The sequence below is a fragment of the Rhodanobacter aciditrophus genome (assembly GCF_042679525.1).
Lineage (GTDB): Bacteria > Pseudomonadota > Gammaproteobacteria > Pseudomonadales > Marinomonadaceae > Marinomonas > Marinomonas aciditrophus.
Map to the genome: position 1 here is coordinate 1 of NZ_JBHTMN010000016.1, position 45,796 is coordinate 45,796.

42 protein-coding genes and 3 tRNA genes are annotated in these 45,796 nt (G+C 46.0%); 32 read left to right on the top strand and 13 right to left on the bottom strand.

Going from position 1 to position 45,796, the window contains the following annotated elements:
* The first annotated feature begins 111 nt into the window (after positions 1-111).
* The 15 genes from ACFQ45_RS14235 to ACFQ45_RS14305 all read left to right on the top strand — a co-directional run bounded on the left by ACFQ45_RS14235 (position 112) and on the right by ACFQ45_RS14305 (position 13,428).
* Positions 112-187 (top strand) — tRNA-Glu (locus ACFQ45_RS14235).
* Between the two features lie 44 nt (positions 188-231).
* A tRNA-Gly gene (locus tag ACFQ45_RS14240) sits at positions 232-306 on the top strand.
* A gap of 38 nt (positions 307-344) precedes the next feature.
* A tRNA-Glu gene (locus tag ACFQ45_RS14245) sits at positions 345-420 on the top strand.
* A gap of 44 nt (positions 421-464) precedes the next feature.
* Entirely contained in the window at positions 465-1,277 is an 813-nt protein-coding gene (gene pabC, locus ACFQ45_RS14250) for an aminodeoxychorismate lyase (RefSeq protein ID WP_377368840.1), read from the top strand.
* On the top strand, positions 1,264-2,289 hold the full coding sequence (mltG, locus tag ACFQ45_RS14255) for an endolytic transglycosylase MltG (protein WP_377368841.1): 1,026 nt from the start codon (positions 1,264-1,266) through the stop codon (positions 2,287-2,289). Before pabC ends, mltG begins: the two co-directional genes overlap by 14 nt.
* An 8-nt stretch (positions 2,290-2,297) precedes the next feature.
* Positions 2,298-2,936, top strand: coding sequence for a dTMP kinase (tmk, locus tag ACFQ45_RS14260; protein WP_377368843.1), 639 nt, complete (start codon positions 2,298-2,300; stop codon positions 2,934-2,936).
* Positions 2,933-3,865, top strand: a complete 933-nt coding sequence (gene holB, locus ACFQ45_RS14265; protein ID WP_377368845.1) for a DNA polymerase III subunit delta' — start codon at positions 2,933-2,935, stop codon at positions 3,863-3,865. Before tmk ends, holB begins: the two co-directional genes overlap by 4 nt.
* A 4-nt stretch (positions 3,866-3,869) precedes the next feature.
* Positions 3,870-4,670, top strand: a complete 801-nt coding sequence (locus ACFQ45_RS14270) for a TatD family hydrolase (protein ID WP_377368847.1) — start codon at positions 3,870-3,872, stop codon at positions 4,668-4,670.
* Between the two features lie 57 nt (positions 4,671-4,727).
* A complete protein-coding gene (locus tag ACFQ45_RS14275; protein ID WP_377368849.1) occupies positions 4,728-7,145 on the top strand; it encodes a Lon protease family protein in 2,418 nt (805 codons plus the stop codon).
* A gap of 515 nt (positions 7,146-7,660) precedes the next feature.
* Complete coding sequence (locus tag ACFQ45_RS14280; protein WP_377368851.1) at positions 7,661-8,098, top strand: cytochrome b562; 438 nt, start codon at positions 7,661-7,663, stop codon at positions 8,096-8,098.
* 67 nt (positions 8,099-8,165) lie between these two features.
* Positions 8,166-8,504, top strand: a complete 339-nt coding sequence (locus ACFQ45_RS14285; RefSeq protein ID WP_377368853.1) for a hypothetical protein — start codon at positions 8,166-8,168, stop codon at positions 8,502-8,504.
* Positions 8,505-8,569: 65 nt separating this feature from the next.
* Entirely contained in the window at positions 8,570-9,625 is a 1,056-nt protein-coding gene (locus ACFQ45_RS14290) for an AraC family transcriptional regulator (protein WP_377368855.1), read from the top strand.
* Positions 9,626-9,736: 111 nt separating this feature from the next.
* On the top strand, positions 9,737-11,431 hold the full coding sequence (locus tag ACFQ45_RS14295) for an acyl-CoA dehydrogenase (RefSeq protein ID WP_377368856.1): 1,695 nt from the start codon (positions 9,737-9,739) through the stop codon (positions 11,429-11,431).
* A 176-nt stretch (positions 11,432-11,607) separates the two neighbouring features.
* On the top strand, positions 11,608-12,057 hold the full coding sequence (locus tag ACFQ45_RS14300) for a YaiI/YqxD family protein (protein ID WP_377368858.1): 450 nt from the start codon (positions 11,608-11,610) through the stop codon (positions 12,055-12,057).
* A gap of 81 nt (positions 12,058-12,138) precedes the next feature.
* Positions 12,139-13,428, top strand: a complete 1,290-nt coding sequence (locus ACFQ45_RS14305) for an NAD(P)/FAD-dependent oxidoreductase (RefSeq protein WP_377368860.1) — start codon at positions 12,139-12,141, stop codon at positions 13,426-13,428.
* A 38-nt stretch (positions 13,429-13,466) separates the two neighbouring features.
* On the opposite strand, the gene ACFQ45_RS14310 is transcribed toward ACFQ45_RS14305, so the two are convergent.
* Positions 13,467-15,098 carry an alpha-glucosidase gene (locus tag ACFQ45_RS14310; RefSeq protein WP_377368862.1) on the bottom strand — a complete coding sequence of 544 codons (1,632 nt, stop codon included), beginning with the start codon at positions 15,096-15,098 and terminating at the stop codon, positions 13,467-13,469.
* A 200-nt stretch (positions 15,099-15,298) separates the two neighbouring features.
* Between ACFQ45_RS14310 and ACFQ45_RS14315 the strand changes: the two genes are divergently transcribed.
* Positions 15,299-16,129, top strand: coding sequence for an amidohydrolase family protein (locus tag ACFQ45_RS14315; RefSeq protein WP_377368864.1), 831 nt, complete (start codon positions 15,299-15,301; stop codon positions 16,127-16,129).
* An 83-nt stretch (positions 16,130-16,212) separates the two neighbouring features.
* Here ACFQ45_RS14315 and ACFQ45_RS14320 read toward each other — a convergent pair whose 3' ends face one another.
* From ACFQ45_RS14320 to ACFQ45_RS14330, 3 genes are all read right to left on the bottom strand, one after another.
* Positions 16,213-17,481: a TRAP transporter large permease gene (locus tag ACFQ45_RS14320; protein WP_377368866.1), complete on the bottom strand. Its 1,269-nt coding sequence runs from the start codon at positions 17,479-17,481 to the stop codon at positions 16,213-16,215.
* The gene (locus ACFQ45_RS14325; protein WP_377368868.1) at positions 17,481-17,960 is read right to left on the bottom strand and encodes a TRAP transporter small permease; all 480 of its coding nucleotides are present in this window, start codon (positions 17,958-17,960) and stop codon (positions 17,481-17,483) included. Before ACFQ45_RS14325 ends, ACFQ45_RS14320 begins: the two co-directional genes overlap by 1 nt.
* 81 nt (positions 17,961-18,041) lie before the next feature.
* Positions 18,042-19,052, bottom strand: a complete 1,011-nt coding sequence (locus tag ACFQ45_RS14330) for a DctP family TRAP transporter solute-binding subunit (RefSeq protein ID WP_377368870.1) — start codon at positions 19,050-19,052, stop codon at positions 18,042-18,044.
* 639 nt (positions 19,053-19,691) lie between these two features.
* Here ACFQ45_RS14330 and ACFQ45_RS14335 point away from each other — a divergent pair.
* The 8 genes from ACFQ45_RS14335 to ACFQ45_RS14370 all read left to right on the top strand — a co-directional run bounded on the left by ACFQ45_RS14335 (position 19,692) and on the right by ACFQ45_RS14370 (position 26,072).
* Positions 19,692-20,699: an amidohydrolase family protein gene (locus tag ACFQ45_RS14335; RefSeq protein ID WP_377368872.1), complete on the top strand. Its 1,008-nt coding sequence runs from the start codon at positions 19,692-19,694 to the stop codon at positions 20,697-20,699.
* Between the two features lie 24 nt (positions 20,700-20,723).
* Positions 20,724-21,401 (top strand): 4-carboxy-4-hydroxy-2-oxoadipate aldolase/oxaloacetate decarboxylase, encoded by a 678-nt coding sequence (locus ACFQ45_RS14340; protein ID WP_377368874.1) that lies wholly within the window; start codon positions 20,724-20,726, stop codon positions 21,399-21,401.
* Positions 21,394-22,464, top strand: a complete 1,071-nt coding sequence (locus tag ACFQ45_RS14345) for a 4-oxalomesaconate tautomerase (protein ID WP_377368876.1) — start codon at positions 21,394-21,396, stop codon at positions 22,462-22,464. Before ACFQ45_RS14340 ends, ACFQ45_RS14345 begins: the two co-directional genes overlap by 8 nt.
* Before the next feature lie 36 nt (positions 22,465-22,500).
* Positions 22,501-23,373: an amidohydrolase family protein gene (locus tag ACFQ45_RS14350; protein WP_377368878.1), complete on the top strand. Its 873-nt coding sequence runs from the start codon at positions 22,501-22,503 to the stop codon at positions 23,371-23,373.
* 38 nt (positions 23,374-23,411) lie between these two features.
* Complete coding sequence (locus ACFQ45_RS14355; protein ID WP_377368880.1) at positions 23,412-23,771, top strand: protocatechuate 4,5-dioxygenase subunit alpha; 360 nt, start codon at positions 23,412-23,414, stop codon at positions 23,769-23,771.
* Positions 23,771-24,622, top strand: coding sequence for a class III extradiol dioxygenase family protein (locus ACFQ45_RS14360; protein WP_377368882.1), 852 nt, complete (start codon positions 23,771-23,773; stop codon positions 24,620-24,622). The genes ACFQ45_RS14355 and ACFQ45_RS14360 overlap by 1 nt, the downstream gene beginning before the upstream one ends.
* 260 nt (positions 24,623-24,882) lie before the next feature.
* Entirely contained in the window at positions 24,883-25,230 is a 348-nt protein-coding gene (locus tag ACFQ45_RS14365) for a protocatechuate 4,5-dioxygenase subunit alpha (protein ID WP_377368884.1), read from the top strand.
* Positions 25,230-26,072, top strand: coding sequence for a class III extradiol dioxygenase family protein (locus tag ACFQ45_RS14370; RefSeq protein ID WP_377368886.1), 843 nt, complete (start codon positions 25,230-25,232; stop codon positions 26,070-26,072). The genes ACFQ45_RS14365 and ACFQ45_RS14370 overlap by 1 nt, the downstream gene beginning before the upstream one ends.
* A gap of 80 nt (positions 26,073-26,152) precedes the next feature.
* Here ACFQ45_RS14370 and codA read toward each other — a convergent pair whose 3' ends face one another.
* From codA to ACFQ45_RS14400, 6 genes are all read right to left on the bottom strand, one after another.
* Positions 26,153-27,403 (bottom strand): cytosine deaminase, encoded by a 1,251-nt coding sequence (gene codA / locus ACFQ45_RS14375; RefSeq protein ID WP_377368888.1) that lies wholly within the window; start codon positions 27,401-27,403, stop codon positions 26,153-26,155.
* A gap of 8 nt (positions 27,404-27,411) precedes the next feature.
* Positions 27,412-28,653: a PucR family transcriptional regulator gene (locus ACFQ45_RS14380; protein ID WP_377368890.1), complete on the bottom strand. Its 1,242-nt coding sequence runs from the start codon at positions 28,651-28,653 to the stop codon at positions 27,412-27,414.
* A complete protein-coding gene (gene codB, locus ACFQ45_RS14385; RefSeq protein ID WP_377368892.1) occupies positions 28,650-29,906 on the bottom strand; it encodes a cytosine permease in 1,257 nt (418 codons plus the stop codon). The genes ACFQ45_RS14380 and codB overlap by 4 nt, the downstream gene beginning before the upstream one ends.
* 393 nt (positions 29,907-30,299) lie before the next feature.
* The gene (locus ACFQ45_RS14390) at positions 30,300-31,283 is read right to left on the bottom strand and encodes an aldo/keto reductase (RefSeq protein ID WP_377368894.1); all 984 of its coding nucleotides are present in this window, start codon (positions 31,281-31,283) and stop codon (positions 30,300-30,302) included.
* Between the two features lie 75 nt (positions 31,284-31,358).
* Entirely contained in the window at positions 31,359-32,306 is a 948-nt protein-coding gene (locus tag ACFQ45_RS14395) for a Gfo/Idh/MocA family oxidoreductase (protein ID WP_377368896.1), read from the bottom strand.
* Between the two features lie 145 nt (positions 32,307-32,451).
* A complete protein-coding gene (locus tag ACFQ45_RS14400) occupies positions 32,452-33,666 on the bottom strand; it encodes a LysR family transcriptional regulator (protein WP_377368898.1) in 1,215 nt (404 codons plus the stop codon).
* Between the two features lie 267 nt (positions 33,667-33,933).
* Here ACFQ45_RS14400 and ACFQ45_RS14405 point away from each other — a divergent pair, with 267 nt between their 5' ends.
* The 3 genes from ACFQ45_RS14405 (at position 33,934) to aroQ (ending at position 36,082) form a co-directional block, all read left to right on the top strand.
* Positions 33,934-34,788, top strand: coding sequence for a shikimate dehydrogenase family protein (locus tag ACFQ45_RS14405; RefSeq protein WP_377368900.1), 855 nt, complete (start codon positions 33,934-33,936; stop codon positions 34,786-34,788).
* 122 nt (positions 34,789-34,910) lie between these two features.
* Complete coding sequence (locus tag ACFQ45_RS14410; RefSeq protein WP_377368902.1) at positions 34,911-35,579, top strand: GntR family transcriptional regulator; 669 nt, start codon at positions 34,911-34,913, stop codon at positions 35,577-35,579.
* A 53-nt stretch (positions 35,580-35,632) separates the two neighbouring features.
* The gene (gene aroQ / locus ACFQ45_RS14415; RefSeq protein ID WP_377368904.1) at positions 35,633-36,082 is read left to right on the top strand and encodes a type II 3-dehydroquinate dehydratase; all 450 of its coding nucleotides are present in this window, start codon (positions 35,633-35,635) and stop codon (positions 36,080-36,082) included.
* A 97-nt stretch (positions 36,083-36,179) separates the two neighbouring features.
* Here the strand turns inward: aroQ and ACFQ45_RS14420 are convergent, their stop codons facing one another.
* The gene (locus ACFQ45_RS14420) at positions 36,180-37,121 is read right to left on the bottom strand and encodes an AEC family transporter (RefSeq protein ID WP_377368906.1); all 942 of its coding nucleotides are present in this window, start codon (positions 37,119-37,121) and stop codon (positions 36,180-36,182) included.
* Positions 37,122-37,182: 61 nt separating this feature from the next.
* The gene (pcaQ, locus tag ACFQ45_RS14425; RefSeq protein WP_377368908.1) at positions 37,183-38,124 is read right to left on the bottom strand and encodes a pca operon transcription factor PcaQ; all 942 of its coding nucleotides are present in this window, start codon (positions 38,122-38,124) and stop codon (positions 37,183-37,185) included.
* A 258-nt stretch (positions 38,125-38,382) separates the two neighbouring features.
* On the opposite strand from pcaQ, the gene ACFQ45_RS14430 reads away from it, so the two are divergent.
* Entirely contained in the window at positions 38,383-40,239 is a 1,857-nt protein-coding gene (locus tag ACFQ45_RS14430; RefSeq protein WP_377368910.1) for a bifunctional sugar phosphate isomerase/epimerase/4-hydroxyphenylpyruvate dioxygenase family protein, read from the top strand.
* A 54-nt stretch (positions 40,240-40,293) separates the two neighbouring features.
* Here the strand turns inward: ACFQ45_RS14430 and ACFQ45_RS14435 are convergent, their stop codons facing one another.
* Complete coding sequence (locus tag ACFQ45_RS14435) at positions 40,294-41,187, bottom strand: LysR family transcriptional regulator (RefSeq protein ID WP_377368912.1); 894 nt, start codon at positions 41,185-41,187, stop codon at positions 40,294-40,296.
* A gap of 93 nt (positions 41,188-41,280) precedes the next feature.
* On the opposite strand from ACFQ45_RS14435, the gene leuC reads away from it, so the two are divergent.
* From leuC to asd, 4 genes are all read left to right on the top strand, one after another.
* Positions 41,281-42,708, top strand: a complete 1,428-nt coding sequence (leuC, locus tag ACFQ45_RS14440; RefSeq protein WP_377368914.1) for a 3-isopropylmalate dehydratase large subunit — start codon at positions 41,281-41,283, stop codon at positions 42,706-42,708.
* Between the two features lie 9 nt (positions 42,709-42,717).
* Positions 42,718-43,368 carry a 3-isopropylmalate dehydratase small subunit gene (leuD, locus tag ACFQ45_RS14445; RefSeq protein ID WP_377368916.1) on the top strand — a complete coding sequence of 217 codons (651 nt, stop codon included), beginning with the start codon at positions 42,718-42,720 and terminating at the stop codon, positions 43,366-43,368.
* Positions 43,369-43,377: 9 nt separating this feature from the next.
* Positions 43,378-44,457: a 3-isopropylmalate dehydrogenase gene (gene leuB, locus ACFQ45_RS14450; RefSeq protein WP_377368918.1), complete on the top strand. Its 1,080-nt coding sequence runs from the start codon at positions 43,378-43,380 to the stop codon at positions 44,455-44,457.
* 67 nt (positions 44,458-44,524) lie between these two features.
* A complete protein-coding gene (asd, locus tag ACFQ45_RS14455) occupies positions 44,525-45,643 on the top strand; it encodes an aspartate-semialdehyde dehydrogenase (RefSeq protein ID WP_377368920.1) in 1,119 nt (372 codons plus the stop codon).
* The last annotated feature ends 153 nt before the right edge of the window (positions 45,644-45,796 follow it).

The following is a 45,796-nucleotide window of genomic DNA, read 5'->3' on the forward strand; positions in this document are numbered from 1 at the left end:
CTAGAGGCCTAGGACACCGCCCTTTCACGGCGGTAACAGGGGTTCGAACCCCCTATGGGACGCCAACTCTCGCAGTTGTTAAATAGCGAATGAAAGTACGCTTTCTATTGTGTCCCATTCGTCTAGAGGCCTAGGACACCGCCCTTTCACGGCGGTAACAGGGGTTCGAACCCCCTATGGGACGCCAACGCTTTTCACTACATAAAAGTCAGTTGTAAAACTCAATGTCATGCGGGAATAGCTCAGTGGTAGAGCACAACCTTGCCAAGGTTGGGGTCGCGAGTTCGAGCCTCGTTTCCCGCTCCATTCTGTGCTCAGCACATACTTCTACGGAAGATCTCTACGTCCCATTCGTCTAGAGGCCTAGGACACCGCCCTTTCACGGCGGTAACAGGGGTTCGAACCCCCTATGGGACGCCATTTCCTTATCTGTTATGATTAGCTTTTCTTTAGAGATCAGTCATATGCAGTGGTTTTTAAATTTCAATCCAGCAACAAGTATAGAGCTTTCTGATCGTGGCTTGGCTTACGGTGATGGCTTATTTGAGACCTTGTCTGCCCATGATGGTGTCATCTCTAATCTTTCTCTTCATCTTAGCCGCTTAGAGCGCGGATTTAAGCGCTTAGGGTTTAAAGTCGATACCAGCGAAATAGTTAAGTTGGCTGGTTTCTTGTCAGATCAGGCGGCAAGATTTGAGTCGGTTGGTTTTAAGGTGATGGTGACCCGTGGTTCTGGCGGGAGAGGCTATTTGCCACCTGCATCGGCGAATTTTTCCTGGCTGGTGGGGATGTTTGATCTGCCAGATTACAGTGCCGCTCAATCTCAAGGTATTTCGTTAACTCATTTACCTGTTCAAACTTCCATTAATCGCAATACTGCTGGGCTCAAGCATCTAAATCGTTTAGAGAATGTCTTGGCTAAACAAATGTTACCGGATGGGTATTTTGAAGCGGTTTTGAGTGATGCGAATGGCAAGATGGTTGAATGTGTGCAGAGTAATCTATTTTGGGTGAAAAATGGCGAGCTCTTTACTCCGTTACTGTCTGCGTCAGGGGTTCAGGGGACCATGCGTCATGCTGTTATCCAAGCCCATCTTGGGGTCGTTAATATAGTGCAGGAGGATATTCTTACCTTGTCTGATGCGGATGAGATTTTTATTACAAATGCGCTCAGTGGTATTTTGCCGGTTGTTCAATTCAATGATCGAGAGTTATCTGTCGGTCCAATTTGCCGATCTTTAAGGGAGCGTTTGGTAAATTCTCATGAAATTAATTAAGTCTTTTTTACTGCTTTTAGTATTGGCTGTCACTCTTCTGGCAATTGCTGGGGGGATGGCTTATCACTATTTAACTAAGCCAATTAATATCACTGAGCCGGAACGCTACGAGGTTCAAAAAGGTGTGAGCAGTATTAGAATTGGGCAGCAGTTGGCCGATCTTGGATGGATTGAGCATCCTGTGCTTACACGTATTGCTTTTAAACTGGATCCCACCTTAGTGCCTAAGGTTGGGGTTTATGAGCTGCAGCCAAATATGAATCTTATTGATGTGATGGCCCTGCTGGATTCGGGAGACACTGTTTTTTACCCAGTGACCTTACTGGAAGGCAAAACCTACCGTGATTATCTGATTGCCTTAGAGCAAACGGGTAATATCCAAATGACACTGAGTGACCTGTCTGAAGAGCAAATAGCTGAGAAAATGGGGCTAAACGTTGCTTCTCCTGAAGGTATGTTGCTGGCAAACACCTATCGCTATCACGATGGTGATACGGATTTGGATATTTTTATGCAGGCTCATAGGTTATTGGTTAGCACCCTTGAATCAGAGTGGAGCGATAAGGCGAAGGGGCTGCCTTATGCGACGGCTTATGAAGCTTTGATTATGGCGTCAATTATTGAAAAGGAAACGGGGGTTCCTGAAGAGCGACCGTTGATTTCTAGGGTGTTTGTCAGTCGCCTTGAACGGGGGATGAGATTGCAAACTGATCCAACGGTTATTTATGGAATGGGTGACTCCTATAAGGGGAATATTACCCGTCGTGATCTTCAACGACCTACCCCTTATAACACTTATACTATTAATGGGTTGCCGCCTACGCCCATTGCGAACGTTGGTTATGAAGCCATTCATGCCGCGATGCACCCGGGTGAAACGAATGCTTTATACTTTGTCGCCAAGGGTGATGGTTCCCATGTGTTTTCGAAAACATTGAGAGAACACAATGCTGCGGTAAGAGAGTACCAGCGTCGACGTGTTGAAAATTATCGTTCCTCCCCCAGTCAGTAGAGGTTAATTTGAGCGGATATTTTATTTCTATAGAAGGTGGCGAGGGTGCAGGTAAAAGCACGGCTCTTGGCTGCATTAAGACTTGGTTAACAGATCAAGGTATTGAGTTTATTGTCACCCGTGAACCGGGCGGAACTCCGTTAGCGGAAGAAATCCGCAATTTAGTGCTGGCTCCCCGGGATGAGCCTGTTGATGTGTATGCTGAGTTGTTGCTGGTTTTTGCTGCCCGTGTCCAGCATGTTAAGCAGACTATTTTACCGGCTTTGAAGGCGGGGAAATGGGTGATTAGTGATCGTTTTGTTGATTCCTCTTACATCTACCAAGGAATTGGACGAAATATTGACGCTAAGGTTATTGATGATCTTGTTGATCGTTTTCTGCAAGGGGCTTTACCTGATGCGACTCTCTTATTAGATGTGCCGGTGAGTATAGGCTTGCAGCGCGTTGCCTCCCGTGGAGAGATGAATCGTCTTGATGGTGAATCTATTGCGTTTCATGAAAAGGTTCGTAGTGGCTTTTTGGCATTGGCGGCAAAGCACTCCCAGCGGATTCATGTCATTGATGCGAACCAATCACTTGAGTCGGTTGAAGCGGACATTTGTAATGTCTTATCCGATTTGAATACTTCTGCAGTGGGGAATCCATGAGGTTTCCAGATTGGCTATTAGATCCGTATCAGCAAGCTGTGGCATGGCGAAAGTCTGGCAATTTTCATCATGCTTTGATGATGACTGGCGCTAATGGTATTGGGCAGGGTGTATTTGCGGAACAAATTGCTCGCTTATTGCTGTGTGAGCATCCTCAAAGCGCTCCCTGTGGAAAGTGTCATTCATGTGAATTGGTGAAGTCCGAAACACACCCAGACTGGCTGACTTTGGATGGATCGGCTGGTTCGATTAAGGTTGATGCAGTCAGGCAGGTGGTCGCGAAAGTGGCGAACAAGCCGCAACTTGGGTACTCAAAAGTTGTCTTGATTCAAGATGCTCACGCTATGAATATCAATGCAGCGAACGCTATCCTTAAAGCGCTAGAAGAACCTCCAGCAGCGACCTATTTTTTGCTTACTAGTAATACCTCTCGGTCATTAATGCCCACCATCATCAGCCGCTGTCAGCGTCTTAACTTGCCATCTCCTAATCCTGAGCAGACGGCTCATTGGTTAGAGGGAGAGGGGAAGTCTAATGCGGCAGAATTGTTATGGTTTTCTCAGGCGCCTTTTCGATTGTTGTCTTTGGCTGAATCAAGTAGCCACGAAATGATGCTCACACTTCCTGATGAATTAGAAAAATGGTTATCTGGCCAAAGCCGGTCGGATGAGTTGGTGTCCGCTGTCAATAATGACAAAATTCACTACTTTATTGATGGGGTGTTGGCGGTGTTGCATGGTGCGCTTATGTATTCTGCAGCGGGCCAATGCCATGAGCGTATTAAGCCTGCTATTGAGCGTATTCTGATGCGATATGATCTGTATCGATTAATGGAAATGATCAAACGCCTCGAAACCCTTAAGTCTAACCTTGATAAAACCCACCTAAACCCCACTATTCAACTTATTGGCGAACTAAATTCTTGGTAGGTACATGTTAATAGATACACATTGTCATTTAGACAAACTGGATCTCTCTCCTTATAACGATAACTTAAAAGACGCTGTGCAGGCTGCAGGTCAGGCTGGCGTGCAGCAAATATTAACCATTTCAGTGGATCTTGATGGCTTTGAGGGTATTCATAGCTTTACTGATATAGAGGGTGTATTTGCCAGTTGTGGCGTTCATCCACTTCATAAAGAAGGTTTATTAGACGCTCCTGATTTTCTGAGAACCCTTGCCCAAAGGGATAAGGTTGTTGCCATCGGTGAAACTGGCTTGGATTATTTTTATGATAAAGAGCCTGAACTTCATCAGGCGCAAAAAGACAGTTTTGCGATCCATCTAGATGTGGCGGGGGAGCTTAATTTACCTACGATCATCCATACTCGCGACGCAAAAGAAGACACTCTATTCTTGATAAAAGCTCATGGTAATGAGAACGTTGGTGGTGTAGTTCATTGTTTTACCGAAGATTATGCCATGGCTCGGGCAGCACTTGATCTGAATTATTTGATTTCAATTTCAGGTATTGTGACTTTTAAGAATGCTGAGGACCTTCGAGATACTGTGCGTAAAATTCCATTGGAATCATTGTTGGTTGAAACGGATTCGCCTTATTTGGCTCCCGTACCCCATCGTGGGAAAAAGAATGAGCCCAAGTATGTTCGTGATGTGGCTCAGTTTGTTGCTGACCTGAAGGGTGTCCGTTACGAAGAATTATTAGAAATTACTTCACAAAACTTTCATCAAAAATTTTCAAAAGTCGTCCCGACACAGACGCTGCGATACTAACCATAACAATTCGCCTCCCGCATAAGTGGTGAGGCGTTCATCATAAGGACCTATTAGATGTCAGAAATGGTTCAGTCTTTACCTTATCAATCCCTATGCGCCAAATTAGACGTGGCATCCTTACCATTCAAAAAGTTAAGTGACATGGAGCCCCTTAGCGGCATTTTAGGGCAAGAGCGTGCGGTTGAAGCGATTCAGTTCGGCGTGGCTATGCATCGACCTGGTTACAATATTTTTGTAATGGGTGACTCGGGCACTGGTCGCTCATCTTACGTGACCAGCTATTTAAAAAGTGAAGCAAAACGCAAGCCCTCTCCAAGTGAGTGGGCATATGTCAACAACTTCAAAGAATCCCATGCTCCTAAGGCTATTGAGTTTAAATCAGGTGATGCGGCGCATTTTGAACAAGATATGCGTGGCTTGATAGATGGCTTAATGTCTACTTTTCCTGCGGCATTTGAAAACCCGGATTATCAGCAACAAAAAAGCGCTATTGATCGTGCCTTTAATGAGCAATACGAAGCGGCCATTAACCTGGTAGAGCGTCACTCGTCTAAAATTGGCGTGGCTATGTTTAGAGATGCTTCTTCTGTGAGCTTCGCACCAATGCGTGATGGCAAGGCACTAGAAGAGTCTGATTTTGCCACCTTGACTGATGAGGAGCGAGATGCATTTCAAGCGGGTGTGCAAGAGCTTGAGGGAATGCTGAATGACGAATTACTCAGTCTGCCAACTTGGAAGCGTATTTCCTACGAACAGTTGCGAGAGCTCAACCTGGAAACGGTCAAAGAAGCTCTTGATCCTTTGATGGCGCCTTTGTTTGAGAAATATGCAGAAGACGAATCGTTAACGGCTTATCTTAAAGCAATGCGCGAAGACCTAGACAAGGTCATCATTGATCAGTTTGTGGATGATAAAACGACTGATAATCGTGATGAGTCTAGCCGACGCACCCTGTACGAAGAGATGTATTTACCTAACGTTGCGGTGACCCATAAACCAGATGGTGGTCAGCCGGTGGTGTATGAATCCCATCCTACGTACCGCAACCTATTTGGCCAGGTGGAATACAGTAACGAGCAGGGTATGTTGGTGACCAGCTACCGTTTGATTCGGAGCGGCAGTTTACATGCTGCAAACGGCGGTTATTTGATTCTGGATGCTGAAAAGCTTCTAACTGATCACTATTTATGGGAGGCACTCAAGCGTGCTCTAAAGAGCAAAACACTTCGTATCGAGCACCCATACGCTGATATGGGGTTAATGAGTACGACTACTTTGTCTCCTGAGGAATTGCCTCTTCAGGTAAAAGTGGTGCTAATTGGCTCTCGAGATATTTATTATTTATTGCAGGATGCGGATCCAGATTTTCAAGAAATGTTTCGTGTCTTGGTGGACTTTGATGACTCCCTAAAGCGTTCATCTGACACAGAGTATGCCTTTGCTCGCTTGTTGAAAGACCGTGTTCAGAAAGAAGGGTATGCGGATGTTTCTCCGCAGGGAGTAGCGCGTCTAATCGAATACAGCAGCCGTCTGGCAGAGCATCAAAAAGAGATGGCGGCTAAGATCGGTGATGTGTTTGAGCTACTCGGTGAAGCGGATTTTAATCGTCAGTTGGCCAAAGATGACATCATTACTGATGTGCATGTTCAGCGAGCTTTGTCTGCTAAAAAGCACCGAACAGGTCGTGTGGCAGAAAAGATCATTGAGGAAATCGTTGATGGAACTATCTTGCTGGATAGCCAAGGTGAGGCCGTTGGTAAGATTAATGGTTTAACTGTGATGCAGATTGGTGATAGTAGCTTCGGTGCGCCAGCTCGAATATCTACTACGGTTTATCCAGGAGGTAAGGGCATCGTAGATATCGAGCGTGAGTCGAATCTAGGTCAAAATATTCACTCGAAAGGGGTGCTTATCTTGTCTGGTTACCTTGGCCATAGATACGCTCAACATTATCCGTTGGATATCTCTGCCTCCATCGCCATGGAACAAAGTTATGGCTATGTTGATGGGGACAGTGCTTCGACCGCGGAGTTGTGTTGTTTGATTTCTGCCTTGATAAACGTACCTTTGCGCCAAGATCTTGCGATTACTGGATCCTTGAATCAGTACGGTCAGATTCAAGCTATCGGTGGGGTAAACGAAAAGATCGAAGGTTTTTTCAATGTTTGTAACGCTCGTGGCCTAACCGGTACACAAGGTGTGATCATTCCTAAGTCCAATGCCATTAATCTAATGCTAAATGATGATGTGCTTGAGGCGGTGAAGGCTGGTAAATTCCATATTTATGCTATTGAAAATGCGGATGAAGCATTGCATTTGTTGACAGGAATGGAGCCAGGTTCATTAGATGATCAAGGTAACTATCCTGAGGGCAGCTTGTCTCAACGTATTCTCAAGCGATTGGAGGAAATCTCCAAACTGGGTGAAGATGAAGAGCAGGATAAAAAAGAAGCCGATAAAACTAAGTCGTGACAGGCTTGATCTAATATTTGCCGCGGGTTCTTTTTATAAAACTTGCTTGGCAATTTGAATTGACTAGAAAGTAAAGTGTGTAATGGAGGTCGCCTCGTTTGAAATACGTGGCGACCTCTTTGCGTTTACTGGGGTGGTGTCTTTTAAGTACCACTGGTGGTCGGAAACTCTCTCCACCTAGCACGCTACCAGAGGCATTCGTGGCGGCTAATAGGGCGCTACGATCGTCGCATTCGGCTCTGACCTTTCCTGTCAGGACTAATAGAGCCACCATGATGTAAAACGTTGGCCGGACTTTAAGCATTTTGATCTACTTTTGAATGCATTGCGTATCCTGTAATGTGCTTAATATGATAGTTTTTATGATGAAATGCAGTGAACAATGTCAGCTTGATGAGGTCATAAACAAAGCCAATACTTAAAAGTACAAAAGTATGGGGCATTTGGCTATATCCTATCGGCATCGATGGATTAGTGAAAAGAGCATTTTCGTTTATTGATAAAAGGAGAGAGAGATGCTTACGGTTAAAAAGGTACTTGGTGGCGCTATTCTAGCGATGGGGCTTTCTGGTTATGCAGCAGCCCATGGTCATTGCGGCGAAACTGCTTTGCATGAAGATATGGAAAATCTTAAAACGGAATTAAAGTCCCTGTCATTTGACTTACGTGGTAAGGATGCGGCAGCAGCTTCTGAGCGTGTGGATGTCATTATTTCACTTCTAAAAGATTCACGTGAAGAAACGCCGTTTAAATTCACTAAAGAAGGCTTAACGGGTGAGGCTTTAGCGACAGAAATGGCTGAGTACCAATCTCTTATGGATGAGACTATCGAGGTCTTTGTGTCCGTAGATAAAGCGATAGAGGCGAATGATATGGGTGAAGCAGGTTCTTTACTTAGAGAAGTAGGGAATTTGCGTAAAAAAGGCCATAGTGCTTTTAAAGCCAGTTGCTAGGCTGCTAATCCCCGTGACCTCGCTGGGCTAGATTGATACAATAGACGACTTGTTAAAGAGGTTTATTATGTCTCGCTCGAAAAAATCACGTAGCTTAAAAGGAAAATTAGGCAAAACAGGCACCAAAGAAATGATGAAGGAGCAGAAGAAAGCTCGCAAAGCTGCTTCGCCTTCACGTTTTGATGCTAAAAAGGTCAAGCAACGTAAGGTCCAGGCTCAGCGTAAGCTTGAGCGTTTAGGTATAGCGCCAGAGGCGGAAGCCCCTGTGGCAAAGGTTCGCCCAAAGCGCTTTACCTTCACCCCTGCGAAGCCCTCTCAAGAGGCTGAGTTATCAAAGGCTGAGTCCCAAGATAAAGAACAGCTATCTAATGAGGAATTGCTGTCGGCACTTACAGAACAAAACTAATCATTATATGATTAAAGGGCTGCAATTTTTGCGGCCTTTTTTATGCCTTGAAAAGGAGAAGTGTTATGAATTCAAGGGCATCTGTGCCAGCTTCTAGTGTGCGTTATCTAATAGGAGCGGTTGAAAAACAAGGATGTGATACGGCTGAATTACTAAAGGAAGCCGGAGTTACGCTAGAGGACATTTCGAGCGACCGCCCGATCTCGACCTATAGTTATGGATTGCTGTATCAGCAAGTGATGCAGTTAATGAAAGATGAATCCTTCTGTATTTTGAGTGGTGGGCGAATGCCTATTGGCTCATTCAGGATGATGTGTCTGTGTATTATTCATTCAAAGCATCTCGCTCAAGCGTTAAGGCGCTGTAGCGACTTTTATGAAATCTGCCGTGGTCCAACCATTAAGCCGATTGTCATCCGTAAGGGGCGTTATGCGAAGATCACCTTTACGCCGATTGATTCAGTGGCAACGCCAGAAGGTCAGTTGGACGAGGCGTTTGAATCCAAAGAGCGAGTGAGAACCACATTATCTATGTGGCATCATTTTGTTAGTTGGTTGATTGGTCGTCGTTTGAATCTGAAAGCAGCGTATTTTACTACCCCGCGTCCGGATGATGTGGAGTATTACCGTACCCTGTTTCAATCAGATGTTAAGTTCGGTCAACATGGTAACGCTCTGGTGTTTCCTGCTTCTTATTTGGATATGCCCATCGTTCAAAATGAAGAGTCTCTACGGAGCTTTTTAAAAACGGCCCCATATCAATTGATGGTAATGGTGGATAATGACAACAGTCTTAAGTCCCGAATCATATCGATTTTAGGGAAAGACTTCTCACAAGATATGTTCAGTGCTGAAGAAGTGGCTGCATTCTTGAATATGAGTGTCTCGACCATGCGTCGTCGTTTGGCTGATGAGGGGACTTCTTTCCAGCATATTAAGGATGAATGCCGTAAAGAAGCGGCCATCACCTATATTAATGCGCCACAATTATCATTCAATGAGATTGCTGCATTAATGGGATTTGATGAGCCGAGTGCCTTCTATCGTTCATTTAAGAAATGGACGGGTATGACACCCGGTGAATACCGCAAACATACGGACTATCGTACTTTGCCATCCTAAGAGCCTCCTCAATGAGCAGATATGTCATGAAACTCGCGACCATTTGCCATTGAGGAAATTTAGCTAATTAACCACTCTTAAAATAAAAGTCATTAAACTTAGGAGTATTTTATGAGTGGTTACCGCTATCCCACCGATGACGTTCGGTTTTGTTTAGAACACATCGCAGGCATTCATCGTCTAACCGAACACTTTCCAAATTATGATTCTGAATTGCTGGACCCAATTTTGTCTGAGGCAGCAAAATTTTCAGAACAGCTTGTGGCACCTTCCAATCGTGCAGGGGACATTAACTGGCCCACTATCTCAGATAAAGCGGTTACCGAAACACCGGAATTTAAAGCAGTCTACGAAGCCATGTGTGATGGCGCTTGGACAACCCTGAGTGCGCCAGAGGAGTATGGTGGACAGGCCCTGCCTCGAGCTTTAGAGGTCGCCGTGAATGAGGGTATTCAATCAGCCAATTTGGCGTTTTCCCTTTGCCCCTTGCTGACTCAAGGGGCTATCGATGCCATCGAAACCCATGCCAATGCCGATCTCAAAGCAACCTACTTGCCTAATATGATCTCAGGTCGCTGGACTGGCACCATGAATCTGACTGAGCCTTCAGCAGGCAGTGATTTGTCGGCCATTAAAACCAAAGCGATACCTGATGGCGATGGGTACCGAATATTTGGGCAAAAGATCTTTATTACTTGGGGCGATCATCAAATGAGCGACAATATCATTCATTTGGTTTTGGCGCGGCTGCCTGATGCGCCCGAAGGTGTCCGGGGTATTTCTTTGTTTCTTGTTCCTAAATTCCTACTAGATGAGAGTGGTGAACCTGGGGTTCGTAATGATGCCTATGCCATCTCTCTTGAGCACAAGCTTGGTATCCATGGATCGCCAACCTGTGTGATGCAATTTGGTGATGGGGATGGGGCGATTGGTTATTTGGTAGGGGAAGAAAACAAAGGCTTAATGGCCATGTTTACAATGATGAATAACGCCCGTCAAAGTGTTGGCTTGCAGGGATTGGCTGTGGCTGAGCGTGCCTATCAGATGGCGTTAGATTATGCCTTTGATCGTACTCAGGGGGTTGTTAAGGGTAGTCCAGAAAAAGTCGTGATAGCGAAACATGGTGATGTTTCTAGGATGCTGTGGCAGATGGCAAGCTCCTTGTCTGCCATGCGCGCGCTCATGTATGTGGCGTCCGTAGAATCGGATTTAAAAGGGGTGGATGCTAAACATCAGAAACGAACGGATTTGTACACTCCTATTGTTAAGGGTTGGATGACTGAGCTGTCTCAGGAGATAGTTTCAACAGCTGTTCAGGTTCACGGTGGTATGGGGTTCATCGAGGAAACGGGGGTGGCTCAGTTGCTCCGAGATGCACGGATTCTTCCCATCTATGAAGGGACTAATGGTATCCAAGCGTTGGATCTTGTTGGAAGAAAGCTTGCAGCTGATAAAGGTGAGGGGTTAAAGGCTTTGATTTATGAAATGTCACAAGATGCTGAATCCTTCGTTGGTCATAAAGATCTTTTCCTTGCTCATCTTGATCAATTAGAAGTGGCGGCTAAGGCGATCCTTAATGGTGAGTCCGTAGCGAACACGGCGGCTTATGATTTTATGATGATGGCTGGTTATGTGGTGGGCGCATGGTTGATGCTAAAGGGATGCCAAAGTTCAGAAGTGAAACAAGACTGGCAAACAAAAACGGAGTTTTACGTTAATCATTTGCTGCCGCGAGCCAATACGCACTTTGCAGGTGTGAAATCATTTAATGTGGAAGATCAGTACAACGCAGAGCTTTTACTTTAAGATCAAATAAGTAAATTAATTATTCAATTTATCAAAGGTTGAATATTATCTAGATACTCAGCCTTTTTTCTTTAAAGGAAACTGTTAATGGTATTTTCCTCCAATTCGTTTTATTGCAAGCCTAGCCAAATTCCTCTTTAGCCGTGATAATAAAGCTCCATATAAAGGAGATGTTCATGCGAATTTTGGTTGACGCCGATGCTTGTCCCAACGCCATTAAGCCTATTTTGATTAAAGCCTCTGAGCGCTGTGAGGTAGAGTGTTTGTTTGTCGCCAATGTCGCTATCGCTTTACCCAATTCAAAGTGGGTCTCCCGCAAAATTGTCCCCAGTGGCTTTGATGAAGCTGATAAGTTCATCGAAGATAATGCTCAGCCAAACGATCTAGTGATTACTTCTGATATCCCGCTCGCTTCAGACTGCCTTAAAAAAGGGGCCCAAGTTCTTACCTCCAAAGGGGAAGAATACTCCCAAGAGAACATTAAGCAGCGTCTCGCCATTCGTGATTTTATGGATCAAATGCGCTCCAGTGGGTTTGATACAGGAGGTTCAGCGCCCTTTGGAGACAAAGACAAGGCAGCCTTCGCCAATGCGCTGGATCGAATCTTGGCGAAACGTGATAAGTAACTTCTTAATGGGAGTTATTTGCTAAGCATACTCGGGCTATTTAGGTGTTTAGCAAATCATTCGCAATTTAGGGAGTTTTGTATGAAACGCATAGTAGTTCTCGGTGGTGGAGCCGGAGGTTTAGAATTGGTGACCCAGTTGGGACATCGTTTTGGTAAGCGAAATAAAGCTGAAATTATTCTAATTGACCGTTCCCAGACCCATATTTGGAAGCCTTTGTTACATGAAGTCGCAACAGGATCTCTGGATATTAATACTGACGGCATTAACTATCGCGCCCACGCCGCAAAGCACCATTATCAATTTCAATTGGGTACTGCCTTCGATATTAATACAGAAGAAAAAATCGTTCGCTTACAGTCCATGAAAGACGAAAAGGGCAAAGAAGTCTTGCCGGAGCGGGAAATTTCTTATGACACCCTAGTGTTGGCTGTGGGCAGTGTGAGCAATGATTTTGGTACGCCCGGTGTGGCGGATAATTGTTACTTCTTGGACTCTCACCGTCAGGCAGAGCGATTCCAGCAGGCTTTGTTGACACAGTTTCTTCGTGTTCACCAAGTGGGGGGCGATGCCACACTCAAGATCGCAATCGTAGGGGGTGGCGCAACGGGTGTAGAGTTGTCTGCTGAATTATTCCATGTGGCAGACTTGCTAAAAGCTTACGGCATGCCGGAGATGTCCGCGGATAAGGTCAAAGTGGAGTTGGTCGAAGCTGGCCCTCGAATCCTTCCTGCGTTGCCTGATCGTATTGCTAATAATGCGAAAAAAGAGCTAGAAAAGCTTGGCGTCAGTGTGCGTGAAAATACGCGCATTACGGAGGCGATTCAGGATGGTTTGAAGACTGCCGATGATACTTTGATTGAGGCGGATTTGATGATCTGGGCGGCTGGGGTTAAAGGCCCTGAGTTTTTAGGGCAAATGGAAGGCTTTGAAACCACCCGCAACAATCAAATCCTAGTCGCACCAACTCTGCAGGCTAAAGGGCACGAAGATGTCTACGTTATCGGAGATTGCTGTGCTTGCGAACAGCCTAATGGTGCGTTTGTGCCGCCACGTGCCCAGTCGGCTCACCAGATGGCCTCAGTGGTATTTGAAAACATCACTGCTGCCAGTCGTAATGAAAAGCTAAAAGATTACACCTACAAGGATTATGGCTCTTTGGTTAACTTAAGCCGATACAGCACGGTTGGTAGCTTAATGGGTAATTTAATGAAGGGTTCAATGTTTGTAGAAGGGCGCTTGGCGCGTTTTGTGTACGTTTCCTTGTACCGCCTTCACCTAATTGCCATTCATGGATGGTTCAAAGCGATGATCATTTTGGCGGCACAACGCATCGGCAAAGTGGTTAAGCCGAAGTTGAAACTTCACTAACATACGATATAAAAAAACGGGGCATGTGCCCCGTTTTTTTATGGCTGAATGGCGCCTAAATATATGGAATTGGGGGGTAAGGGTAAGCGTCCGTTTTCGAATCGAGTAGAGAGGAATCCCTCGGGCAGAATAATATCCTGTACCTGATGGTCTGCTATGGGCACGATATGGTCTTGGTCGCCAACGTTTACGCCAATTAAAAGGTACTCATTTTCGTCTTTACGGGTAAACACGAGAACCTCTGCATCCGTGTATAGGAATTCTATGTCCCCTGATATCAAAGCTGAGTGGTGTTTACGTACATGGAGAAAGTCTCGATAGGCATGCAGAACTGAGTGACGGTCTCCTTCCTGTTCACTTACTGAAAGAGGTTTGTGGCTATCGGCAACAGGTAGCCAAGGGCTGGGATTTTCACTAAAGCCCGCCGTGTCGGTATTTTCCCAAGGGAAAGGGGTACGGCACCCGTCGCGGCCTTTAAATTCAGGCCAAAAGTTAATGCCAAAAGGGTCTACCAGTTGCTCAAACTCCAGTTCTGCTTCAGGCAATCCTAATTCTTCCCCTTGATACAAACAAACACTGCCTCGTAACGAGAGCAGCATTGCCATATAGACCTTGCTTTTAGCGGGATTGGCTGTGCCGTGATTCCATCTTGAAGCAACACGCTCCACATCATGATTGCTCATGGACCAGCAGGGCCAGCCTGTCCCCAAGCCTTCTTCTATGGTTGTCATGGTGTTGTGAATATGTGTCATTGTGTTGTCGTGGGTGAGTAGGTCAAATGAATAACACATGTGCAGTTTGTCATTCCCTTGGGTGTACTCGGACATGGTCTTTAAGGAGAAATCACAGCCCACTTCACCAACAGTCGTGGTGCCAGGATATTGATCCAACAAAGACCTTAGGCGCTGTAAAAAAGGAATGTTTTCAGGGCGTGACTTGTCGTATAGGTGCAATTGATAACCATAAGGATTATCCAAGCTCACACCAATACTTCCTTCTACGATTTCCTGTTTCGGTGGGTTATCTCTTAACTCTAGATCGTGGTAAAAGTAGTTGGCGGTGTCTAAACGAAAACCATCAACGCCTCGATCCAGCCAGAATTTCACTGCATCCAGTAGGGCGTTAACGACTTCTTCATTGTGAAAGTTCAAATCCGGTTGGCTATCCAAAAAGTTATGCAAATAGTATTGGCGACGACGGCTGTCCCAGTGCCAAGCGGGGCCGCCAAACACTGATAGCCAGTTGTTAGGAACGGTGCCATCTGGTTTGGCATCTTGCCATATGTACCAATCGGATTTCTCTGAGTCACGGCTCGAGCGAGAATCTTTGAACCAAGGATGTTGATCAGACGTATGGTTGAGCACCTGATCAATGATGACCTTGATGCCCAACTCATGAGCTGTGCCGATCAAGGCATCAAAGTCATCTAGGGTGCCAAAAATGGGGTCTACGTCACAGTAATCTGATACGTCGTAACCAAAGTCTTTCATTGGAGATGTGAAGAAAGGTGAAAGCCAGATGGCATCAACGCCAAGGGAGGCGATATAAGGCAGCTTTTGGGTAATGCCTGCTAAATCACCAATGCCGTCGTTGTTAGCATCCATAAAACTACGAGGATAAATCTGATAGATAACGGCGCCGCGCCACCAATCTAAATCTGTATTGCTCATGACATTTCCCTTCCATCGTAAGATGTGTTGATAGTTTCAACACTAGCATGTAATCCAGTAAAGATAAGCAATTCATGTGCCTTATAAGCTCTAAATGACGTAAAGAGTACTGTTGTTTAAATACAATAGCCGTGGTCGCTAAATGAACTGCCTTAATGTGACGTAACTAGGTACAGTTTAGAAAGGATTAGGAGAATACAATGACCATTTTCACTGAACGAAAAATCGATTGTCATAACCATATATTTGACCCTGCGGGATTCCCTTATCAGCCCGATACCCCTTATGCCCCTTCTGGTCATGAAATTACGACGGCAGAGTATTTTCACCAAGTGCTCGATGCTTACGGTGTCAGTCATGCCTTAATAGTAGGGCCGAACTCCGCTTACGGAGAGGACGATAATCGTGCCTTAATAGATGCCATTGCCAGATCTAATGAAAGATTTAAAGGTATGGCTGTGGTGTCAAAAGATGTGACTGATGCAACGCTAGCGGGCTTTGAAGCCCAAGGCATTGTCGGGGTGACATTCAATGTTGCTTATTATGGCCCCGAGCATTTTGCTCATGCTGCTGAGCTAATGGAACGATTGCATCGTTTTGGTTTGCTGGCACAAATTCAAACCCAAGGAGAGCAAATACTCGCCTTTGCTGACGTGCTGTTTAATACCTCGGCAACCGTTGTCATTGATCACTGTGGGCGTCCGGATCTTAATCAGGGGCTGGATTCAGAAGCCTTCAAAATGTTGGAAGAAATTGGTCGAGCAGGGCGTCACTTTATAAAGCTATCGGGTATGGCAAAGTTTTCTGAACAAGCTTATCCCTTTGCAGATACCAAACCCTATGTGGAAGCTTTATTTGCTGCCTATGGTGAAGATAGGGTCTTATGGGGCTCAGATTGGCCATTCTTAATGGCCCCTCAGCGTATGGATTATGGCACCTTGCTGACTCTAGCAAAGTCATGGTTTCCAGATACAGCACAGCGAGAGAAGTACTTATGGAAAAACGCTAGTCGTTTGTATGGATTCGATTGAACCTGAGTTAATAATTTATTTTCGTCAGAAACAAAAAAGCCCCCGCTAATAGCGGGGGCTTTTATGTTTCAAAGTGACGTTATCTAATAACCAAATAACCTAGGTAAGAATGTCACTGTCGTCGGTACAAAAGTAATCAGCATCAGTACCGCAAGCTCCACTAGGAACATAGGCATAATCTGACGAGAGATGGCTGCTATACCCACATTGGCAATGGAATTGGACACAAACAAACAGATACCCATCGGTGGGGTCACCAAGCCAATCATTAGGTTAAAGATAACCACAATACCAAAATGAACTGGGTCAATGCCTAGGCTCATGGCAATCGGATGTAAGATTGGCAGCAAAATCAACATGGCTGCAATCCCTTCAAGGAACAAACCAACCACCAAAAGGATCACGTTGACTAGCAGCAAGAACATCCAAGGGCTAGAGACTTGCTCTAACACCATGGCGGAAACCGTCTGAGGTACGCGAGAGAAGGTTAATAGCCAGTTTGCCGCTGCAACCACTGCAATCACGATCAAGATAACAGACGAGTCGCGCATAGCTCGTACGAAGATGCTTGGAAGTTGTGTCACTTTCAGGCTTTTAAGGATAAACATACCTGCTACTAATGCGTAGGCTGCGGCGAAAGCGGCGGCTTCCGTTGGCGTTACGATGCCCGTTAGGATCGAACCTACGATGAAGATCGGCATGAATAAAGGAATCCAAGCTTCAACGAAGGCTTTTATACGCTCTTTTGTGCTTAGCTTTTCTTTTAGAGGCGCATAATCCCCTGCAAAGAAATACACATAAACAGATAAGCCAACCGCTAGGAATACCCCAGGTGCCACACCAGCAAGGAATAGGGCAGGTACAGATACGCCACTGGTGATCAATGCATAGATGATCACTGGAATACTAGGCGGAATCATAGGTCCGATTACAGAAGACGCTGCCGTTAAGGCCGCGGCGAAAGAACGTGGGTAGCCTTCTTTTTCCATGGTTGGAATGAAGACACGACCAAGAGCAGAGGTATCTGCAACCGCAGAACCGGATAGTCCTGCAAAGATTACCGATGCCCAAATATTCACTTGCGCCAAGCCGGCACGCATATGCCCCACTAAGGCATTGGCGAAATTTATAATTCGGCTAGTGATACCGCTTTCGTTCATTAGCTCACCAGCTAAAACGAACAGCGGAATGGCAAGAATAGAGAAGGAGTCCAAGCCTGCAAAGATACGTTGCGCCACAAGGCTCACATTGAAAGGCAGAGTGTAGACATGACCTACAACCCCAAGCAGCACCGCAAAAGCAATTGGGCTACCAATGATTAATAAAACGATTAGAATGCCAAAACCTAACATTATTGAGCCCCTTCTGATGTGGATTTGAACTGAGTAAAACGCTCAATAACACGCATTAAGGCTGCAAGGGTTAAGCCTGCACCACCAATAACCATAGCGACTTGGAAGTAGTACATATCAATGCCTGTACCGGGGGCTTGAATCCCGCCACGCTTCATCATGAATAAGTAACCTGAGTAACAGAGTACGGCACCGGACACTAGGGCAACGATGTCAGATACAAAGTGCAAAATGTTACGAATTTTGGGTGGAACAATGTCCTCTAAGAACGTGAAGCGAATATGAATACCCTCCAAGTAACACAGAACCATGCCAAACATGGTGCCGTAGATCATGGCGTATTTGGCGGCTTCTTCAGCCCATTGAATAGGGGCGTTAAATAAATAGCGGCTAAGACTGCTGGCAAACACCACAGCAAAGACCACAAACAGAGAAGAGCCTGTCAGGAATGACAGAAGGTATTTATAAAGGCGCTTCATGGGATATTCCGATTTACTAAGAGGATATAAAAATCGGGGAGTGCTGCTCCCCGATCATTTTGGTGCGGTAGAAACGAGTGCTTACTTGTTTGATACCACTTGTACAGACGCTTGAACACGGTCAATCCATTCACCATCGATTTCACCGCGTAGCCATTCAAGAACAGCAGGTTGTGCAGCTTCTTGGAATTTAGCTAGTTGCTCAGCAGTTGGTGTTGTGATTTCCATGCCATTTTCTGCAAGAGATTTTAGACCTTCAGCAGATTTGTACTGCTGGATAGCGCGGCCGACAGTACCGGCTACTTTTGCAGCACGGTCAATGATTGCGCGGTCTTCGTCACTTAGAGAAGTGTACAAATCATCATTGATAAGCATGAAGTCTGTACCGTAAACGTGGCCGTCTAGGGTTAGGTACTTCTGGAACTCGTAGAATTTATTGGAGTTGATAACACTCACTGGGTTTTCTTGACCATCTACAACGCCTGTTGTAAGAGCTGATGGCACTTCAGGCCATGCGATCGGCGTTGGCTCAGCGCCCATGGCTTTAACCATTTCAACGTACAATGGTAATGTCATGACACGGATTTTAAGACCATTTAAGTCAGCAGGTTCTGCTACTGGTCGCTTGGAGTTAGTAAAGTTACGGAAGCCTGTTTCACCGTACGCTAGGGTACGTAAACCAGTTTTTTCTAAACAGTGTTGAGAAAGGGCTTGTCCGAACTCACCATCTAGGACTTCCCAAGCAACAGGTGCGGAAGGAAATAGGTAAGGGATTTCTAGAACAGCGGCTTCTTCACATACTTTAGCGAACGCGCCAGAAACCATAGTCATACTGATCATGCCTTCTTGAGCGGATTGCACTAGGTCAGTTTCACCACCAAGTTGGCCGGCAGGGTATACGTTTACTTCAATACGGCCGCCAGACTCGGCTTCAACTAGGTTTTTAAAAACTTCAGTTGCTGCGCCTTTTTTAGAGTTAGTCCACTCTTGAGGGTCAACATGACCAAGAGTAAGAGTAAGATCCGCAGCGCTAACAGAGCTAGCTACTCCAGCGGCAACAAGGCTAAGCATTAGTTTTTTTGATAGTTTCATATCATTTCTCCAAGCTCGGGAACCACCCGATATCGTTATTTTTGTATTTGCTTTTCTGTCCCACAGCGTAAGGTCACTTATAAAGACCTTGTCATCTTAATATCCAGCAAAAGAAATACTATAGGTAAATTGTAAAAATACCCTTTATTTTTCCTTTGAGGTCAAAAAGTATGACTCCTGTGTTGGTTTACGGAGCAACCTCGTCCTTGGTGGGGGTCGAGATACCTTCTCAACATGGGCTAAAGAGCAAAATAAGAGAAATGATTTTTTTGCGTTTTAGCATGCTGAAATGGAATACATAGATTTTTATCATACACATTAAAATATAAAAAAATGATTAAAAACAGTGGATTAACCCATTCGCGGCCTATTTTTAGGTATTCAAAAATGAGAATAACGACGAAACAAATATAATTTGTTTGAGCATTATAAATAAATAGCATTAACTCACTATCTCAAAATGCAATATCGTTTGCCCATTTTTGAAATGGCAAATACCCCCCACGGTCTTAATACTTCTTGCCATGCTAAAAACAGTGGCTGTTGCTAGAGTTTAGCTAAACTTAATGTTTTTGCTTTATGCAAAAGTAATAACAGCTTCTGATCACACTAATAATGATAGAAACAGTGAGCAGTAACATGATTATAGATTGCCATGGCCATTACACGACCACTCCTCCTGGTGTGGGTGCATACCGCGACAAGCAAAAAGAATTAGTAGCGAAAGACCCGACCGCTAAAGGTGAGAAGGGGATGGTTCACGTTACTGATGATGAAATTCGCGAAAGCATCATCAACAACCAATTACGCTTACAGCAAGAGCGTGGCACTGACCTCACCATCTTCTCTCCACGTGCTAGCTGGATGGGTCACCATGTTGGTAACGAATACACCAGCCAATACTGGACAGAACATCAAAATGATCTGATTCGCCGCGTTTGTGATTTATTCCCAGAAAATTTCGTACCCGTTGCTCAGTTGCCACAATCACCGGGTGTTGATCCAGCCAAGTCTGTTCCTGAAATCGTTCGTACCGTAGAAGAAATGGGATTCATTGGTGTTAACCTGAACCCTGATCCTAGTGGTGGACATTGGAACGGAAGCCGTTTGTCGGATCGTTCTTTCTACCCAATTTATGAAAAGATGTGCGAATACGATATTCCAGCGATGATCCACGTTTCTGCTGCATGTAACGATTGCTTCGACACAACGGGTTCTCATTATTTAGGGGCTGATACCACAGGCTTTCAGCAACTAATGATGTCTGATGTATTCAAAGACTTCCCAGAACTGAAAATTATCATTCCTCATGGTGGTGGCGCTGTGCCTTATCACTGGGGTCGCTTCCGTGGTCTAGCGCTGGATAAAGGCTTTGATCTGGAAGAACGTGTACTGAATAACATTTACTTCGATACCTGTGTTTACCATCAGCGTGGTATTGATCTATTGCTGGATATTATTCCTACCAAAAACATTCTATTCGCTTCAGAGATGATTGGTGCGGTACGTGGTGTTGACCCAGAGACAGGTCACTACTTCGACGACACCAAGCGTTACATCGACAACAACACCGTTTTGACTGCTGCACAGAAAGAAGACATCTTCGAACACAACATTCGTCGTGTCTTCTCTCGTCTGAAAGTTTAATGGTCTGAAGCCAAGGAGCTGATTATGCGTGAGAACGTAGTAGTACAACATATTGAACGTGCCGATCAGGCGATCATTGATGGTTTGGCAGAATGTGGTGTTGCCACTATTCATGAAGCACAAGGTCGTGTTGGCCTGTTAGCCCATTACATGCGTCCAATTCAGCAAGATAAAGCTATTGCTGGCTCCGCCATCACCATTTCTGGTGCGGCGGGAGATAATTGGATGATGCACGTGGCCATTGAGCAGTGTCAAAAAGGGGATCTATTGGTATTTGCACCAACGTCTCCATCGGTACATGGCTTTTTTGGCGATTTGCTCGCCACGTCGGCTCAGGCTCGCGGTGTAGTGGGTCTTGTGATTGATGGCGGTGTACGTGATACCCGTGACCTACGTAAGATGAACTTCCCAGTATGGTCTAAGGCGGTCTTTGCAGAAGGTACTATTAAAGAGACCTTAGGCTCCGTCAATGTGCCAATCGTCTGTGCGGATGAATCTATCAATCCAGGTGATGTGGTTGTAGCAGATGATGACGGCGTAGTTGTTGTACGTCGTGAGAAAGCAGCAGAAGTACTTGAGCTGTCTCGTAAGCGTATGGAAAACGAGGAAGCCAAGCGTGTTCGCCTTGAAAATGGCGAGCTGGGTCTAGATATCTACGATATGCGTCCTCGCCTAGAAGCGAAAGGCTTAAAATATGTCTAAGGGCATTGAATGCATGTGGATGCGTGGAGGTACCTCTAAAGGGGCGTACTTCCTAGCAGATGCTTTGCCTGCGGATCATCAAGAACGAGCAGATGTGCTGTTACGTGTGATGGGATCTCCCGATGACCGTCAAATTGACGGTATGGGGGGCGCTGATCCGTTAACCTCAAAAGTAGCGGTAGTGAAAAAGTCGGATCGTGATGATGCGGACGTTGATTACTTGTTTCTACAGGTTTTTGTTGATCAGGCCATTGTGACGGATGCTCAAAACTGCGGCAATATTTTAGCGGGCGTTGGGCCATTCGCCATCGAGCGGGGACTTGTGACGCCCGTTGAAGGTGAAACCAGTGTTCGTATTTACATGGAAAATACCGGCCAAATCGCTGTTGCACGTGTAAACGTGAAGGACGGCGAAGTGGTTTACGAAGGTGACGCCCGTATTGATGGTGTGCCAGGATTTGCTGCCCCCGTACCGGTTACATTTAAGGACACCGCAGGCTCCAGTTGTGGCGCCTTGCTGCCAACGGGTAATCCTGTGGATGTTATCAATGGTGTAGAAGTCACCATGATTGATAATGGTATGCCTTGTGTGGTTATGCGTGCTTCAGACATGGGGATCGAGGGTACTGAAACCCGCGAGGCGTTAGAAGCCAATTCGGAACTCCGTGCCAAGCTTGAATCCATTCGTCTTCAGTGTGGTCCACTCATGAATTTGGGCGATGTGACTGAAAAGTCTGTGCCTAAGATGACTATGGTGTCAGCGCCAGTTGATGGCGGGGCGATTTCCACTCGCACTTTTATTCCTCATCGTTGCCACGCTTCTATTGGTGTGTTGGGCGCGGTCAGTGTCGCAACAGCTGCAGTGTTAGAGGGGTCTCCCGCTAATGCCTTAGCACAGTACGAATCTGCTGGTCAGATGACCCTTGATGTGGAGCACCCAACAGGGCGCATGACTGTGGTATTAGACCAAAGCGAAACCGGTGAGATTCTTTCGGCGGCATTACTTCGTACTGCTCGTAAGCTGTTTGACGGAAAAGTATTTGTACACAAGAACGGCCTTTAGGTCGCTCCTTTTGCAGAACAAGAATAGGTATTAATTATGATGGATAAAGATTATCTTCCATTTCATCCAAACCCAAGCAAGCCAAAATATGTTGCGCCTGCTGGCGCAGTGGATGCTCATTGTCACGTATTTGGTCCAGCTGATAAGTTTCCTTATCACCCAAAACGTAAGTACACACCATGCGACGCATCCAAGGATCAATTGTTTGCCTTGCGTGATCACCTAGGTTTTTCTCGTAACGTTATTGTACAGGCATCTTGCCACAGTACTGATAACGCAGCCTTGATCGATGCGTTGCAAACCGCAGGCGAATTGGCTCGAGGCGTTGCTTTTATTGATGACAGCTTCACAGTTGAACAACTGCAAGAAATGCACGATGCCGGTGTTCGTGGCGTGCGCTTTAACTTTGTGAAACGACTGGTCGACAGTACTCCTCGTGAAGTGTTCTTTTCGATCGCAGAAAAGATTAAAACCCTAGGCTGGCACATTGTTGTGTACTTCGAGGCTCCTGACTTGGAAGAGCTGATCCCGTTCTTGAAAGAGCTTGGTACTACGATTGTGGTGGATCATATGGGGCGTCCAGACGTTGCCAATGGTGTTGACCACCCAGATTTCCAACGCTTCATTAACTTCATGGCGGAGAATGATAACGTTTGGTGTAAGGTAAGCTGCCCAGAGCGCCTAACTCTTCAAGCACCAGACTATTCAGATGTTGTTCCGTTTGCCAAGACTTTGGTGGAGCAGTTCCCTGATCGCGTTTTGTGGGGCACGGATTGGCCTCATCCGAATATGAAATCACATGTGCCAGACGACGGCCACCTTGTGGATGTGATTCCTGAAATTGCCACCACCCCTGAGCTTCAACAAAAGCTATTGGTGGACAATCCAATGCGTCTGTACTGGGACTGATCCCATACAACCGTGAATGAATAAAAAGAGGTCTCCCCATGGCGACTAATGAAAAAAAAGCCATCCCTGGTACGTATCTATTTGATAGCACCATGGCTAAAAAAGGCTACGGCTTAAATAAAATGTGCTTCTCGTTTAACGGACAAGAAGCCCGTGATGAATTTAATGCTGACCCAGATGCCTACTGTGATAAGTTCAAGCTGACTGATGCCCAGAAGGAAGCAGTCAAAAATAAAGACATCATCGCTATGCTTAGAGAGGGCGGTAGTATTTATTACCTCGCTAAGTACGCAGGGCTATTAAAACTTAACATGCAAGATATCGGCGCGTTACAGACTGGTATGAGTGTGGATGAGTTTAAAGCCATGTTAGAAAAGAACGGCAAAGGAGAAGTGTAATGGCGAAAATTATTGGTGGTATTACAACTTCTCACATTCCTGCGATTGCCAATGCAATGGCGAATGGATTAGAAGACACGCCGTACTGGAAGCCATTTTTTGATGGTTACCCACCAGTACGAGACTGGCTCAACGAACAGAAGCCTGATGTCATCATTCTGTTTTACAACGATCACGGTTTAGAGTTCTTTATTGATAAGAAGCCGACCTTTGCGATCGGTGTAGCGGATGAGTATTTCAACGCTGACGAAGGTTGGGGTATCCCAACTATCCCGCCTGTGACAGGTGAATCGGACTTGTCTTGGCACATAGCCAATAGCTTAGTTGAAGACGGCTTTGACATGACCATCTGTCAAGAAATGAAGGTGGATCATGGTCTTACTGTACCATTGAACCTGATGTGGCCTGGTCACAACTATGGCCATGTAAAAGTCATTCCGGTTTGTATTAACTGTGAGCAACATCCAATGCCGCAACCAAAGCGTACTTATGCGCTTGGTCAAGCGATTGGTCGTGCGGTGCAATCCTTTGATGAAGATTTGAAAGTTGCGGTATTTGGTACTGGTGGTATGTCTCATCAGCTAGATGGTGAGCGTGCAGGTATCATTAACCGTGAATTTGATATTGAATGTTTGGACAAGCTGGTCTCTGATCCAGAAGCCCTAACTAAGTACTCAAATCACGATTTAGCAGAAATTGCCGGCGCCCAAGGTGTTGAGCTGAATATGCTGATCGCGATGCGTGGTACTTTAATCGGTGAAGTGAAAGAGCTACATCGTAACTATCATGCGCCTATTTCTAATACTGGTTCTGGTCTTATGCTCCTTGAGCACACCATGCCAGAGAAATAGTGTATGAAAGCCTTGTTCTGAGTTGGGCAAGGTGCACGAAATTCAAAACTTATAAGCCACAACAGTTTGTTGTGGCTTTTTTTATGCCTCATATCACGCTGTTTTTTATATTACTTTTTTGGTTTTTAAAGTAGGTCATTATTCAATGATGTGGGCTTTAGAGACTAGATGTATATCAAATAATGGCTTGATCATTCTTCTTATACTCTTGTTTTCACCTTTGATTAACGAATAAAAATATTGTGACGACGAGGTAAGACATGAGTAAGGCGAGTAATATTCCCGGTACCATTATGTTAGATGGACCCATGGCAACCAAAGGCTATCCCCTTAACAAGATGTGTTATTCCTTCAACAACGAAGCAGCACGTGAGGCGTTCCGTTTGGACGAAGAGGCCTACTACCAGAAATTTGAACTCACCTCAGAGCAAAAAGATGCCATGCGTAAACGCGATGTCATTGCCATGTTGGAAGCAGGTGGAAGTATCTATTACTTGGCTAAATTTGCCGGATTGCTTGGTTTAAGCGTTCAGGATGTGGGTGGCTTACAAACAGGCATGACAACGGATGAATTTAAGGCATTTCTTGTCGCACAGGGAGAAGTGTAATGGCTAAATTATTAGGCGGTATCGCCACTTCTCATATTCCTGCGATTGGTGTGGCAATGGATCAAGGGCTTGAAGATACACCGTACTGGAAAACGTTTTTTGAAGCGTACCCACCTGTAAGACAATGGCTTTATAGCAAAGAGCCGGACATTGTCATCATCTTTTATAACGATCACGGTTTAGAGTTCTTCCATGATCGTAAGCCCACATTTGCGATAGGCGCCGCCGCACACTATGAAAACGCTGATGAAGGTTGGGGGATCGCTGAAATTCCTCCTGTCACAGGCGAAACGGAGTTATCATGGCACATTGTGAATCATTTAATTGAGCATGATTTTGACATTACTGTTTGCCAAGAAATGAAAGTGGATCATGGCTTAACGGTACCTCTCACTTTGATGTGGCCAGGTCATAACTATGGTCATGTAAAAGTGATTCCAGTTGCAATTAACTGTGAGCGGCACCCAATACCTAAGCCAAGTCGTAGCTATGCGTTTGGTAAAGCGATTGGAGATGCGGTTCGTTCATTCCAAGGCGACCAGAAAGTTGTGGTAATGGGCACCGGTGGTTTGTCGCACCAGTTAGATGGTCAACGCGCCGGATTCATCAATAAACCTTTTGATCTGTACTGCATGGAAAAGATTGTCGATGAGCCTGAGCTATTAACTCAATACTCAAACTATGAGCTGGTTGAAAAAGCCGGTGCGCAGGGGGTGGAGTTAAATATGTGGCTGGCAATGCGTGGCGCGTTAGGACAATCCGTGACTGCTCTACACAGCAGCTACCATTTACCAATCTCAAATACTGGTGCAGGTGTTATGCTGCTGGAAGACAATGGATGATTCTGATTAGTAACCTAAAGCCGCTTAATTAAGCGGCTTTATTTTTGCATTAAGAATGCAGCAGACCGTATGGGCTGCGCTTAATTGGTTTTAACATAATTTGGGGTGAGTATTTTAGCCGCTTGGCGCTCCATAATAATCTCACCTTGACGGATAGACAGCAGGACTTCCCCTTGGCGTCGAATGACGCTGTAATCGTCTTCACCTTCGAGCAGGATGCAGTTCGCACTGTTTCCAACGGCAATACCGTAGCCTTCCAAGCACAGTGTTTTGGCACTGTTTTCAGTGATCAGGTCTAATGCTTGGCGATAGTCTTGGTAACCCATCATCTGGCAGATATGTAGGGCAAAATCTAACGTTCTTAAAAGCTTGCCATTACCTAGTGAATACCATGGGTCAAAGATGGAATCCTGCCCTAAGCATACATTCATACCGGCTTCTAATAGTTCTTTCACACGGGTGACGCCCCGGCGTTTGGGGTAAGTATCAAAGCGCCCTTGAAGGTGAATGCTTTCCGTGGGGCAAGAAATGAAGTTGATGTTGGAGTTCTTCAATAACCGGAACAGCTTAGAGCAATAGGCGTTGTCATAGGAGTGCATGGCCGTTGTGTGGCTGGCGGTGACTTTATGGCCCATATCGTATTTTAGCGCTTCATAAGCAAGACATTCTAAAAAGCGCGAGTTAGGGTCGTCTATTTCATCACAATGAACATCCACTAAGCGATCATACTTACGTGCTAAGCCAATTAACGTTTTTACGGATTCTTCCCCAAGCTCCCGTGTGTATTCAAAATGGGGGATGCCACCTACCACGTCTGCACCGACTTCTAAAGCTTGCTCCATTAATGCTAACCCGTTGGGATACGACAACATGCCGTCTTGGGGAAAGGCAACCACTTGGATTTGAATTTTGTCCTTCAATTCATCTCGAATGGCGCAGAGGGTTTTAACGCCTACTAAACTGGGGTCGGTGGTATCAGCGTGGGTTCGGATAGCCTGAACCCCTTGTTGTACCAGAAGCTCAATAGTAGATATGACCCGCTGATAGATATCGTCTTCGTTGAGCATGGGTTTACGTTGGCGCCAGCGCTCAATGCCTTCAAATAAGGTGCCGCTCTGGTTCCACTCGGGTTGTCCCGCGGTGAGGGCTGCATCCAAATGTATATGTGGCTCTACAAAAGGCGCACAAAGTAGATTTTCCTGGGCATCAATTTGCCCTTCGCTGATAGTGATAGCTTGGGTTTGAGGAGTGATGTGGGTGAAAATTCCGTCTTTAATGGTGACGGTGAAAAGTTCAGGCTGATGACGTAATCGTGCGTTGATGATTTCCATAGGTGTCCTCAATCTTCGACCAATGAGTGTTGTTGCTCATCTAAATTATGATGATGAAATAGGATCTGCTCGATCAATAGGGCGTTTTGTAAATTCAAACGACTAAATGGGTCCTGTAAAGAATAGCCAAGCCTTTGTTCGATGCGCCCCAAACGATAGCTTAGTGTGTTACGGTGAATGCCCATGGCGTCAGCGGTATGCTGCAAATGTCCAAAGTGGTTGAAGTAGTGCTCTAAAGTGCTTTTCATTTCGGTACTGGCTGTATCTCTGCAAAAGCAAAGTGAACCTAAATGACGTTTACAAAATTCCGCCAGCATATTGCGCTGTGGAATGGCGGCAAATAACTGGGCGATGCCTAGCTGATCATAGAAAAACAGCTTCTGTTGCGGGTGCTTTATGGCAAATTGTAGTGCTTGTTTGGCTTCTTCAACGGCCTGAGATAATTCATCTAAGCCCTGTTTTTGAGTGCTGACCCCCATGCATAAGTCCAACTGAGGAAAGTCCGACTGGAGGCGCTCACGAAGTTGAGCTAGGTCTTCATATAGCTCTGATATTTCATTTTTCTGAGTAGGCCAGACCGCGAGCAATCCGTTTTCATCAGAGAGGACAGGCCACTCAATATGGCGTCTTCTTAATAGTGCTTCTAAGGATTGTTCTATTTGTTGGTAATTCTGAAGGGGCTTGTTGGCAGATGATGCGGCATTTTCAGAACTTTGGTGGTAGCTGAGAGATAAGCTAACAAAAGCAGAATGGCTGCTGATACCTAGGTCTTTTGCTCTTAAATGAATGAGTTCTGGCGCTTGCTGGAAACCGTTAATGAGCTTGCTCAAAAATAAGCGAATGGATTTGCCCAATAGGTTATCTTGGACAATGGCGTTACTGATGATTTCCGTGACTATGACCATTTTTAAATCATAGGGCTGTTCAAATAAGGGCACCTGTAGTTTATTTGCCAGCTCTAAAACTGATTTAGGGATTTTTTGAATGAATTCAGGGCCGGTCAATATCACCAAGCCTGCAACCTGACTCTCAGAGGCTTCACGCACAAGTTGGCAGAGATTTGATTCATCACGGGTGTGATTAATGCCGGTGACAAATACTAATTCACCTCCGCTGACCCATTCTTGAATGGACTCGTTTTCTGCAACGTAAGGCCAGCGCACAATACGCTGACCTCCGGTAAGCCCAGCCCGAAAGCTAATGCTCTCTAGGCCGGGGAGTTTAGGGATATCGGCACAACTGATGCTCATAATTGGGTAACGGCTGCCTTTGGTTGGTTTTGCATAATTAGGGTGAAAGCACCGTAGACTAGGATAGCGCTAAATACCCCAACAACAGGTGGCATGAAAGGAGAAGCGTATGCAGCGGCGGAGGCGATCATATAAGCAATGATTCCTGGCCAATGGAAGGCTGGTAGCTTGGCTTCCCCAAGGCTAGGGTATTGCCCTTTATGGCGCATCCAAAAATCCGTCATAATGATGCCGCCAATAGGTGGGATAAAGGTGCCAAGTAACACTAAAAATGGAATCAAGAAGTTGTACATTCCAAATACTGCCAACAGGGTACCAATGGCAGCTCCGACCACTGTCACTGTTCGACGCTTATCGGTACGAAGTAGATTGCAGCCTGCCACTGCGAAGTTATAAATAGTGTTGTCTTGGGTGGTCCAGATGTTCATAAATAACATGAGAACCGCTAACACCATAAAGCCTTGAGCCAGCAACACGTCAACGATATCTGCTTGCTGGTAAATAAGCGTGCCCAATGCGCCAGTAAGTACCATTAGGCCATTCCCAACGAAAAAGGCAGTCATAGTAGCGATCACGGCAACCTTGCCGCTGCTTGCAAAGCGACTCCAGTTCGTGGCTTGGGTGCCGCCACTGATAAAGGTGCCAATGACTATGGTGATGGCAGCGGTGAAGCCAAGGCTCTCTGTGGTTTCTATATTGAGGAGCCCTGTCATGCCGCCCACATCAATCAAACCCGTATATAGACTGATTAAAATGAAGATCAGCATCAATGGAACCGCGACGCGGGACAGGATATCCATGCCTTTAAAACCCACCATTGCGGTAAGGCAAAATGCCATGCCAAACAAAATCATTAGAGGTGTTTGCCAGCTTTCACTCATACCCGTAACTTTAACAAGCACAATAGCCAGGGTTGCCGTCCCCCAGGCATACCAGCCAATCTGAGTAAAACCTAAAACAAAGTCGGATAATTTACTGCCAACTTCGCCAAAACAATAACGCCCCATGAGAACGCTGTTTAAACCACTTTTGTAGGCAATGTATGCCAGAGCGGATGCGTAAGCTCCCAGTAGGAAATTACCGATTAAAATCACCAGCAAGAGTTCTGAGAAGGAAAAAGCAGTCCCTAATGTCCCTCCAGCCCACATGGTGGCTGTAAAAAAAGTAAATCCCAGTAGCACGAATGCCATAGGTAATAAGCCTCGGCGTGCGTTTTGCGGTACTTCAGATAACGGATAATCAGATTGGCTCATGTGGCTCTCCTTATGCATCTTATTGATACTCACTGAGTTGTAATAAGCAACATGCGAACCAGTTATTGATAAAAGCGTTAATGATTAGGGGTTTTGGCAATATGACCAAAATACCCATCCTATGTTTAGTACAAACTATACAAGGTGTTTGATGGGAAATATTAAGTCATTAAAAATGAGAGGAGTCCGTGCACCGATATAGTCATGCTGTTAGACGGTGTATTGCTATTTTGGCTCAGAATCCAATGACTGATAGATGCGCTGATTCAGTAGATGGTTAATTAAGAGGGAAAGCATGGGAAGTAAACAGGCTACAAGTATGAGAAGAAGGCAGGTTTGGCCCAAGCAAAAAAAAGCCGCTAAAACATAGCGGCCTTCTGTTTAAGGAAAATGTTAGAACTCTTCCGTATCAATTTCTTTCTGTTGAGCGGCATTGTAACGAGGACCGCTAACAGTGTTCTGATTGATCAACTCATTCAGCTCCGCCACTTGATCCCCTGCAAGTTTTAAACTGCTTGCTGACAAGTTTTCTTCCATATGGGAGACAAAACGTGTTCCTGGGATGGCTACCACGTGCTCTCCTTGTGACAACACCCAGCTTAAGGCTAGCTGAGCAGGGGAGTAGCCCCATTTTTTAGCAAGTGCCTCATAGTCTTTCAATAATGCTAGGTTCCGTGCGTAATGTTCGTCGTCAAAGCGTGGCATGTTTAAGCGAATATCGCCTTGTGTCAGATCTGAGCGATCTTTTACTGCGCCGGTTAAATAACCTCGAGCAACAGGACTGAAGGCGACAAAGGTGATCCCTAGGTCTTTAGTGGCTTCAAGGCATGCAATCTCAGGGTTACGTGTCCATAAAGAATATTCCGATTGCAACGCAGCAATGGCGTGTTCTTGATGGGCTTTACGTAGGGTCTCGGCAGAGACTTCGGATAAGGCAATGGCACCAATTTTACCTTCTTTGACTAGATCGCCTAAAGCACCAACGCTCTCTTCAATGGCTACGTCAGGGTCTTTGCGATGAAGGTAATACAAATCGATATGATCTGTGTTTAGGCGCTTTAGACTTGCTTCACATTGCTTTTTTAGGTTCTCTGGACGGCCGTTAATCTCTTTCTTGCCGTCCACGTTCGCCATGCCACATTTGCTGGCAAGAAAGAACTCGTTACGACGAGAGCTTAATGCTTTGCCCACAAGGCTTTCATTGCGGCCACCACCATATAAGGTTGCGGTGTCAAAATGACGGTATCCCATATCAAATGCAGCATGCAGCGCCTTAATGGCCTCGTCTTCTTCGACGGGCACGCCGTATGCGTGGGAAAGGTTCATACAGCCCAAGCCGATTTTGGGATCTAGAAAAAGGGAGTGTTTATCAGCCATGTTGCGCCTCGTACACAATTTAAATAGACAAAAAAGCAGGACCTAGGCCCTGCTTTTTATAGAAAATATCGGAACTTAATCTTCTAGGCAAAGTTCAAGTTTGTGCAGTGTTTCCATTGCATCGATAGCTTGAGTCACACAAGAGTTTGGTGCGCGGCCTTCTTGGATGGCAGCGATGAACTCACGATCCTGCAGTTCGATACCGTTATTGGACACGGCAACACCAGAAAGATCGATCTTGTTTTCTTTGCCGTCATACAGATCATCGTAACGAGCAATGTAGGTGCCATTGTCACAGATGTAACGGAAGAAAGTACCAAAAGGACCGTCGTTGTTGAAAGACAAAGACAGAGTACAAATGGCGCCGCTTGGAACTTTCATACCAATGCTCATATCCATCGCAATGCCTAGCTCTTCATGGATTGGGCCTTGTAGCGCTTGTACTTTAGTCGATACTTCGCCAGTTTGGTATTGGAACAAATCTACTGTGTGGCAAGCGTGGTGCCATAGTAGGTGATCAGTCCAAGAACGAGCTTGGCCAAGAGCATTCTTATTAGAACGACGGAAGAAGTATGTTTGAACATCCATCTGTTGAACTTTTAGTTCGCCAGCTTGGATTTTGTTGTGGATCCACTGATGTGAAGGATTGAAGCGGCGAGTGTGGCCGGCCATGGCAACTAAGCCAGTACGCTTCTGTACTTCAACAACTTTACGTGCGTCTTCAATATTATCCGCCATTGGGATTTCAGACATCACGTGCTTGCCTGCTTCCAAACACTGAATCGTTTGTGCGGCGTGCATTTGAGTAGGGGTAGCAAGAATCACCGCATCAACGTCGTCACGAGCCAATGCTTCTGCTAAATCTGTGGTGTAGTGTGGAACGCCGCGCTCTTCTGCGAAGGCTTTAATAGCGTCAGGTTTAGTGCCGACAACAGAGATTACTTCTGCGCCTTCAATTGCCGCAATGGCATCCATGTGTTTCATGCCGAACGCGCCAGATGCGCCTGCAATACAAATTCTCATGTTATTCGCTCCTGATTGTTATCATCACGATGTGTTGGGCTTAAGCCGTATTTTTGTGTGCTTCAATCTAGCACTCAAGTCTAAAAGGCGATAATCGATAAACCGCGCACATCATTCAAAATATGCATAGCATGTATGAAAATCTCTACCTGAAATTTTCTGATATATCACGTAGCACGGATAGAAAATGTGACTGAGTTATGGTTGGAAGCCAGTTTTTACGGACACATAACCCAATCGGACGACGTGTATGCTCTAACGGAAAGTCAACACAGTCGAGCAAATTGATATTGATTTCCCGCTCAACCTGATGAGCCGAGATTAACGTTAAACGGTCACTTTCAAGTAATAATTCTCGAATTAGGATCTGTGAGCTGGATTCTACAATACGCAAAGGCTTGGGCGTGTTTGCATCAGTAAAGATGGCTTCAAATGCCTGTCTTGTTGGCGTTTTTTCCGCAGGTACTACCCAAGCGTATTTCGCCAGATCGGCGGCACTTACCTTAGTCTGTGATAACAGCGGATGCCCTTTACGGCAAACAATGGCTAAAGGGGGGTTCCATAGGGCTTCTTGAACCACATCATCCGCAGGAGATGGGTAGCGCAGGGCTCCCAAAATCATATCGATATCCCCTTGGCGTAAATGCTGTAACAGGTCAGGGTAGGGGCCTTCGATGACTTTAACGTTCACATCCGGATGACGTTCGTTAAATTTCAAAATGGATTTCGGCAGTATGGTGGTACGAGCCAAAGGCATACTGCCAATGGAGATGGTACTGACATCTCGAAACTGCAGGGCATTGATTTCATAAACCCCTTGGCGCAACTCACTGAATGCAAGCTTAGTGGCTTTGGATAGGGTTTTGGCAGCCCGAGTAGCACTGATACCAATGCTGTTTTTCTCAAATAAGGTGACACTTAGCAGTTTTTCAAGATCCCGGGCGGCACGGTGTACAGAGGACTGGGACACACCTAGGTTACGGCTTGCGATGCTAAAGTTTTGGGCTTCACAGACAGCAACCAACGCCTTGAGTTGGGTCGTGCTAATTTGAGCCATCATGTTCTTAGGCACCGCATCACGAGGATTATGCTCTTTTAAAATATCGTCTGTTGCGTCATTTAAATAATCCAACGCCCGTGACACACGCTTTTGCCAAGCTTCCCCTGCAATGGTGGGATACATGCCATCAGAGTGCCGTTCAAATAAAGAGACACCAAGTAGCTTTTCTAGCTTGGCAATGGCTTGTGTGATGGCGGGTTGGGACAAATAGATACTTTCTGATGCACGGGTAATGCTTTTCAGTTCGGTCACCGAAAGAAAGACTCTCAAGTGTCTGAGGTTGGGGATTTGCATGTCCATCTTGGTACCTTGAAGCAACGAAATTTAGATGACTATATCAAAAATGAATGGCAATTCCATAATAAGTATTAATATAGCTCAGTTTCTGCAAAGTCGTGGCGTGCTTGGGTTAGAGGGCTTACACAAAACATAATTGACTTTTTGAGTTGCAAATATAACGAAATCGTTATTTGACCCATTTCAAAAATATAGGATACTTTTGCTAATATTCAATATTTGAAAGATTGGCAGCGGTAAGCTGCCTCGTTCCACCTGGGGATAACAATAATGTATAAACTCGGCTTAATTGGTCAAAACATCAACGCCTCACGTTCTCCTGCTTTGCACAGAATGTTGGGTGCTCTAAACAATCTACCTGTCACTTATGATCTGCAAATTCCAACAGACAGTAGTCCTGAAGCCTTCAGCAAGAAGCTGGATGAGATGTTGGTAGAAGGATTTACAGGTACGAACGTCACCTTCCCATATAAACAAATTGCCATTGAGCGCGCTGATGAAGTGAATGATGCTGTGCTTAAAACAGGTGCCAGCAACACTCTTCGTATCAAAGATGGCAAGATTTCAGCCTTTAACACTGATTACACAGGCTTCATTCGTGGTTACCGTGGTCGTGTAGGGGATTTGCCTGCTGGTAAGGTTTTGCTTATTGGCGCTGGTGGTGTCGGCCGTGCAATTGGTTTCGCCTTATTTGAAGTGGGTGCTACGGAAGTGATGGTATCCGACCTTAATCCTGCCGGTGCTCAATCCTTAGTCGATGCGATCAATGAAGCGGGATACAGTGCTAGATATGTGCCCGCTGAAGCGGTTGGTGAGGCTGCAAAAGCTGCTGATGGCTTGGTTAACTGTACTCCTGTAGGGCATTACACCACACCAGGTATTCCTTTGGCTCCAGAGCACTTCGGCGATCAGTCTTGGGCGTTTGATGCGGTTTATACTCCGATCGACACAGAGTTTCTGATGGCTGCCAACAGCGCAGGATTAAAAGTGGTCTCTGGTTTCGATCTCTTCTTCTATCAGGGCATTGATGCATTCGAGATCTTCACCGGACAGCCAGTGCAAAACATAGAGCCGGTTTGGAATGAGTTCTGGGAAAAATACGAGATCGTCAGCTCACTTATTTAAACGCAATGTTTATTATTGTGTTTGCCAGTTAACAGCGACTGTATTCCTGTTTAGAATACAGTCGCTAAATATCAGTGAGTTGATATTTGGGTATAAAAAATCATAAGAGCCCGAATCCGCACATGCTAGAAACTGTAGAAAAGAAATTAGTTGGCCAATCTGTGTACGAGCAATTGCGTACCGACATCATGACAGGGCAACTTACTCCTGGGGCAAAGCTTAAGCTTAACCTTCTAAAGGCGCGTTATGGCGCCAGCGTCAATACACTGCGCGAAGCACTGATGCGACTGGTGTCGGATGGGTTCGTGCGCTTCATCGATCAAAAAGGTTTCAGTGTTCAAATGGTGTCGAAAGACGACCTATATGAGCTACTGGAGCTGCGCACCATGTTAGAAACCACGGGACTTGAAAAGTCTATGACCAATTCTTCGGGCCTGCTTGCATGGAAATCGGAGATGGTGGCTGCCCATTATCGTTTAAGCTGTATGGAAGAGTTAATGCTTCAAGATGAGCGTGCTCACGTTCAGGCTTGGGAGCGTGCTGACCGAGACTTTCATATGACAATGGTAGCAAACTGTGGGTCTCACCAGATGATCCGCTACCACGGATCCATCATTGAACAGTATATGCGTTATCAGCTTCTGGCGTTGCAGAAGCGTCCCTTTAGGGGAAGCAAATCCCTTGGGGAGCATAAAGAATTGCTAGAAAGAATCATGCAAGGAGATGTGCCCGGAGCCATAGCAATGTTAAAGCATCACATTGCACAAGGCGCTAATAACCCCGGATCATAATCTCGTTTTTACGCTCATTTAGAAATGAGCTTGTTTATTTGAGGAAGAATCCTATGGCAACAATTATCGTTATGAACGGCCCTAATTTGAACCTTCTTGGTCAGCGTGAGCCAGACCAATACGGGCACGAAACCCTTGCGGATGTTGAGGCCCTATGTATCGAAACGGCAAAGCAATATGGCCACGACATCGACTTTCGTCAGTCTAATCATGAAGGAGTGCTAATCGATAGCATCCATGAAGCAGGCCGTCTTATTAAAGAAGGTAAAGTCTTAGGTGTGGTATTTAACCCAGGTGCCTACACTCATACATCGATTGCTTTGCATGACGCCATCAAAGGTGCTGAAGTGCCTGTGATTGAAGTGCATATTTCTAACGTTCACGCCCGTGAGTCCTTCCGTCATCATTCTTACATTTCCCCTTGTGCTACTGGCATCATTGTTGGATTTGGTGTCCAAGGTTATGCCTTGGGTATTCAAGGTTTGGTTAACAAGCTTTCGTAATCTATATCTGATTTACGAGAGACACAAAAAAGCCGTCAGCGAAAGCGAGACGGCTTTTTTATGTGGGACAGTTTTTTTAATGATAAGTATTTGATAGCTATTGAATGCTCAGTACTTGCAAAACCACCATCAAGGTAAAGAAAGAAGCGATGGTAGTGACTAATAAAGTGCTGGCACAGATGGCGCGCTGTCCATAAGCACTGCCAATAATAGGATAGATGCTCATCATAGGAACTGCGGCAATTAAGATGCCCCCTAAAATCATCGTCTTATCCACCCCTGGCATCAAAAACAGCATGACGCCTACGGCAATAGGGTGAAGCACTAACTTTCCGAAAGTCACTATCGTAATGTCACGGGCATTTCCTTTAACGCTATTTCCAACCAAAGAGCCCCCAAGCACGATCAAGGCCAGCGTCGCAGAGGCGCCAGACAGCATTACTAGCACCCGGTCTGCCGTGGCAGGTAAGTCTACATGGAGATTTGACGCGACTAATCCCGCCGTGACCGCAATAATGAGCGGGTTTTTTGTCAATCGTTTTGCGGTGGCCTTAAGCATGGACCAAGTGCTTCTGTCTCCTCCTTGTGAAGAGCTGAATTCTAGAATCATAAAGGTCACGGGTAATACGACAATGTTTTCGATGATCAGCGCCATGGTAAAGGCCGCTGTGGGCGGGTTGCTGAACGCAAGAAGCATCACTGGGTAAGCGAAGAAGGCAGAGTTAGAGTTTGCCATGCCCACGCCCCGAATGGTGGATTCGCTCAAAGGGCGTTTGAAAATCTTACTGTATAAGAATAAGCCCCCAAACAGCATGATGAGTGAGCCAATCATATAGCCAAAGAAATACGATGGGATGATGACCTCGTCAAACTCCATCCGAGCAAGGGTGCTGAAAATGAGAGCAGGGAGGGTGAAGTAGATCACCACCTTGGACATGCTGACCATGCCATCTTCAGAGACCAGCTTGGTTCTTACGGCAATGAAGCCCAAAATCATTAGAATGAAAATAGGGGCAGTGGTGGTAAGTATGTTTCCCATAGGTCTATCAAATGTCCTTATCTGGCAAAAGCCAAATCAATGCAAAGGAAAAGTTAGACGATTAATGGTCTTGAGGATTGTAGTAATTGTCTAACGTTTTGGCTGTGTCGCGCACGGCATTCATAAAAAGCTGCAATAGCATTGAAGGTGCGGCATCCGCCCGAGTGGTTAAGCCTACTGGGCCGAGGGTTTCTTTCGTATCAACCGGTAGTTCTGCTAATTCACCATCAGCGATTTCTCGGGCAACAACACCACGGGAGATAATAAAAATCGCATTACTCATACGTAAGAACTCTTTACCAAAGGAGTCCGAAATGGTGTCGATTCGATCTGAAATATTGCCAACGCCTTGCGACAAAAGGAATCGATCAACAGATGGCGCGGTAATCGAATCCTTCGGTGGGTAGAGCACAGTGTAATCTGATATGTCTGCTACTTGGAAGTTGGATTTCGTCAAAAGCGGGTGTTCAGGGCGAACAGCAAAGGCCACTTGCTCTGAATAAAGGTGCTGAAAGGAGAGGCCAGACATGGCTTCTGGCATACCTAAACGGCCTACCACTAAATCCAGTTCACCCACGCGTAATTGGCTCATAAGCAAGGAGTTGGAGCCCGTCACCAAGTGCAATCTGGCGTCGACACCCCCTTCACGAAACCGTTTTACTGCTTCAGGTAAGACACTTGTGGCTACGGTAGGTAACACCCCGATACTGATGTGACTTACCCCTTTTTGTTGCGCTTGGGCGACACGTTCAGCCCCTTCACGCAATGCTGCAACACTGGTGCTGGCATGTTCTAAAAACACATTACCAAAAGCTGTTAGCTCGATGCCTTTTTTACTGCGCTCTAAGAGACGCACCCCGAGAATTTCTTCCAACTCTTTTAGTTTCTTGGAGACTGCTGGTTGAGTCAAAGATAGGGCATCGGCGGCGCGAACCACACTGCCTTGGCGTGTCACTTCTAAGAAGCATTGCAGGTGGCGGTATTTGATGCGGTTCTCAAGCATGGGGGTCTCCAAATGGCCAACGAACTGAGGGGGTGAATGTGTGACCAGATTCTATAAAGGCAATCTATACTAAGGATAGCTGGATAGTAAGTCTGTATGTATTCCATTTTGGTATTATTTTTAATGTCTTATTTCATTAACGGTATACAAAGAAGGCGGATATCCTTTGTGTACAGCAATTAAATAACTTAAATGATAGGTTTCATAAAAATCTGTCTTTTTAATATAACCAAACTGATATGTAATAAGAGGCGTACCATGAAAACTGCGCTCGCAACGGTCACCATCTCTGGCACCTTAAAAGAAAAGCTTGAAGCGGCTGCAGAAGCAGGCTTCGACGGCGTTGAAATCTTCGAAAATGACCTCACCCAATACGAACGCTCTCCCCGTGAAGTCCGTAAAATGGCAGATGATCTGGGGCTAGAAATTATCGCACTCCAGCCATTTCGAGATATGGAGGGCATGCCAGAGCGTTTACGCCAACAAAAACGTGAAATGTTAAAGCGTAAGATGGATGTGGCCCATGAGTTGGGTACTAGCCGTTTGCTTATGTGTAGTAACGTGCAATCTTACGCTTCTGGTGACCGTGATTTGTGTGCAGCAGATCTCCGATTTCTAGCGGAAATGGCCGAAAAAGAAGGCATTATGCTAGGCTACGAAGCCTTGGCTTGGGGTTATCATATTGCCGATTACATGGACGCATGGGACTTGGTAAAACGTACCGATCACCCAAACTTGGGGATTAACCTAGATACCTTCCACATGTATTCCCGTGGCAACACACTGGATTGCCTACGTGATGAAATCCCAGTTGATAAAATCGCGTTGGTTCAAGTGGCGGATGCTCCAATCATGCCGCGCCAAGATTATCTGACTTATAGTCGTCATTCCCGCTGTTTCCCTGGTCAAGGAGACATGCCAGTGGTCGAATTCCTTCAAGTTCTGAAAGACAAAGGCTTTAACGACTACTTGTCCCATGAAATCTTTAACGACGAATTTCGTTCTTCTTCACCGATTGCAAAAGCCATTGATGGCATGCGTTCATTGATCTGGTTAGACGATCAAACGGTGTCTGCAGAAGAGCCTAAGTCCAAGCCCATTACTGTCCCAGAAGTGAAAGAGATCGAGTTCATCGAATTCGCCATTGAAGGGGAAGCCGGTGAGGACTTAATCAAAACACTGGCGCAACTCGGTTTCCATGAGACCCATAAACACGTGTCTAAAAACGTAAGTTTGATGCGCCAAGGGGACATCAACCTGATTTTGAATCGTGAATCCGCTAGCCAAGCCCATGAGCATTTCCAAAAACACGGTGTGTCGGTCTGTGCCTTAGGTTTCACGACAGAAAACGTAAAAGAAACTCTTACTATGGCTGAGCGTTACCGTGCTGAGCGTTTTACCAACCAAGCGGGTCCGGGTGAACTAAACATCCCAGCAATCCGTGGTATTGGCGACAGCTTGGTTTACCTTGTGGGTGCGAATAGCCGTTACCGCTTCTTTGATGTGGATTTTGAAGAAATCGAAGGCGTGAAAGGGGAGCAAGGTGTTGGTTTAACCCGTGTGGATCACATTGGACAAACCGTGTCTAACGTAGACTTCTTATCCGCAGGCTTTTTCTACAAATCTGTCTTCGGTTTTGATATTGAACCAAAACAAGATTTGCCAGACATTCATGGCTTGGTGGTAAGTCGTACGGCGACCAATAAGAGTAAGTCTGTGCGTATCCCAATCAATATGACCAACGCACGTTCCGCCTCAGCAGAGCGCTTTATGAAAAAAGCGGGGGGCTCTGGTGTACATCAAATCGCCTTCGCTTGTCAGGACATCTTTGCTGCAGTTAAAAACATGGATCAGGAAAAACAATTGCCGATCCCAGATAACTACTACCGTGATCTAGAAGCGCGCTTGGGTCTTGAGCCAGCGTTGATTAGGAAGCTACAAGATCACAATATCATGTACGACGAAAACGAAGACGGTGCCTTCTTCCACTGTTATACGGAAGAAGTGAGTGGTGTGTTCTTTGAAGTGTTGCAGCGTGTTGATGGTTATAACAACTATGGTGAAGCCAACGCCTATGTGCGCATGGCATCACAGGCACGACAAGAATTGAAGTAATTTAATTTCTTGTTTAGTCAGAACGAAAAGAGTCGCCCAGTGCGACTCTTTTTTTTATGGGATAAGAGGTCGCTCTGACGACGCATCTTGAAGCATGGCGATAAATGCACTGGCTGCCTGGCTCAAGGTGCGTTGTCTGTGATGAATAATGCCCAGCTTACGTTCGACGTTGAGTGCGGGCAGATTAAGCTCCACTAGTTGATCCCCCACTACGGTAGACGGGATAAGGGACCAGCCCCAACCAATACTGGCCAGCATGGCGAGGGTTTCCAAATTATTGGTACTCATACGTACTTGAGGACGCACCCCGTGCACTGCTAGTACCTTCTCCGCAATTTGCCGAGTAAAGGTGTTGTCGTGGGGTAATAAGCACGGATACTTAGCGAGTTCCACCACATCCACTTCTGTCCGTTGGGCAAGGGGATGGTCTACGCTTACCACACATTTTAAGGGGTCAGACCAAATGGGTATGGCGGTCAGCATCTGCTCAGATTGCCCTGAAAGGGTGATGACTCCAATTTCAGCTTCCCCTTTTAGCACTTGTCTATGAGCTTCTTCGGATTGAGTGAAGTCAATCTTGATCTCCGCTTGTGGGTAGCGTTGTTGGAAGGCTTTCAAGGTATTTGGTAATCGATGGAGGCCAATATGGTGGCTGGTAGTGATGTGTAGCTCACCTGTTACATCTTCCATTTGCAGGGACATACTGCGTTTGATGTCTGACAGGTCTTCTGCAATACGGCGGGCCTTTGGCAGCAGTCGATGACCAAACTCTGTGAGCTGTACCTTCCGGCCAATACGATCAAACAGCTTCACGTTGAGGCTTGATTCTAATGCCGCCACACGTTTGCTCACTGCGGGTTGGGTGACAAAAAGAGCCTCTGCAGCATCGGAGAAGGATTCGGTTTCGGCGACTTTGATAAAAGTCAGCAGTTCGGTAATGTCCATCATTCCAAATAATTATCCAAAACATGAAAAATATGAATTGGAGTAATTTAAAAGGACTGAGTACCATAACGCAATGCATATTTAGGAGAGAGAAAAATGGCAGGCAAAACTCTTTATGACAAGTTGTGGGACAGCCACCTTGTCCAGCAGCGTAACGATGGTAGTGCACTAATCTACATCGACTTGCAGCTACTACACGAAGTAACGTCTCCACAGGCATTTGAAGGCTTGCGTATGCACGGCCGTAAACCTTGGAGATTATCCTCAAGCTTGGCAACCCCAGATCACAACGTTCCAACGACTGTGGAAGAGCGTAAGAGCGGTGTGAATGGTATTGCTGACCCAGTATCTAAAATCCAAGTCACCACCTTGGATGACAACTGTGATGAATTTGGTATTACAGAATTCAAAATGACCGATGCTCGTCAAGGCATCGTACACGTAGTGGGCCCAGAGCAGGGCGCTACCTTGCCAGGTATGACGGTTGTATGTGGTGACTCTCACACATCGACTCACGGTGCGTTTGGGGCTTTGGCCCACGGTATCGGTACGTCTGAAGTTGAGCACGTATTGGCCACTCAATGTTTGGTGCAAAAGAAAATGCGCAACATGCTTGTTCGTGTGGACGGTGAATTGTCCTCTTACGTGACAGCAAAAGACGTTGTCTTGGCTATCATCGGTGCGATCGGCACCGCTGGTGGTACGGGCTACGCTATTGAATTTGGCGGCTCTGCTATCCAGTCTTTGTCAATGGAAGGTCGTATGACCGTTTGTAACATGGCCATTGAAGCGGGCGCACGTGTCGGCTTGATTGCCGTTGACCAGACGACCATCGACTACGTGGCGAATCGTCCTTATGCCCCTCGAGGCGCTCACTGGGATATGGCTGTTGAAGCGTGGCAAGACCTAGTGTCTGACACGGATGCAGAATTTGACGAAGTGGTTGTACTTAAAGCGGAAGACATCAAGCCTCAAGTGACCTGGGGTACATCTCCTGAGATGGTGATCGCAATTGATCAACCGATCCCCCGTCCAGAAGATCAAGACGACCAAGTAAAACGTGAAGGCTATGCTCGCGCATGGAAATACATGGGCTTGGAAGGTAAATCCACCTTGGCTGACATTACCTTGGACCGAGTGTTCATTGGTTCTTGTACTAACTCTCGTATTGAAGACTTACGCTCTGCTGCAGAAGTGGTAAAAGGCCGTAAAGTGGCTTCGTCCTTGAAGCAGGCCATCGTTGTCCCTGGCTCAGGCTTAGTGAAAGCGCAAGCGGAGCAAGAAGGCTTAGACAAAATCTTCACGGAAGCGGGGCTTGAGTGGCGCGAGCCGGGTTGTTCTATGTGTTTGGCCATGAACGCTGACAAACTAGGACAAGGTGAGCACTGTGCATCAACGTCTAACCGTAACTTCGAAGGTCGCCAAGGTTTTGGTGGTCGTACGCACTTAGTAAGCCCAGCCATGGCTGCCGCTGCAGCGATTGCCGGTCACTTTGTTGACGTAAACGAATTGGTTAAACAATAGGAGTCTAGAATGCGCCCATTTACGAAACACACAGGTATCGCAGCGCCGCTAGATTTGGCCAACGTCGACACCGACATGATCATTCCAAAGCAGTTCTTGAAATCCATCAAGCGTACTGGCTTCGGTAAAAATTTATTTGACGAGTTACGTTACGAAGACGAAGGCCAGCCTGACCAAGAATGCACTGGTCGCCCATTGCGCCAAGACTTCGTATTGAACTTGCCTCGTTACCAAGGTACCAGTGTTTTACTGGCCCGTAACAACTTTGGTTGTGGCTCTAGCCGTGAGCACGCGCCTTGGGCACTGGATGATTACGGTATCCGTGCTGTGATCGCCCCGAGTTTTGCAGACATTTTCTACAATAACTGCTTTAAAAACGGTCTATTGCCGATTGTTTTGAAGGAAGAAGAAGTGGATCAGCTATTCAAAGAAGTGGCTGCATCCGAAGGATACGAGTTAACCGTAGACTTAGAGTCACAAAAAGTTGTCACCCCAAGTGGCACCGAATTTGAATTTGAAGTAGATGCTTTCCGTAAGCACTGCTTGCTTAACGGCCTAGATGACATCGGCTTGACGTTACAAGAGTCTGATGCGATCCACGCCTACGAAGAAAAACGCATGAAACAAGCGCCTTGGTTGTTCGAAGCGCGCTCATTGTAAGGAATGAACATGTCTAAACAAGTATTAGTTTTGCCGGGTGACGGTATTGGTCCAGAGATCGTAGAGCAGGCGGTACGCGTATTGGACGCCGTAAACGCTTCATTTAACTTGGACATTGAGCACTCATCTGCTTTGGTGGGGGGTTCTGCTTATGACGAAACGGGCTCGCCACTTCCAGAAGAAACCCTTACTAAAGCGAAAGCAGCAGATGCCATCTTGCTTGGCGCAGTAGGCGGCCCGAAATGGGATGGTCTGGATATGTCTGTACGTCCAGAAAAAGGCCTACTAGGCTTGCGTTCTAACCTAGAGTTATTCGCTAACCTACGTCCTGCAATCCTTTACCCACAATTGGCAGATGCGTCCAGCTTGAAGCCAGAAATCGTAGCGGGCTTGGATATCCTGATCGTACGTGAATTGACAGGTGGTATTTACTTCGGTCAACCACGTGGTATTCGCACCCTAGAAAATGGCGAGCGAGAAGGCTTCAACACTTACGTGTACAGCGAATCTGAAATCCGCCGTATTGCACGCTCTGCATTCGAAGCAGCACGTCAGCGTGGCAAACGTGTTTGTTCAATCGATAAATCCAACGTACTGGAAGTCACCGTGCTTTGGAAAGAAGTGATGGAAGAAGTCGCTAAAGAATACCCAGACGTAGAGCTTTCTCACATGTTGGTGGACAACGCAGCAATGCAATTGGTCCGCGCACCGAAACAATTTGACGTCATGGTGACCGGTAATATGTTCGGCGATATCCTATCTGACGCCGCTGCCATGTTGACAGGTTCTATCGGTATGTTACCTTCTGCATCACTTAACGCAGAAGGTCGCGGTATGTACGAGCCTTGTCATGGCTCTGCACCAGACATTGCAGGGAAGGGCATCGCTAATCCATTGGCGACAATCCTTTCTGTTGCTATGATGTTGCGTTACTCGCTGGACGCTAAAGACGCAGCTGATGCGATCGAAAAAGCGGTGAGCGATGTATTAGACCAAGGTCTACGTACAGCAGATATTGCTTCACAGGGAAGCAAACCAGTAAGCACGTCCCAAATGGGTGACGCTGTGCTTGCTGCATTAAAAGCCTAAAATAGGCATTAACTCGGGATACTGCTCTTGGTATGAGTGGGCCCACCCAAAAAAAGGTAAAATAACCATGTCAAAACAAACTGTAGGTTTAGTCGGCTGGCGCGGAATGGTTGGTTCTGTGCTGATGAAACGTATGCGTGATGAGAACGACTTTGATCATATTGATCCGGTGTTTTTCTCCACGTCCCAAACGGGCCAAGCGGGCCCAGATATTGGTAAGGACATTCCGCTTCTTCAAGACGCAATGGACATTGAGTCATTAAAGAAGATGGACGTCATTATTACGTGTCAAGGTGGTGACTACACCAAAGCGGTCTACCCACAGTTGCGTGAGGCTGGTTGGAATGGTTACTGGATCGACGCGGCGTCTTCACTTCGTATGGACAAAGACGCCATCATCGTACTGGATCCAGTAAACCAAAACGTTATCAAGCAAGGTCTAAAAGATGGCGTTAAAACCTACGTGGGTGGTAACTGTACTGTTTCATTGATGCTTCTTGCGCTTGGTGGCCTGTTTGAAAAAGGTCACATTGAGTGGATGACTTCCATGACATACCAAGCAGCGTCTGGTGGCGGTGCCCGTCACATGCGTGAGCTACTGAACCAATTTGGTTTGCTTAACGCAGAAGTGGCAAACGAGCTTGCTGACCCAGCCAGTGCGATCCTGGATATCGACCGTAAAGTGGCAGAGAAAATGCGCTCTGGTACGCTTCCGACTGATCAGTTCGGCGTACCACTAGCAGGCTCTTTGATCCCATACATCGACAGCCAACTTGATAACGGCCAAAGCCGTGAAGAGTGGAAAGCACAGGCTGAATGTAACAAGATCCTAGGTATCGACGGCAACCCAATCCCAGTTGATGGTCTATGTGTTCGTATCGGTGCAATGCGTTGTCACAGTCAGGCGTACACCATCAAGCTAAACAAAGACATCCCAGTAGCGGATATCGAAGGCTTGCTTGCTGAGCACAACCAATGGGTAGACGTAGTGCCAAACGACAAAGAAGCAACAATGCAGCGTCTAACGCCAACTGTTGCGACTGGTACTCTAAACATCCCAGTGGGTCGTATCCGTAAACTGAACATGGGGCCTGAGTACATCAGCGCCTTCTCAGTAGGTGACCAACTACTTTGGGGGGCTGCAGAGCCACTTCGTCGTATGTTGCGTATTTTGATCGAAGACTAATTACCAATAGTCTTGAAACAAACACCAAAGCCCGCTTAACCAAGCGGGCTTTTTTGTGCAATCTAAAAACCTAACAACCAACTACAGTGGGAAATAAGATGGACTCGCCCTCCTAACTATGTGCCATGCTTAGTGTGCAAACAAAAGCCTGTT

Bases quoted from the DNA above. Each gene is read 5' to 3' on its own strand.
- ACFQ45_RS14305 (WP_377368860.1), top strand. From the start codon at position 12,139: ATGAAACGCATAGTAGTTCTCGGTGGTGGAGCCGGAGGTTTAGAATTG.
- ACFQ45_RS14340 (WP_377368874.1), top strand. From the start codon at position 20,724: ATGCGTGAGAACGTAGTAGTACAACATATTGAACGTGCCGATCAGGCG.
- ACFQ45_RS14420 (WP_377368906.1), bottom strand. From the start codon at position 37,121: ATGGGAAACATACTTACCACCACTGCCCCTATTTTCATTCTAATGATT.
- ACFQ45_RS14295 (WP_377368856.1), top strand. From the start codon at position 9,737: ATGAGTGGTTACCGCTATCCCACCGATGACGTTCGGTTTTGTTTAGAA.
- asd (WP_377368920.1), top strand. From the start codon at position 44,525: ATGTCAAAACAAACTGTAGGTTTAGTCGGCTGGCGCGGAATGGTTGGT.
- ACFQ45_RS14285 (WP_377368853.1), top strand. From the start codon at position 8,166: ATGTCTCGCTCGAAAAAATCACGTAGCTTAAAAGGAAAATTAGGCAAA.
- ACFQ45_RS14315 (WP_377368864.1), top strand. From the start codon at position 15,299: ATGACCATTTTCACTGAACGAAAAATCGATTGTCATAACCATATATTT.
- ACFQ45_RS14400 (WP_377368898.1), bottom strand. From the start codon at position 33,666: ATGGACATGCAAATCCCCAACCTCAGACACTTGAGAGTCTTTCTTTCG.
- ACFQ45_RS14355 (WP_377368880.1), top strand. From the start codon at position 23,412: ATGGCGACTAATGAAAAAAAAGCCATCCCTGGTACGTATCTATTTGAT.
- ACFQ45_RS14410 (WP_377368902.1), top strand. From the start codon at position 34,911: ATGCTAGAAACTGTAGAAAAGAAATTAGTTGGCCAATCTGTGTACGAG.
- pabC (WP_377368840.1), top strand. From the start codon at position 465: ATGCAGTGGTTTTTAAATTTCAATCCAGCAACAAGTATAGAGCTTTCT.
- ACFQ45_RS14395 (WP_377368896.1), bottom strand. From the start codon at position 32,306: ATGAGAATTTGTATTGCAGGCGCATCTGGCGCGTTCGGCATGAAACAC.
- ACFQ45_RS14290 (WP_377368855.1), top strand. From the start codon at position 8,570: ATGAATTCAAGGGCATCTGTGCCAGCTTCTAGTGTGCGTTATCTAATA.
- holB (WP_377368845.1), top strand. From the start codon at position 2,933: ATGAGGTTTCCAGATTGGCTATTAGATCCGTATCAGCAAGCTGTGGCA.
- aroQ (WP_377368904.1), top strand. From the start codon at position 35,633: ATGGCAACAATTATCGTTATGAACGGCCCTAATTTGAACCTTCTTGGT.
- ACFQ45_RS14380 (WP_377368890.1), bottom strand. From the start codon at position 28,653: ATGAGCATCAGTTGTGCCGATATCCCTAAACTCCCCGGCCTAGAGAGC.
- codA (WP_377368888.1), bottom strand. From the start codon at position 27,403: ATGGAAATCATCAACGCACGATTACGTCATCAGCCTGAACTTTTCACC.
- ACFQ45_RS14310 (WP_377368862.1), bottom strand. From the start codon at position 15,098: ATGAGCAATACAGATTTAGATTGGTGGCGCGGCGCCGTTATCTATCAG.
- ACFQ45_RS14370 (WP_377368886.1), top strand. From the start codon at position 25,230: ATGGCTAAATTATTAGGCGGTATCGCCACTTCTCATATTCCTGCGATT.
- ACFQ45_RS14345 (WP_377368876.1), top strand. From the start codon at position 21,394: ATGTCTAAGGGCATTGAATGCATGTGGATGCGTGGAGGTACCTCTAAA.
- ACFQ45_RS14435 (WP_377368912.1), bottom strand. From the start codon at position 41,187: ATGATGGACATTACCGAACTGCTGACTTTTATCAAAGTCGCCGAAACC.
- leuB (WP_377368918.1), top strand. From the start codon at position 43,378: ATGTCTAAACAAGTATTAGTTTTGCCGGGTGACGGTATTGGTCCAGAG.
- leuC (WP_377368914.1), top strand. From the start codon at position 41,281: ATGGCAGGCAAAACTCTTTATGACAAGTTGTGGGACAGCCACCTTGTC.
- ACFQ45_RS14275 (WP_377368849.1), top strand. From the start codon at position 4,728: ATGTCAGAAATGGTTCAGTCTTTACCTTATCAATCCCTATGCGCCAAA.
- ACFQ45_RS14270 (WP_377368847.1), top strand. From the start codon at position 3,870: ATGTTAATAGATACACATTGTCATTTAGACAAACTGGATCTCTCTCCT.
- codB (WP_377368892.1), bottom strand. From the start codon at position 29,906: ATGAGCCAATCTGATTATCCGTTATCTGAAGTACCGCAAAACGCACGC.
- ACFQ45_RS14430 (WP_377368910.1), top strand. From the start codon at position 38,383: ATGAAAACTGCGCTCGCAACGGTCACCATCTCTGGCACCTTAAAAGAA.
- ACFQ45_RS14390 (WP_377368894.1), bottom strand. From the start codon at position 31,283: ATGGCTGATAAACACTCCCTTTTTCTAGATCCCAAAATCGGCTTGGGC.
- mltG (WP_377368841.1), top strand. From the start codon at position 1,264: ATGAAATTAATTAAGTCTTTTTTACTGCTTTTAGTATTGGCTGTCACT.
- ACFQ45_RS14330 (WP_377368870.1), bottom strand. From the start codon at position 19,052: ATGAAACTATCAAAAAAACTAATGCTTAGCCTTGTTGCCGCTGGAGTA.
- ACFQ45_RS14320 (WP_377368866.1), bottom strand. From the start codon at position 17,481: ATGTTAGGTTTTGGCATTCTAATCGTTTTATTAATCATTGGTAGCCCA.
- pcaQ (WP_377368908.1), bottom strand. From the start codon at position 38,124: ATGCTTGAGAACCGCATCAAATACCGCCACCTGCAATGCTTCTTAGAA.
- ACFQ45_RS14365 (WP_377368884.1), top strand. From the start codon at position 24,883: ATGAGTAAGGCGAGTAATATTCCCGGTACCATTATGTTAGATGGACCC.
- ACFQ45_RS14350 (WP_377368878.1), top strand. From the start codon at position 22,501: ATGATGGATAAAGATTATCTTCCATTTCATCCAAACCCAAGCAAGCCA.
- ACFQ45_RS14405 (WP_377368900.1), top strand. From the start codon at position 33,934: ATGTATAAACTCGGCTTAATTGGTCAAAACATCAACGCCTCACGTTCT.
- ACFQ45_RS14335 (WP_377368872.1), top strand. From the start codon at position 19,692: ATGATTATAGATTGCCATGGCCATTACACGACCACTCCTCCTGGTGTG.
- ACFQ45_RS14325 (WP_377368868.1), bottom strand. From the start codon at position 17,960: ATGAAGCGCCTTTATAAATACCTTCTGTCATTCCTGACAGGCTCTTCT.
- ACFQ45_RS14280 (WP_377368851.1), top strand. From the start codon at position 7,661: ATGCTTACGGTTAAAAAGGTACTTGGTGGCGCTATTCTAGCGATGGGG.
- ACFQ45_RS14300 (WP_377368858.1), top strand. From the start codon at position 11,608: ATGCGAATTTTGGTTGACGCCGATGCTTGTCCCAACGCCATTAAGCCT.
- ACFQ45_RS14360 (WP_377368882.1), top strand. From the start codon at position 23,771: ATGGCGAAAATTATTGGTGGTATTACAACTTCTCACATTCCTGCGATT.
- leuD (WP_377368916.1), top strand. From the start codon at position 42,718: ATGCGCCCATTTACGAAACACACAGGTATCGCAGCGCCGCTAGATTTG.